Genomic DNA, 44,169 nt, shown 5'->3' on the forward strand with positions numbered 1-44,169 from the left:
GCTTGCCGGAGCGCCGCCGGTGACAGCGACCACGGTGAGGCAGGGGTGGCGGCTCGCCGCCCCACGGCCAGTGCCGCCGTCTTGTTCCGGGCGAACACGGCCGCTGTCTCATCGCGCCAGGCATAGGGAAAGACCTGGGTTCCCGCCTCGACGGCGACGGTCACCGATGTCGTGAACGACAGCACGTCGGCCACCACCAGGCAGGCGGCGTCCGACGCCAACTGCTGGGCACCGGTGGGACCCCATTCGAACCGGACGCCGTGCTCTTGCTGCAGGAACCAGTCGCTCATGGCGGTCGAGTCTGGCACCCCGGTACAGCTAGGACCTGTCCTAGTCGGGCAGCGCCCGCTTCAGCGCCGTGTCCAGCGCCTCCGCCAGTGCCGCGTCCCCCGGTGGGCGGTCGCTGAAGAGGGTGCCCAGCTGAGTGGTGAAGGTCTGGGTGAAGGCGCCGTACAGAGCGGTGCGCGGGCGGTGTACGGCGTCGCGCAGGGCCGGGAGGAGGATGCGGCGGGCGTAGGCGGGGCGGCCGGCGGTGTCGCGGGGCATGCGGTCGGTGCTCTCGCCGGACGGGGACGGTGCGGCGGCCGGGGCGGTGCAGCGGACGGCGTCGTCGGTGTACGCGGACGCGCGCGTCGCCGCGAACCCGGCGTCGAGCAGGCAGCGTTCGCTCTCCTTGCCGGTGAGGTATCTGATCAGCTCCAGGGCCTTCGCGGGGCGCGGCGAGGCCGCGGTCACCGCGAGGTTCTGCCCGCCGAGCACGGCCCGGCCGGGCAGCGGGGCGACGCCGAGCTGTTCCTCGGTGAGGCTCTGGTGCAGGGTGCGGTAGGCGTACGGCCAGTGCCGCAGGAATGCCGTGCGGCCGTCCGCGAAGTCGCCGAGGGTCGCGGCCTCGTCGGAGTGGACGGCGTCCTTCAGGAGGTACGGCGCCTGGGTGCGCCGGCGCAGCTCCGCTATGCCGTCGGTCAGCTCGTCGACGGTGGCGGCGTAGTGGCCGTCGGCGTCGGTGAGGGCGAGGTCGGGCACGGCCGACGCGAACGCCTCGACCGCGTTGACCGTACGGCCCTCGTAGGCGGCGAGCTGGGTGGTCCAGCCCTTCTCGTAGCCGTCGGGCGGGTTCTCGTCGAGGGAGTCGGCCATGGCTTCCAGCTCGCGCCAGTCCAGGCCGCCGCTGAGGTCGGTGCGCTGCACGCCGCCGTCGCGGAGGTGGTCGCGCCGGTAGTAGAGGAGCCCGACGTCGCTGTTGAACGGCACCGCGTACACCCGGTCGTCCCAGCGGGCGGTGTCGGCGACGGACTCGATGACATCGGCGTCGAGCACCTCGTCGGGCAGCGGGCGGACCAGAGAAGCGGCGGCGAACTCGGGCACCCACGTCACGTCCAGGATGACGACGTCGTAGGCGGCGCTGCCGGACTGGAGGGCGCCGAGCAGCTGGCTGCGCTGTTCGTCGGCGCTGCCGGGGAGTTCGACCAGGCGGGCCCGGTAGCCGGTGCCGTCCTGCTCCTGCTGCCGGTTCCAGGCGTCGATGAGCTGCTGCCGGATGCCGTTCTTGCCGGTGACGTCCCGCCCACCGGCGACCACGATGTCACCGGGCACGTCGGCGGTGGGCGCGGCCCGCGTTCCGTCCCCGCCACCGGTGCACCCGGCGAGCAGCAGCACAGCCAGCAGCACCGCGAGCCGTCGGATCATCACTGCTCCCCCGTTCCGGTCCGCGCGACCTCCGCGCTCAGCCCCGTGCCGAGTTCGTCGTCGGCATCCAGGCAGCGGCCGCCGCTCGCCACCGCGATCAGGGCGTCCGGCTTGCCCGCGGCGCAGCCGCCGTTCGCCAGGGACACCATGGTGATCGGCACGTTCGTCAGACGTGCCCGGCTCAGGAGGTCGTCGAGGCGGGCGCCGGTGAGGCGGCCGGTGTCCTCGTCGTCGGTGATGTGCACGATCAGCTGGGGCCGGTCGTCGTCGGCGCCGCGCTCCGCCATGTCGTCGAGCGCGGCCACCAGGGCGGCGTACGGATCGGCCTCGGCGTCCCGGACCCGGGCCCCGGCGTCGATCGCGGCCTCGGCGGACCGGCGGCTGTGCGGGCCGAAGGGCAGCAGGGTCTCGTACGAGCGGTCCTCGGTCTCCGCCACCGCCCACACGCCGTACTCGTCCCGCCCCCCGAGCCCGTCCAGCGACTGCTTCAGCAGGCCGGGGCCGCCGCTCGGCCCCTGCCACAGCCCGGCCATCGAACCGGAGCTGTCGAGCAGGAACAGCACCCGCCCGGGCCCGCGCGCGTCGCGGTACTTGCGCAGGGCCGTCTCCATCGCGTCCCGCCCGGCGGACTCGATGAGCAGGGACGGCGCGGGCAGTATCCCCTCGGCGGCCTCGTCCGGCTCCAGCAGGGCCCGGTCGCCGGTAGCGGCGCGGAACCCGGCCGCGCCGAACGCGGCCCGTCCGCCCTCCCCGGCGAGCCACGCCCGAAAGTCCTCGGCCGCCTCGTCGCGCGCGGCCCGGTCCCGGTCGGCGCCCTCCCAGCGGACCCGCACGAAGACGGGCTCCAGGCCCGGTACGTCGCCGGGGTACTGGGCGGTGCGCGGGCTGCGCGTCGTACGGTCGCAGCCGACGCCGCTCTTCATCAGGAACTCCGGTACGAGAGCGGCGGTGCGGTGGTCGACGGCGTCGTCGTCGGGCAGCGCGCACAGCAGGTCGGCGGCGGTGGGGGAGGGCGGTCCCGGCGGCGCGAGCTGCTGCTCCACCCGGCCCGGGTCGGCGCCCGTGCCGTACAGGCCGATCGTGGCGAGCAGCGCCGCGTCGGCGAACTCCGGGTCGGGACGGCGTACTTCGGCGTCCTCGTGCCGCTCGCGCAGGGCGTCGAGCATCCCGGTCAGCGGGCCGCCGACCCGCTCGTCCAGGGAGGTGGCGGCGAGCTTCGCGGGCACGGCCAGCACGATCGGGGAGTACGCCAGCGCCCGGTCGTCCGGCTCCAGGCGGGCCAGCGCGTCCGTGTCCTGGCCGGTGGTGACGCGGGCGACGTCCGCCCGCGAGGCGGGAATCCAGACGTCGGGCTGCGGGCCGATGTCGCGCTGCGGGTTGAGGTCCTCGTCGCGGGGCTCGTGCCAGGCGGCCGACTCGCGGCGCAGCGCGGTGACCGCGTCGGCGGAGCCCGCGCTGTAGACGGTGATGCCGCTGCGCCGGCAGCCGTCGCCGGTGGTGTTCGCCTCCGACGTCAGATACGCGTCGGCCGCCGCGCCGACCGTCGCCTCCAGGTCGGGGTCGGTCAGGACGCGCAGCTCCAGGGGCGGGGCGCAGTCGGCGGAGCCGCCGACGAGGCCGATGAGGCCGTACACACCGAGGCCGGTGGCCGTGAGGGAGAGCAGGACGGTGGTCCAGGCCAGGCGGCGGGCGGCCCGGAGCACGCCGGGTAAGCGGCGCAGGCGGGCGGTGAGCGGGCCGCCCGGGGGCACGTGCGGGGGCTGCTGGGGCGGCCGTACGACACCGGGGCCGGGACGCGTCAGCCGTACGCCCTCCCGCGCCGACAGCAGCACGTCCTCGTCGTGCTCCGCCCGGCTCTGCGGCGTCCACGGCTCCTTGCGCAGCGTCTCGTGCCGCCCCTCGGTCATCCGCTTGCGCAGCGCGTCCGAGACGTCCCGGAACCCCAGCTCACCAGGCGCGTCGAGCAGGTGCAGCAGCTCCCCGGTGAACGGCGTCGGTGTCCCGCCGTCCCCCGCGTCGGTGCGGTGGTTGGCCTGCACGCTCATCAGCAGCAGGACGCGCCGCTTGTCCCGGAAGTGCTCCCAGATCCACGCCGCGTTGCCCGCGAAACAGCAGTCCAGGATCACCACGATCCGCTCGGCCGGGCTGCTGGCCAGCCAGGTCAGCACGGTCGTGAACATCTCCGCGCCGGGGAACACGGCGTGCCCGCCCGCGATCACGCTCGCGTTGCGCATCTGCAGGAACAGCTCGTCGCCCGCGCTGGGAATGGCGCCGTGCCCGGCGAAGTACAGCAGGAGCAGCCCCTCGGCCTCCTCGGCGGCCGTGCGCAGCGCGCGGTCGAAGTCGTCCAGCGAGGGCGAGCGTTCGACGGTGATCTGGTCCGCGGCGAAGACCCCGCCGCGGGCGAGGGTGTCCCGGAGCCGGTCCAGGTTGTGCTTGACGGCCGGGAGGTCGCCCGGCACACCGTGCGGCGGCTCGGTGAAGTCGTACGTGGAGACACCCACCAGCAGTGCCCGGTTCACCCGCCCCCGCGGGTCGAAACGGGTCACCGGTCTACCCGTCGAGGTCCACTGGTTCCACGCGGCCCTCGGGCGGATCGCCGTCCTCCACCTCGCGCCGGTTGTCCCGCCAGGCCTCCACGGCCCGGCCGACCTGCACGATCAGCTGGTTGAAGCCCACGGTCGCGGCCGCGCTGACCAGCGCGACGACGATCTCCATGCCGACGCCCATGGGAGCGCCGGTCTCGTCGGTGCGGCGCCGCTCGTGGATGCGGAGCGTCCCCGCCCGCACCAGCTCGTCCAGGCCCTGTTCCCGCTCCAGCCACTTGCGCAGCGCGCCGATGTCGCTCTCGGTCGCGGTCTCGTCCAACCGGACGCGGATGACCCGGCCCGCCACTTGGTCCCCGTCAGCCATAACTCACCATCATGGCACCGGGGTTGCCGCCTGGGGAGGGTCCGGACGCGGGTCAGTGCTGGGTCTGGAGCTGCCGCAGCTGCCGGTGTACGTGGTCCAGGGCGCCGACCCGCCGCCCCGGCACCCGGCCGCGCACCTCGGCGAGCACCGCCCCGAGTTCACGGGCCCGCGCCGGGTCCCTGATCTCGCCCCACTGGTGGTGGGCGCGGTCGACGGCCGCCTCGACGGCGGGCGCGTCCGGCGCCTGCCCGGCGGCCAGCCGCGTCGACGCGACCGCGAGCCAGGTACGGCAGCTGCGGGCCGCGTCGCCCGCGAACATCGCCAGGTCCGCCCGGACCTCCGTCCAGTGCAGCGCCTCCTCGGAGGCGGCGCCGTGCGCCCGTGCCGCCGCCTGCTCCCACCGGGCGGCCAGCGCGTCGGCGTCGCCGTGCCGCCCGGCCTGTACGGCGACGGAGATGGCGGCGTGCGGATCGCTCACGCCGGGCGCCCGCGCGGCGAGCACGATCCCGGGGGCTTCGCCCGTGATCCGGTGCAGCGCCTGCTGGTGCAGCTGCTCCACGGGCGGCCGGTGCCCGCTGCGGAGTATGGTCGCGACGGCCTTCATGTACGACGGGTCGGCCACCGTACGCCGGTGGGGCGGCGGCGCGATCCGCCCGTACACGGCGCAGTTCCGCCCGGAGTCGAGCGGCGTGGTGCGCAGCTGTTCCCAGGTCTCCGCGTCCGCGTGCAGATCGAGGAAGACGGTGGTGGTGCCCGGCGCGCGCAGCCGCAGTTCCTCCCGGAACCAGTGCCAGGGGAAGCCCGTGTAGCGCACGGTGGCCGGGGTCGTGCGCGCCAGCGCCAGATGCGGCAGCCGCTGCCGCCGGTCCAGCAGGAGCTGCCCGGTGACGAAAACCGTCAGCGGGCCCACGGTCCCGGCGGCCGCCCTCAGCCGCGTCAGCACGGCCTGCGGCTCCACCGGGTCGGCCAGCTCGACGACGTTCGCGGTGTCCGTGCCCGCCAGCACCCCGGGCGCGACGGCCGCCAGCACGGGAAGCACCGTCGCCGCATCCACCAGCCGCCCCTTCCCCACGGGTGCGGCGGCCACCAGCAACACGGTCCCCGGCATGGTCCCTCCCTGTCGATCACGTACGTCAGCACCGTAACCGCTGTGCGCGCCGCCGGGCCCGGGACCGCTGACGCCCGCCTAAATCCTCCGCACCGCCAACACCGTCGTGTCGTCCTCCAGGTGCCCCCGGGAGTGCCGCAGCACCCCGTCCCGTACGAGGGCCGCCAGGCGCCGTGGCCTCGCGGTGCGCGGGTCCGCGGTGAGGGCGCGGGTCACCTCGACGGCCAGCGGGTAGAACGTGCCGTCCGGGGCGCGGGCCTCGGTCACTCCGTCCGTGGTGAGCAGGAGGGTCTCGTCGGCGGCGAAGGGGAAGCGGCGGACCGGAGGCAGGGTGGGCACGTCCGGGCGGACGAGGTCGCCGAGGCCGAGCGGGAGGCCGCCGGCCGTGGGAAGGGTGCGGACGCCGTGCGGGCCCGCGATGAGCGGGGGGTCGTGGCCGAAGTTGACGACGTCCACCGCGTCCTGCGCGTCCTGCGGGAAGTCGAGCAGCACGGCGGTGGCGAAACGGTCGAAGTCCGAACGGCCGAGGGCGGCGATGTGGTCCCGGTGGCTCCGGATGCGTACCTCCAGCCGCTCGGCGACCGTGGTGATGTCCGGCTCGTGGTAGGCGCACTCGCGGAACGTGCCCAGCACGGCCGCCATCATCTCGACCGCGCCGAGGCCCTTGCCCTGTACGTCGCCCACCAGCACCCGGGTACCGTGCGGGCCGGGCTGGATGTCGTAGAAGTCGCCGCCGACCCGGGCATAGGTGTCGGCGGGCAGGTACACCGCCGCGTGGTCGAGGCCGCCCCAGTGCATGGGCAGCGGGCGCAGGACGGTGCGGCGGATCGTCTCGGCGATGCCCCGGATGCGCAGCAGGTTCCGCTCGCCGCGGATACGGACCACGCAGGCCGCCGTGGCCAGCAGGCCACCCAGCGCGATCAGGATGAAGTCGGGCAGCCCGGCCTGGAACTCGTCGGGCCAGGCCCTGTCCAGGAGCGCGTACGCCAGCAGGGACAGCACCGCGAAGGCGGCCGTGCCCCACGCCCCGCAGAGGGCGGCGGCGATGCCGGGCACCAGCACGATCCAGGTGATGATCCGGAAGTTCTCGGCGGTGTAGCCGTCCACCACCGCGATCCCGAGCAGGAGCAGCAGCGGCGGCACCCAGGCGACGCTGCGGCCGCGCACGCGCAGCATCTGGTGCCGCAGCCCCTCCCGGCGCCCGGCGCGGGGATACCGGGCGAACAGGCTCTGCCCGCCTCCGCCCCCGGTCACGGGCCTGGTCATGCACCACAGCCAAACACGCTCCCGTGCCCTGCGCATCAGAACCCCGGCCACCCGACTTGCCGCCCGCCCTCCCGCGGTGTGCCCTGGAAGGCGGGGGCGAGGAGAGAGGAGTCCTCCCATGGCTCATGCGGCACCCGCACCAGGCGCGCGCCCGCCCGGCGCACCCGTGCCCGCCACCCGCCCGTCCACCGCACCCGCCACCCGCACGCCCGATCTCTTCAGCCCCCGCACGCACGCGATCGCGCGGTGGGCCGTGCCGGTCTCGGTCGGGCTGCTCTACGGCTACTGGGCGGCGGCCAACGACCGCGGCGGCGGCCCCATCACCGGCTGGAACGTCCTGTTCGGCTTCGTCACCGCGCTCGCGTTCGTCGTCCTGTACGCCGCCGTGCGCGAGGGCGCCAAGCGGCTGCGGCGCGGGGCACACGCCCTGGCCTGGGCGGCCTTCTGGGGCGTCGCGTTCGGCTTCCTCTACAACCAGACCGGCTACAGCGTGCTGCGCTCGGCGGCCATGTCGGTGGTGATCGCGGGCGTCGTCGCCGCGGTGCTGTTCTACCGCTACTACACCCACGAGGCCACGGAATCGGCTTGACCCTCACGTTGCGTGAGGCCGGAGGGTGGGGTGCATGAGCGACTACTTCAACGCGTTCGAGATGAGTCCCGTGCCCCCTCCCGGCCCGGATGCACTGCCGCCGGAGCCGTTCCGTGGCATCTACGGAATGCCCGCGTTCGTGACGATCCCCACGAACGATCTGGCGGCGTCGGTGGACTTCTGGACTCGTGGGCTCGGGTTCTTCGAGCTGTTCGGCATCCCCGGCACCCTGGTGCATCTGCGCCGATGGGCGTTCCAGGACGTACTCCTCGTCCAGGCGGCGAGCGTCCCTGAGCAGGCACCGGCGATGAGCTTCAGTTCGCGTGCGTGCTCAGCCAGGTCGATTCCCTGGTCGAGGCCTGTCGTGCGGTGCGCCCGGACTCGGTCGACGGTCCACGGGACACTCCCTGGAACACCCGCGACGTGGAGGTGATCACCCCCGAGAACGCCCGGATCGTGTTCACCGCGGCGAAGCCCTTCGATCCGGCCAGTCAGGAGGCGCGGAACCTTGCAGCCGTCGGGATCACCCCACCGGGCGTCGGTCGCGGCGACAATGTCGGTCGCGGCGACAATGAGGAGCATGCCTGATGCCACCGACGCCGACGGCCTGACCGTCGGTCAGGTCTCGACGCGTCTGGGCGTGACCGTCCGCGCGCTGCACCACTGGGACGAGATCGGTCTGGCGCGACCGTCGCTGCGCACGGCTGCCGGATACCGGCTCTACACCGCCGGTGATCTGGAACGCCTGCACCGCATCGTCGTCTACCGCGAGATCGGTCTCGGCCTGGACAGGATTCGGGCCGTCCTGGACGACTCGACCGCGGACGTGGCCGGCGCATTGCGCGCGCAGCGCACCCAGGTCGCGGAGCGGATCGACCGCCTCCAGCAGCTCAGCGCCGGACTGGACCGGATGATCGACGCCCACGAGCGCGGCCTGCTGCTGACCGCCGAGCAGCAGGCCGCGATCTTCGGCCCCCGGTGGAACCCGGACTGGCCCGCCCAAGCCCGTCAGCGCTACGGGGACACGACGCAATGGCGGCAGTACGCCGAACGATCGGCCTCTCGCGGTCCGGAGGAATGGCAGGCCGTCGCCGACGCCGCGGCCGACTTCGACCGTGCCCTCGGGGATGCGATGGACGCCGGTGTCACACCCGGTAGCCCGGAAGCGAATCAACTCGTCGAGCGGCACCGCGAGGTCTTTGCCGCGTACTTCCCCCTCACCAGGCAGATGCAGGTCTGTCTCGGCCGCATGTATGAGGCCGACCCGGGATTCGCCGCCCACTACGACGGCATCCGCGCCGGCCTTGCCACGTGGTTCCGTCGCATCGTCGACGCCAGTGCGCGGGCCCACGGCATCGACCCCGACATGGCGACCTGGCAGTAGAGCGCGGTTGTTCACTTGGGCGTTGGAGTGAGGCGCAGCTCCGCCCAGACGGTCTTGCGTGGGAAGCGGTCCTCGCTCACGCCCCAACGGTCGGCGAGCGCCTCGACCAGCAGCAGACCACGGCCCGTTTCGGCGTCCGGGGCGGCCTCCCCGGCCTTGGGCAGGCGGTCGCCGCAGGTGTCGGTCACCTCGATGCGCAGGGTGTCGCCGACGACGTAGAGCATGAGCCGGAAATCGCGGCCGGGGACGCGTCCGTGGGTCACCGCGTTGGCGGCCAGTTCGGCGACGATCTGCCGGGCCGGGTCCAACGGCACCTCCCAGGAACGGAGTTGCTCGGTCGCCAGCAGCCGGGCGAGGCGGGCTCCGCGGAGCGTGGGGGAGAGCTGCACGGCGAAGTTGCGGACGGGGGTGTGGAGTTCGGCGGATTTCTGGTTCACGTCACTCAGCGTGGTGGTGCGTGCGTACCGTGAGAAGTGACTCAGCGGATACGTACGGTGACTGTCCGGAAGTTGTCCGGTGCTGTCGAGGCTGTCGGGACGGTTCGTACGGGTAGGGCGCTGCTGCACGGCAGCGGGTACGACGGAGGGGGTACGGGATGACGACGGTCGAGCTCAAGACCGAGGCGGACGAGCCGGGTTGGGAGGTGGACCCGGACGACGAGTGGGGTGTTGCGGTCATCGAGACCGTCGGGCGGCAGTTGAAGCTGCGGCGGGAGGCGGTGGGGATGCGGGCTGCCGACTTCGCGAAGGCGATCGGGTATGGCGAGGACATGGTCTACAAGGTCGAGGGTGGGAAGCGGATTCCCAGGCAGGAGTACCTGGACAGGTCCGACGAGGTGTTGGGTGCGGATGGGCTCATCTCCGCGATGTGGGAGGACGTGAAGAAGGTCCGGTACCCGAAGAAGGTGCGGGAGCTGGGGAAGTTGGAAGCGAAGGCGGTCGAGATCGGCTTGTATGTCTGCAGCAGCATCCCCGGCCTGTTGCAGACACCTGAGCACGCCCGAGCCCTCTTGGAGTCGTGGCAGCCAACCTATTCACCGGAGGACCTGGAACGGCGGGTAGCAGCTCGCATGGCTCGGCAGTCCGTCTTCGAGCGGTCGCCCGCCCCTGCCCTGGGATTCGTCCTGGAAGAGGCGACGCTGCACCGCAAAGTTGGAGGCACAATGGTGCGGCGACAACAGTTCGAACGCCTGTTGGAGATGGGACGGTTGAGCAACGTCACACTTCAGGTAATGCCGTTGGGCAGCACGCCGCACCCCGGCATGAGCGGCCGGATCGAGCTGCTCAAGTTCGACGACGGCACGGCTGTCGGGCGTTCCGATGGCGCATTCAACGGCCGCCCGGTCTCGGACCCGAGGGACCTGCGGATTCTCGAGCTGCGGTATGGCACCATCCGGGCTCAGGCTCTTCCACCAGGGGAGTCGCTGGCCCTCATCGAGCACCTGCTGGGAGAAACATGATCCGCAAGTCCACTGCCGGTGACGCCCCCGACCTGGCATGGTTCAAGAGCAGCTACAGCGATGGCCCGGACGGCGACTCCTGCGTCGAGATCGCCACCACTCCTGGGACCATCCACGTCCGCGACTCCAAGCACACGCACACGGAGGGCCCTCGCCTCGCCCTCACGCCAAATGCCTGGTCCGCCTTCGTCTCGTACGCCTCGGAAGACTGACGCCGCTGGGAGGAATCATGATCCGCAAGGCCTCTGCCGGGGACGTCTCCGAACTGGCCTGGTTCAAGAGCAGCTACAGCGGCGGTACCGACGGCGAGTCCTGCGTCCAACTCGCCATCACGTGGTTCAAGAGCAGCTACAGCAGCGGCAACGACGGCGAGTCCTGCGTCGAGATCGCCACCACCCCCGGCACCATCCACGTCCGCGACTCCAAGCAGACCGAGGGTCCCCGCCTCGCCCTCACGCCGAAGGCCTGGGCCGCGTTCGTCACGTACGCCTCGGAAGACTGACGTCCCCTCACTCCGTCGTCGTGCACGATCTACAGCGACCTGGTCGTGGGTTCTCCCGGCGAGGAGGTCGGCGGAGACGTGGGCGGCGGCTCGGTCACCGTCATCTGGGGCGGCAGTTCCGGTCCCACGAGGGCGAAGACGGTCGCCGACCCCTGGCCGTCCTCCCACGACGCCTACGGCAGAACGCTGGCGGTGGGCACCTACAACTCCCTCAACCCCGTCAACGACGGCAAGCTGTCGATCGCCATCGGCGCGAACGACAGTGAGGTGACGTTCATACCGGCCAACCTGTCGGCGCAGTCCGGCACCTCCGGCACCGGTACCGACTTCAACCCGGGCCACGGCATCGTCGCCCTGACCGCGGTCGACCTGCCGAACACCGATGACGACCGGCTCATGATCCACGGCCGGGGCGTCTCGGACGGCGGATGGGGCTACGACGGCCATGGCGACGATCCCGGGACCCGGCTCGTCTCGCCCGGCGGCTTCGAGACGTACACCCTGCCTGGCGGCACCGTCTCCGCCGTGGGCAACCTGGACGGCAACGGCTCCCCGGACCTCGTCGTGGTCAACCCCGAGGACCCCGCCCAGAGCCCGGAGACCTCGCTCGGCGGCCGGGTGACCGTCTACTACGACGCCGCGTACGGCGGCTCCCCGCGCCGCGTCCAGACCATCGACCAGGACACCGCGGGCGTCCCCAGCTCCGGTGAGAAGGGCGACCGGTTCGGCGCCTCGGTCGCGATCGGCGACACCGACAAGGACGGGCGGGCCGACCTGGTGATCGGCGCCCCGGGCGAGGACAGCGCCATCGGGGCGGTCACGGTCGTACGGGGCACCACCGGCCTCCTCGACACCGCCCGCGCCCGCATCTGGACGCAGAACGTCGCCGGTGTTCCGGGCAGTTCGGAGAAGGGCGACGGGTTCGGCACGGCCGTACGGATCGTCGACACCAACAAGGACGGCTACGGCGACGTGCTGATCAGCGCAGCCGGTGAGGACGGCGGAGCGGGCTGCCTGTGGTACCTGCGCGGCTCGGCCACGTCCGTCACGGCGACCGGCGCGGTCAGCGTCGGCGCCGGTGGCGCGGGCCTCGGCTCGGCAGGCGCCTCCCGCTTCGGAGGGGCGGTGACCGGCCCGTGACCCGCGTCTGGCCCGTGAGCCAGCTCTTCTTCCGTTCCCTCCCGTCGCCGCGCCGATTCTTCGGTTCCCGCCCCTCGCCCGCTCGATTCTTCAGTTCCGACCCCTCGCCCGCCCGATCCCCGCGCTCCGACCCGTCACCCGCCCGCTACCTCCGTTCCGTCCCGTCGCCCGCCCGACCCCGCACCGGAGCCACCATGCCGTCCCGCCGCACCCCCCGGGCCCTCAGGCACCCCCACCACCTGGCCCTCGGCCACCCGAACCCCCACCACCCGCCTCCTGGCCACCGCGGCAGCGGTGAGCGCCGCCGCACTCATCGCCGTAGCCCTCCCCGCGCACCCCGCAGCCGCCGCCCCGTACCTCGGCGCCAACAACGCCACCGTCCAGAACGACTTCAACGGCGACGGCTACCGCGATCTGGCCGTCGGCGCGCCCGGTGCCGCCAACGGCTCGGTCGACGCGGCCGGTGCGGTCGTGGTGCTGTACGGCTCCGCGAGCGGGGTCACCGCCTCCCGGCGCACGATCATCACGCAGGCGACGGCGGGTATCCCGGACTCCCCGGAGGAGTGGGACCGCTTCGGCACCGCCGTCAGCTCCGCCGACCTGGACCGCGACGGCTACGCCGACCTGCTCGTCGGCACCCCCGGGGAGTCCGCGGGCACCATGTGGGGAGTCGGCTCGCTCACCGTGGTGTGGGGCGGCTCCGGCGGTCTGAAGGGCGGTGCCGCTATCCCGAGGCCGACCGGCCTGGACGAGGGCTGCAACTTCGCGGCCGCCGTCGCCGCGGGCGATGTCACCGGCGACGGAGCCCCCGACCTCGGCGTCACCGGCAACTGCGGCGCCACCACGTACACGGGCCCCTTCACCCGCACCGGCGCCCCGGCCCGCCGGGCCTTCGTGAACGACCTCGGCACCAACCGCGGGGTCGTCATGGGCGACGTCAACGGCGACGGCAGGGCGGAGCGGTTCTGGCTGCCCGGCCCCACCGGCGGAGACGTCAGCGGCCCCGTGTACCTGGAGAACGCGCCCGGCTCGTACACCGAGCTGCCCCTCGCCGACGGCCTGTCCGGGCAGATCGGCGACGTCAACGGCGACGGCTACGGCGACCTGGTCACCGGCAACCCGTACGACGCGTCACTGATGCCCGGGGACACTCCCGCGCACCGGGGCGGCGAGATCCAGGTCCTCTACGGCAGCGCGCAGGGCATCAGCACCGGCCAGCAGCCCCGGGTGTTCCACCAGGACAGCGCCGGAGTGCCGGGCGACGGCGAGAACGGCGACCTGTTCGGCTTCTCCCTCAGCGTCGGCGACACCAACGGCGACAAGTACGCGGACGTGCTCGCCGGCGCCCACGGGGAGATCCTCGGCTCCGCCAGCTACACGGGCACGGCGACCCTGCTGCGCGGATCGGCCGCCGGTCTGACCGGGAGCGGTGCCAGGACGTACTCGCAGAACACCGCCGGGCTGCCCGACACTTCCGAGGAGGGCGACATGTTCGGCGCGTCCACGCAGCTGATCGACCTGAACAAGGACGGCCGCGCCGAAGTCGTCACCGGCACGCCCGGCGAGAACGCCGACGGATTGGTGTGGATCGCCCGCGGCGCCACGACCGGCCCGGTCATCAGCGGTTCGAAGAACATCACCGGCCGCGCCGCCGGACTGACCCGCCGCCACGCCGACATCGACTTCGGCGAGGCACTGTCGGGCGCCCGCTCGACGATCTGACCGCCCGCGTGCGGATACGCGTGGACCCCGGCAGGGTACCGGGGTCCACGCCTTCCCTCATCCCTCCACTCACCGGACGACGGACAGCACGCCCCGGTCGTCCGACGAGGCCCGAGAAACGCTTCCCCTCCAGGAAACACCCGTTCGGCCCAGCGCTCCACCGGAGAGCGAAACCCCAGCTCGGCCACCACGACGCGACACATACACCCGATTGCAGGCGTACCGCTCGCATCGCGCGCCCCCAGGCCGTTGCCTGTAGGGGTGCCCCCCAGACCAGCACCCGCCCCCCGCCTGCGCGGCGCCCTGTCCGCCGCGCTGATCGCCCTGTGCTGCCTGCTGGTCCCGCTCGGCGCGCTGGCCGCCTGGGCGGCGTACGGACTCACCGACACCGGCCGTTACGTCCGCACGATGGCGCCGTTGGCCGGTGACCCGGCCGTGCGGGAGGCGGTCGCGGACACCGTCGGGGACGAGGTGCTGCACCGGATCGACGCCACGCAGGGCATGCTCGATCCGTTCGTGCGGGACGCGGTGCGCTCGTTCACCCGGACCGATGCCTTCCGGGCGGGCTGGGACACGGCGAACGGGGCCGTGCACGACGCCGTACTGCGCGCCCTGCGCGACGACGACCGGCCCCGCACCGCCCCCGTCACCGTCGATCTGGCCCCGGTCACCACCCGCATCAAGCGCGAACTCGCCAACGACAACGTGCCGTTGGCCCACCACATCCCGGTCCGCCACACCGAGGTCGCGGTCCTCGCGCCCGAAGAACTGGACCGGCTCCGAAAGGGATACGACGTGCTGGAAGTCGCCGCCCTGTGGCTGCCGGTCGCGGCCGTCACCTTCGCCGTCGCCGGCATCGCCGTCGCGACCTGCCGCCGCCGTGCGATCACCGCCACCGCCCTCGGCACGGCCCTCGGCGGCGCCCTACTCGGCACGGCCGTGGCCGCCGGCCGCGCGCTCACCCTGTCCGACCTGCCCGCCACGGTCTCCCGGCCCGCCGCCGGCGCGGTCTACGACGCCCTCACCGCGACCCTGCGCACCACGTCCTGGCTGCTCGTGGGCCTGGGCCTCACGGTGGCCCTGGCCACCTGGCTCACCGGCCGTCACGGCCCTCTCGTACGACGTCGGCCAGCACCCGCAACGCCCGCTCCAGTTCCGCCTCAGCAGCCGACGCGAGCCCAAGCCTGACCGCGTCCGGCGTGCGGTTCGCGCCCACGGCGAAGGCGGTCCCGGGCGTGACGGCGATGCCGTGCGCGGCGGCGGCCGCCGTGAAGGTGTCGGCGCGCCACGGCGGCGGCAGCTCCCACCAGGCGTAATAGGCCCCCGGGTCGCTCCGTACGGCGAAGTCGCCCAGCCACCGCCGCACCATCCGCTGCCGCCGCGCCGCGTCCGCCCGCTTGGCCGCCACCAGCCGCTCCACGGTCCCGTCCCCGAGCCACCCCACCGCCGCCTCAAGCGCGAACCGCCCCGCGCTCCACCCACCGGACCGGATCGCGCCCGCCACCGCGTCCACCCGCCCCGGCGGTACGACGAGAAACCCGACGGTGAGTCCGGGCGCGACGCGCTTGGACAGACCGTCGACGACGTGGATGAGGTGCGGCGCGTGGACGGCGAGGGGCGGCTCGGGCCGCAGGAAGGACCAGATGCGGTCCTCGACGACGGGCATCTCCAAGTCCTTTGCCACCTGGGCGACTTGGATCTTCCGCTCCTCGCTCATCGTCACCGACGTCGGGTTGTGCAGCGTCGGCTGCACGTAGAGGGCGGACAGGGGCGCGCTGCGGTGGGCGCCTCGCAGCGCCTCGGGGAGGAGACCGTCGCCGTCCGTGGCCAGCGGGACGAGCGTGATGCCGAGCCGGGCGGCGATCTCCTTCACCAGCGGATACGTCAGCTCCTCGACGCCGACCCGGCCGCCCGGCCGGACCAGGGAGGCCAGGGCGGCGGCGATCGCCTGCCGGGCGTTGCCCGTGAACAGCAGCCGCGCGGGGTCCGGGCAGCCGAGGAGCGCGGCGGCGGCCTCGCGGGCGGGGGCGGTGCCGGTGGCGGCGGCCGGGCGGAGGGCCTCGGTGAGGGCGTCGGGCTGGAGCAGAGGCGCGAGGGTGGGGGCGAGGAGAGCGGACTGGCCGAGGGCGGTGGGGTAGTTGAGTTCGAGGTTGACGGGAGCGGCGGCCGACGGCTCGGTGAGCGCCCGGCCCCCATGCGCGACCGGCGTGGCCCGGACGAACGTGCCGCGCCCGACCTCGCCCACCACCAGTCCCCGGCGCACCAGCTCGCCGTACACCCGCCCGGCGGTCGACGCGGCGATCCCGCGTCGCCGCGCGAACGCCCGCTGCGGGGGCAGCCGTTGACCGGGCCTGAGCCGCCCGGCGGCGATGTCGGCGGCGATGCGGTCGGCCAGCGCCAGATAGTCGTCCACGTCGCCCCCGCCCTCACCGGATCCGGATTGCACCGAGAGCAAAGATCCTATTGCACCGAGGAGTTGGGCCCACCTAGGGTCGACCACATGACCCCCTTCCTCGCATACGAGGACAAAGGCGCCGATACGTCGTCCCGACCGCCCCTCGTCCTCGTCCACGGCCACCCCTTCGACCACACCATGTGGGCGCCGCAGATCGAGGCGTTCGCCGCCGAGCGCCGCGTCATCGCCCCCGACCTGAGGGGCTACGGCGCGTCCCCGGTCACCCCCGGCATCACCCCGCTCTCCGTCTTCGCGCAGGACATCGGGGACCTGCTGGAGGAGCTGAAGGTGGAGTCGTACGTCCTGGCCGGGCTGTCGATGGGCGGCCAGATCGCGATGGAGTGCTACGCCCGCTTCGGCGACCGCGTCCGGGGCCTGGTCCTCGCCGACACCTTCCCGGCGGCCGAGACACCGGTGGGCAAACGCGTCCGCAACGCGATGGCGGACCGGCTGCTCCGGGAGGGCATGCGGGGGTACGCCGACGAGGTGCTGGAGAAGATGGTCGCCCCGTACGCGGCGCCCCAGGTCAAGGCCCACGTCCACCGCATGATGACCGGCACCCCGCCCGAGGGCGCCGCGGCGGCCCTGCGCGGCCGGGCCGAACGCCCCGACTACCGCGAACTGCTGACCCGCGTCACGGTCCCGTCCCTGGTGGTGGCCGGCGCGGACGACACGTACACGCCGGTGTCCGACGCTCGGGCCATGCACGCGGCCCTGCCCGACTCCACCCTCCAGGTGATCGAGTCCGCGGCCCACATGCCGAACCTGGAACGCCCGGAGGCATTCAACGCGGCACTGAGGGAGTTCCTGGCCCGAGTGGACCCCTAGGGGCCCTTCTAGTCCCGCTCAGTCCCGCTCAGTCCCGCTCAGTGCCGCTCAGGCGGAACCGGCCCCTCCTGACCGGACGTGATCAAACGGTCATAATGTCCCCATGGCCCGCGAGTTCCCCGTCAGTCTCACGCCGCCCGACTGGCTGGTCAGGAACCTCCGGTCGCACAAGGCGCCCGTCAACCGGCCCGCCGTCGCCCGGGCGGCCGTCTCGCTGGCGCTGCCGCTCGCGATCGGGCTCGCCGTCGGCCGGCCCGCCTACGGCGCCGTCGCCGCCATGGGCGCCCTGTCCGGCGTCATCAGCGACACGGCCGCCGCCTACCGGCTGCGGGTGCTGACCATCGCCGTGCCGCAGCTCTTCGGCGCCGCCGGCGTCACCCTCGGCACCCTCGTCAACGGGCACGGCTGGGTCGCCGTCGCCACCGTCACCGGCGTCGCCCTGGTCTCCGGGATGATCTCGACGATCGGCGCGATCGCCTCCGTCTCCGGGCTGCTCCTGCTGCTGAACGCCGTGATCGGGGCCGGGCTGCCGCTGCCGGGCGAGTGGTGGCTGGCGCCGCTGCTGCTGTCCGGCGGCGGGCTGCTCGTGCTGGTGCTCGCGCTGCTCGCCTGGCCGCTGCGCTCCGGCGTTCCCGAACGCGCCGCCGTCGCCGGCACCTACCGGGCCGTCGCCGACCTGCTCGCCGTCTGCGGCGCCGACTCCGCGGTGGCCTACGACGACGCCCGCCACTCCGCCACCCTCGCCCTCAACGAGGCCTACGACCTGGTCCTGTCCCACCGCGCCCGCCACCACGGCCGCAGCCCGGAACTGACTCGTCTGGTCGCCCAGTTGAACGCCGTCACCCCGCTCGTCGAGGCCGCCCCCGCCGCCCACCTCAGCGGACGGCCCCTGCACCCCGAGGTCGCGGCGGCCATCCGCGCCGTCGCCGACGCGGTCGAAACCGGCCGCACCGAGCCGCTGCGGCTCCGCCTGCCGACGCCCACCACCGAAACCGCCCGCGCGGTGAACCACGCCCTGCGGCACGCCGCCGACGTCGTCACCGCGCCGGACGTCGACCCGCGCGGCATCGACGACCGCCTCGGCGGCCCCGCCGGGCTGGGCGTCCGTACCGCACGGGCCGCCCGCAGCGCCGTCCTGTCGGCCGGCTCCTGGCGCTACGGCCTGCGCCTCGCCCTGTGCATCGGCATCGCCCAGGCCCTGGTCTCCCTCATCGCCGTACCGCGCTCCTACTGGGTCGCCCTGACCATCACCTTCGTCCTCAAGCCCGACTTCGGCTCGGTCTTCTCCCGCGCCCTGCTGCGCGCGCTCGGCACGGTCGCCGGGCTGGTCGTCGCGGCGGCGGTGCTCTCGGAGGTGCCGCGCGGCTGGTGGGACGTACCGGTCCTGCTGCTGCTCGCCCCGCTGATCCCGGCGCTCACCCCGCGCGGGTACGGCTACCAGACCGCCGCGATCACGCCGGTGATCCTCCTGCTGTCCGACGTCCTCAACCAGCAGGGCACCGACCTGCTGCTGCCCCGCCTGGTCGACTCCCTCATGGGCTGCGCGATCGCCCTGATCGCCGGGTATCTGCTGTGGCCGGAGAGCTGGCACACCCGGGTCGGCGACCGCCTCGCCGACGCGGTCGCGGACACGGCCCGCTACGTCGAGACGGCCTTCGCCGCCACGGCGGACCCCGCGGCCCGCGCCCGGATGCGCCGCCGCCTGTACCGCGACCTGTCCGGCATCCGTACGGAATTCCAGCGCGCCCTCACCGAACCCCCGCCCACCGGCCGCCGGGCCGCCGCGTGGTGGCCGCTGGTCGTCGCCGTGGAACGGATCGTGGACGCGACGACGGCGGCACGGGTCCGCGTCAAACACGGATCCGCACCGCCGTCGAAGGCGGAGATCGATCAGGTGGCCCTGCAACTGAGGGACCTGTCCCAGGGCCTGCGCGAAGTGGAGACCCTCACGCCCGTCCGCACCGACCTCACGGGCCCGGCGGGCAGCGTTCTGGAGCCCCTGCGCCAGGAGGTCGCGGCGGCGCGAGCGATCGCGTCACCGCAACCCTAGGGACCCCAGGGACTGCCTGTCGTGGCCGTCCCGGCTGGTCAGGCGCCGACGTCGCAGCCGTCCTTGCGCCACACGGCCACGACCGCGGGACGGTTGAGCTTGCCGGGTCCGTCGGGCCAGGCGCTCAGGGGCTTCTCGGCGGTCGCCCCGTCGACCTCGCCCGGGTGCTGCACAGCGACCAGGACACGGCGCTCCTGGATGATCGGCCCGCAGGTCTCGGCGCCGATCGGCACGCTCAGGAACTGCTTCAGCTCACCGCGCCGGTCACCGCGCGTAGCTACACCGAAGAGGCCGTCGTGGAAGCCGAGCGAGTTGCCGTCGGTGGAGATCCACAGGTTGCCGTACCGGTCGAAGGCGACGTTGTCCGGGCAGGAGATCGGGCTGACCTGGTCCTTCGGGAAGCCGGCGAAGTAGGTGGCCGGGTCCTCCGGGTCACCGGCGACCAGGAACAGGCTCCAGGCGAACTTGGTGCTGTCGGCGCGGTTCCAGCGCTCGGTGAGCTCCAGGACCTGCCCGTGCTTGTTGGCGTTGCGCGGGTTGGCCTCGTCCGGCTTGGCGTTCGAACCGACACCGCGGGCGCTGTTGTTGGTGAGGGCGAGGTACACCTTGCCGGTGTGCGGGTTGGGCTCGATGTCCTCGGGCCGGTCCATCTTCGTGGCGCCGACCTTGTCACCGGCGAGGCGGGTGAAGACGAACACCTCTTCGGCGGTCATGCCCTCGACGTGGGACACCGCACCGTCCGCCGTCGCCGTGGCCAGCGGAATCCACTCGCCGGAGCCGTCGAACTCGCCGTCCCGCGGAAGCTTGCCGGTGCCGTCTATCTCGATCGCGGGGGAGTCACCCGTGAGCTTGGCGACGTAGAGGGTGCCCTCGTCGAGCAGCGACAGGTTGTGCTCGCGGACGGCGCGGGAGTAGCCCTTCTTCATCCGCTTGCTGCCGACGAACTTGTAGAAGTAGTCGAAGCGCTCGTCGTCACCGGAGTACACGACCGGACGGCCGTCGTGCGTCAGACGCACGGTCGCGCCCTCGTGCTTGAAGCGGCCGAGCGCGGTGTGCTTGCGCGGCGTGGAGGTCGGGTCGTACGGGTCGAACTCGACGACGTAGCCGAAGCGGTGCGGCTCGTTGGGCTCCTGGGCGACGTCGAACCGCTTGTCGAACAGCTCCCACTTGCGGTCGCTGCCGCCGGTGGGCATGCCGTAGCGCTTGTCCGTCGTCCGGCTCGCGTTGGCGAAGTACTGGTTGAAGTTCTCCTCGCCGTGCAGCGTGGTGCCCCACGGGGTCACGCCGCCCGCGCAGTCGTTGAGGGTGCCGAGGACCTTGGTGCCGTTCGGGTCGGCGGAGGTCTTGACCAGGTCGGACCCGGCGACGGGCCCGGTGAGCCGGAACTCGGTCGTGGCGGTCACACGCCGGTTGAGGTGGTGCCGAGGCACGGGCGTCAGCTTCCCGGTCCTCCGATCCCCCTCGACGACGACGGCGGACAGCCCATGCGCGGCCCAGGCGATCTCGACCTGCTCGCGGGTGGGATTGTCCTCGTCGTAGTCGCGGAACATGAGCACCTCGTCGGTGTACTCGTGGTTCGCGACGAGGATCTGCCGGTTGCGCTCGCCGGGCAGCGGCAGCAGCGCCAGGAAGTCGCAGTTGTACCCGAACTGACCGGCCTGGGCCTTGGCGGTCTGGTTGTCCGGGTCGAAGGCGGGCGCGCCGCGCAGGATGGGCTCGCCCCAGCGGATCACGATGTTCTGGCCGTACCCCTCGGGGATGGTCACGGCGTCGTTGGTGTTCGGCGCGACGGGCGCGAAGCGCAGGCCGCGGGCACCCTTGTTGCCCGGCTTGCCCGGCTTGTGCCAGCGGTCGGCGGACGCGGCCTCGGCCTGCGGGGCGGCGGCGACGTTGGCAGCAGTGCCGGCAGCGGCGGCCGCGGTGACGACGGCGGCGGCACGCATCACGCTACGGCGGCTGAGGGCGCCGGCGATGACGTCGCCGACGTACGGGTTGGCGGTGGTGTTGGGCACCTCGTGGAAACAGGCGTCACCACAACGGAAACGGCAGGTCAGAGCGGACCGTCCACCCGCATGCGAGTCATTGGTTCTTACGATAGGCAGCAGATTGCGCACTATTACTCCCCTTGCTTCCCCTTTGAATCCGGCGTGACGGACGGTAGGAGCACGTTTGTGCGGGAGCGGAGCGATGGGGTGAACGGAGCGTGAACCGGAGGTATCTGTCAGGGAGTTGAGGTTTACGCACATCACGGCTTGGTCCGGCCCTTGACGCGGACGCCGTCACCCCTCCCCGGACCGCTAACCTTACGTGTCCGTCCTGGCCAGGGATTGACGGGCATCACCTCACGCGAAGGGTTGCGCACATGGGCATTCTCACTCTCCTGCGGAACGCATTCGGCCGCTCCCGCAAGGGCCGCAAGCCCGAGGCAGAGGGTGTCCCCACGCAGCCACAACCAACTCCCACCACGACCTCGCCGGTCCCCGAGCCCCGCGAGGAGCACGACCTTGTGGCGGCGGCGTTCGACAGGGTGACGACCCCCCACCCAACCCCATCCCACCCACTTTCGGCCGCGTCGGGAGACCGGGAGGAACGGGGCGTCCCCTCCCAACTAGCCACTGCTGAGGAGCCGCCGCACTCGGAGCAGCGGACGGCGGAGGAGGAACTGAGGGTCACGGGGGAGCCGACGGTCGCCGGGGAGCCGACGGTCGCGGACGAACTGACGATCGCGGAAGAACTGACGGTCAGGGAGAAGACGGTCAGGGAGAAGCTGACGGTCGCAGGGGAGTCGACGGTCGCGGACGAACTGACGGTCGCGGAGAAGCTGACGGCCACTGGCGAGCCGGCGGCCACGGAGAAGCTGACGGCCACGGAAGAGCCCGCGTCGGCTGCAGAGCCCGAGGTGGCGACCGAGACGCCGGTGGCCGGGGCAGGGGCGTCGACCGAGATGCCGGAGGCCGAGGCGGCGACCGAGACGCCGGAGGCCGAGGGAGAGGCGAAGCCGGAGGCAGAGGCGAAGCCGGAGACGGACGCCGCGCCGGAGGCAGAGGCGACGACCGAGCCGGAGGCGACCACGCCGACCGCACCGGAAGCGAACGCGACGACCGAGACGGACACGGAGCCGGAAGCCGCGACCGACACCGCGCCGGAGACCAAGGCCGACGCCGAGGTCGAGGCGCAGCCGGAGACCAAGCCCGAAGCCGAGGCGGCGGCCGAGCCCACCCCGCGGCCCGAGCCGGAGGCCAAGACCGACGCTGAGGTCGAGGCGGCGGCCGAGCCCACCCCGCAGCACGAGCGGGAGGCCGAGGCGCAGCCGCAGACCGAGCCCGAGGCCGAAGTCACGCCCGAAGCCGAGCCGGCCCCGGAGGTCGCGGCGAAGCCGCAGACCGCCACTGAGGCCGAGGCCCGCCCTGAGGCCACCACGCCGATCACCCCGGAAGCCGACCCGACGACCGAGGCGAACGCGGAACCGACCCCGCAGGCCGACGCTGAGGTCGAGGCGGAGCCGGAGACCAAGCCCGAGCCCACCCCGGCCCCTGAAGCCCAAGCCACCCCCGAACCGGAGGCCGACGCTGAGGTCCCGGCGAAGCCAGAGACCGAGCCGGTAGCCGAGGTCGCGGCGGAAGCTGTGGCGGCCGAGAGCCCCGCCCCGGTCGACTCAACCCAGCCGGAACCCGAGCCCGCGGCCGAGGCCGAGGCCGAGGCCGTAATCGAACCGGAACCCACCCCTGCCGCCGCACCCGCCAACGGCGAGGACACCCCACAGGGGCCACCCGCACCCGACAACGAAAGCCGCACGGGTGGTGCGGGTGGGCACAACCTTCCAGTACCCCCCACCCTCCGCACGGCCTACACCGCAGCCGCCACCACCCTCAAGGCCCACAACACCCCCACCGCCACCAAGGTCTACCTCGTCCTCGACCGCTCCGCCTCCATGCGCCCGTACTACAAGGACGGCTCCGCCCAGGCCCTCGGCGAACAGACCCTCGCCCTCGCCGCCCACCTCGACCCCGAGGCAACGGTCCACGTCACCTTCTTCTCCACAGAACTCGACGGCACCGGCGAGCTCACCCTCCCCGACCACGAGAACAAGATCGACACCCTCCACGCCTCCCTCGGCCGCATGGGCCGTACCAGCTACCACGTCGCCGTCGAGGACGTCCTCACCCACCACGACAAGACCACCACCCCCACCACCCCCGCCCTCGTGATCTTCCAGACCGACGGCGCCCCCGACGCCAAAACCCCCGCCACCCAGGCCCTCACCAACGCCGCGAAATCCCACCCCCACATCCACTTCGCCTTCGTCGCCTTCGGTGAACACGACAACAAGGCCTTCGATTACCTCCGCAAACTGAAGACCGACAACACGTCCTTCTTCCACGCGGGCCCCACCCCGAAGGAACTCACCGACACCGAGTTCTACGAAGGCGTCCTCGCAAACTGGCGCCCATAGCGCCCGCAGAATCCCCCACCCCCGGCCGCCCGCTTCTCACCCCGTAAAACGGGAAGCGGGCGGCCCACCCATGTCGGCTACGATTTCAAGGTTCGTAAACAAACGCAGCGACCTGGGAGCAGCCCCCGATGGCTCGACACCTCATCACCAGCGCCCTTCCGTACATCAACGGGATCAAGCACCTGGGCAACATGGTGGGGTCCATGCTCCCGGCAGACGTCTACTCCCGCTACCTCCGCCAGCGCGGCCACGACGTCCTCTACATCTGCGCCACCGACGAACACGGCACCCCCGCCGAACTCGCCGCCAAGGAGCAGGGCCTCCCGGTCGACGAGTTCTGCGCCCAGGCGCACGACGCCCAGAAGGCGGTCTACGACGGCTTCGCCCTCGCCTTCGACTACTTCGGCCGCAGCTCCAGCCCGCAGAACGTCGAGATCACCCAGCACTTCGCCCGCAAGCTCAACGAGAACGGTTTCGTCGAGGAGCGCGCGATCCGCCAGGTGTACAGCCCCACCGACGGCCGCTTCCTCCCGGACCGCTACGTCGAGGGCACCTGCCCCCACTGCGGCTACGACAAGGCCCGCGGCGACCAGTGCGAGAACTGCACCCGCGTCCTCGACCCCACCGACCTGATCAACCCCCGCTCGGCGATCTCCGGCTCCACCGACCTGGAGGTCCGCGAGACCAAGCACCTCTTCCTCCTCCAGTCCAAGCTCCAGCACGAGGTCGAGGAGTGGGTCGCCCGCCACGAGGCCGACTGGCCCCAGCTGGCCTCCTCCATCGCCCGCAAGTGGCTGAACGAGGGCCTGCACGACCGCGCCATCACCCGCGACCTGGACTGGGGCGTCCCGGTCCCCGCCGACACCTGGCCGGACCTCGCGGCCGAGGGCAAGGTCTTCTACGTCTGGTTCGACGCGCCGATCGAGTACATCGGCGCGACGAAGGAGTGGTCGGACCTGGACCCGGAGAACCGGGACTGGAAGTCCTGGTGGTACGACGTGGACGACACCGTCCGCTACACCGAGTTCATGGCCAAGGACAACGTCCCCTTCCACACCGTGATGTTCCCAGCCACCGAGCTGGGCGTGCGCGAGCCGTGGAAGAAGGTCGACTACGTCAAGGCCTTCAACTGGCTCACGTACTACGGCGGAAAGTTCTCCACCTCCCAAAAGCGCGGCGTCTTCACCGACCAGGCGCTCGAAATCCTCCCCGCCGACTACTGGCGCTACTTCCTGATCGCCAACGCCCCTGAGTCGGACGACGCGTCCTTCACCTGGGAGCACTTCACGGCGACGGTGAACAAGGACCTCGCCGACACCCTCGGCAACTTCGTCAACCGCGTCCTGTCCTTCTCCAAGAAGCGCTTCGGCGAGGAGGTCCCGGCCGGCGGCGAGCCCGGCCCGGCGGAGGTGGCGCTGGGCGAGGAGATCGCCCGCCTGCTCGCGGAGTACGAGGAGCAGATGGAGGCCCTCCAGTTCCGCAAGGCCGCGGCCGCGCTGCGCGCGCTGTGGTCCGCGGGCAACTCCTACCTGGAGGAGAAGGCCCCCTGGCTGGAGATCAAGACCAACAAGGACGGCGCCGCCCTCACGCTCCGCACGGCGATGAACCTCATCCACCTCTACGCGGTCGTCTCCGAGCCCTTCATCCCGGCCACGGCCGCCACCATGCGCTCGGTCTTCACCCTCCCCGACGACACGGCCCCCTGGGTCACCGAGCCCGAGGCGAAGTCCCTCACCTCGGTCCCGCCGGGCACCCCCTTCACCGTCCCCCCGGTCCTGTTCGCCAAGCTGACGGACGAGGACCTGGAGACGTACAAGGAGCGCTTCGGCGGCGAAACAACCGCGTAACAGCCCTTCTCGGACCCCTCACTCACCGGGTATACCTGGCCAAGATCACGTGACTTGCCAAGATCACGGACACTGAGTGGGGGGGTCCATCCATGGCACTGTTCGGAAACGCGCACAGCATCGATCCGGCGGCGGCGCAGCAGGACTACGCGCGTCTGCTGGGTCAGGGGGAGCAGGTGCACGCCGCGTACCTGCTGATCCGCGACACCATCCTGTTCACTGACCGCCGTCTGATCCTGGTCGACAAGCAGGGCATCACCGGCAAGAAGGTGGAGTACCACTCCATCCCGTACCGCAGCATCACGCACTTCGCCGTCGAGACCGCCGGCACCTTCGACCTCGACGCCGAACTGAAGATCTGGCTCTCCGGCTCCCAGACCCCGATCCAGAAGACCTTCACCAAGGGCGTCGACATCTACGAGGTACAGGCCATCCTGACGCAGTTCGTGGCGAGGTGAGCCGAGTGCGCCCGGGGTGCGGACCACCCCGGGCGCCCTCTGCCCTGCTCAGGGGCTAGGTGCCCGTGTTCGTCGCCTCCGGGTCCACGCCGACCGTGATGGTGGCGAGGACGCCCTTGGCGATGTCGTTCTTCTTGTACTTCAGCTTCAGCAGACCACCGGTCGTGCCGGACTGGTCGTAGATGGTGTCCTCGGTGAGCGTCGTGCGCTCGGTTGTCGAGGTCGAGTACGGCTCCACCTCCGCCGACGCCAGGACCGCCTCCTCGTCGAAGAAGAACTGACCCGTGTGGCAGGTGTTGCCGCCCTCGTAACCGGCGTCCGTCCAGGTGCCGCTCACATGCACCTTGGTGTGGATGTGCACGCAGCGGCCGCGGTACCAGCCCGGGAAGATGGTCCTGAAGGTGACGAAGCCCTGCTTGTCCGTGCGCCAGGTGCCGCGCAGGTAGCGCTCGTCGTCCGTCGGCTCCTCGTGCACGCCGCCGCCCGTACCGCCGCTCGGCGCGCCGGACGGGGGCTCGCCGGTCGGGGTGCCGGTGGGGGTGCCCGAGGGGGCGTCCGTGGGCGGGGTGCCACCGCCGCCGGTCGACAGGCTCTCGTAGCCCGAGTAGATGCCCAGCGCGTCGCAGTGCCAGATGTCCACGGCCGCGTTGCGCAGCGGCTTGCAAGTCTCGGAGTCGATCACCTTGATGCGGAGGGTGAGCGGGATGCCCTCCTTGTCCTCGGTGATGTCCTGGCGGATCTTGTCCGCGTCGATGTAGTAGGGGCCCTCGGTGGTCTCCGAGGTGAGCTGGTAGCAGGCCTCACCCGTGGCCGCCGTGCCCTGCTTCTTCTCACCCGCGAAGGCGCCCGCCGCGAGCGTGCCGCCGACGCCCACCGCCACGACCGCTCCACCCCCGGCGATCACGACCTTACGGCGGGTCAAGTCCCGTTTGTGTCGCGGGGAATGGCTCTTGGATTCCGTGTTCTCCGTCATGGGCGGGACGCTAGGGAGCGCACCTGTCAGCACCATGAGTAAGAGCTGGGTGAGAGCCCTGCATACGAAAGCGGCCCGGAACCAACCCCGGTTCCGGGCCGCCCGCGCTCGGCAGGGCTACTTCGGCTGCGGCTTGCGCACCGACAGGTGCAGCTCCTTCAGCCGGGCCTCCTCCAGCTCCGTCGGAGCGCCCATCATCAGGTCCTGCGCGTTGCCGTTGAGCGGGAACGCGATGGTCTCGCGGATGTTGGGCTCGTCGGCCAGCAGCATCACGATGCGGTCGACGCCGGGCGCGATGCCGCCGTGCGGCGGGGCGCCGAAGCGGAACGCGCGCAGCATGCCGGCGAACTTCTCCTCGACGGTCTCCCGGTCGTACCCGGCGATCTCGAAGGCCTTGAGCATGATGTCCGGCTCGTGGTTCCGGATCGCGCCGGAGGACAGCTCGACGCCGTTGCAGACGATGTCGTACTGCCAGCCCAGGATGTCCAGCGGGTCCTGGGTCTGAAGCGCCTCCAGGCCGCCCTGCGGCATGGAGAACGGGTTGTGCGAGAAGTCGATCGCGCCGGTCTCCTCGTCCTTCTCGTACATCGGGAAGTCGACGATCCAGCAGAAGCGGAAGACGCCCTCCTCGAAGTGCCCGGCCCGCTTCGCGGCCTCGACGCGCACCGCGCCCATGATCTTCGAGACCTCGTCGAACTCGCCCGCGCCGAAGAACACGGCGTGCCCGGCGGCCAGCGAGAGGCGCTTGGTCAGCTCGGCGACGTTGTCCTCGGTCAGGAACTTCGCGATCGGGCCGGACAGCGTGCCATCCTCGCCGACCCGCACCCACGCAAGGCCCTTGGCGCCCAGCGTGATGGCGTACTCGCCGAGCTGGTCGAAGAACTTCCGGGGCTGCGAGGCGACGTCCGGCACCGGCAGCGCCCGCACGTGCTTGCCCGCGAACGCCTTGAACTCGGAGCCCTCGAAGATGTCGGTGATGTCCACCAGCTCCAGCTGGGCGCGCAGGTCCGGCTTGTCGGAGCCGTACTTCAGCATCGCCTCGCGGAACGGGATCCGCGGGAACGGGGACGTGACATGGTGGCCGTTACCGAACTCCTCGAACAGCTCGGTCATCAGCTTCTCGACCGGCTGGAAGACGTCCTCCTGCTCGACGAAGGACATCTCGATGTCGAGCTGGTAGAACTCGCCCGGCGAACGGTCGGCCCGCGCGTCCTCGTCGCGGAAGCAGGGCGCGATCTGGAAGTAGCGGTCGAAGCCGGAGATCATCAGCAGCTGCTTGAACTGCTGCGGGGCCTGGGGCAGGGCGTAGAACTTGCCCGGGTGCAGGCGGGACGGTACGACGAAGTCGCGGGCGCCCTCGGGGGAGGTGGCGCTCAGGATCGGGGTCGCCATCTCGTTGAAGCCCAGCGCCGTCATCTTGTGCCGGATCGCCGAGATGACCGCCGTACGCAGCATGATGTTGCGGTGCATGCGCTCGCGGCGCAGGTCCAGGAAGCGGTACTCCAGGCGCCGTTCCTCGTTGACCCCGTCCTCGGTGTTGATCGTGAAGGGTAGCGGCGCGGCCGCGCCCAGCACTTCGACCTCGCCGACCTCGATCTCGATCTCGCCGGTGGGCAGGTCGGGGTTGATGTTCTCGGTGCCACGGGAGACGACCTGGCCGTCGACCCGGACGACGGTCTCCTTGGAGAGCTTGTCCAGCGCCTCGTAGGCGGCCGTGTTCGGCCGGGCGACCAGCTGCGTGATGCCGTAGTGGTCGCGCAGATCGATGAAGAGGATGCCGCCCAGGTCGCGCCGATTGTGCAGCCAGCCACTCAGCCGGACGTCGGTGCCGACGTCAGAGGCGCGGAGCTCGCCGCAGGTGTGGGACCTGTACCGATGCATCGTCGTTCATCCAGCCTTCGCAGATCGGGGGTGTTTCACGTGAAACACCCCCAGAGTACCGGCCGCCCGCGAGGGCCTCTCCACGATTACCGGCGATGACGGGCGATGACCGGCGTGCGGCATCGGTGGCATCCTTCGATCAGCTCTTCTTAGAGTGGGGCAATGCGCACTGGTGAGCCCCTGCCCGCCGTGGGGCAGGTCCTCGCCGCCCTCGCGACCGGCCTGTGGCATTGGAACACGGCCACGAAGCTGGTCACGGTGGACGCCGAGGCCGCTCGGCTGCTCGGGCTGCCCGCCGAGCAGGCGACCATCACCGAGGCCCAGGCCAGGGCCCGGCTCCACCCCGTGGACTGGAACGAGATCGTCAGCGTCGTCGGCCTCGCCGCCGCCGAGGACACGGTCGCCGAGGTACGGGTCCGGATCATGGACGAGCGGGGCCGGGTGATCCGTACCGTCCGGAGCCGCTCCAAGCCGAGCTACGACCACGAACGCCGGGCCTTCGAGCTGATCGGCACCCTCCAGGAGGTCACCGACCCCCCGCCGGGCACCCCGGCGAGCCGCCGTGCGGTCACCGGCGACTGGCGGCGCTCCCGGGAGGCGTTCCTGCTGGACGCGGGCCGGGCGCTGGCCGAGGCGCGCTCCACGGCGGAGGTGCTGCGGGTCGCGGCCGGACTGTCGATGCCGGGCTTCTCCCCGGACGGGCTCGCCGTCTTCGGTGTGGAGGGCGACCGGCTGACGATCATCGGCCACCACGGCCACCGGCCCGGCGACGAGGGTCCCTTCACGCACATGGCCCTGGCGACGGACTATCCGGCTGCGGAAGTCGTACGCACCGGCCGCGCCGTCTATCTCCCCTCGCCCGACCACTACAAGTCCCGCTACCCGCTCACCTGGCCGCTCGCCGAGCGGTTCGGCCGCCAGTCGTGGGCCTTTCTGCCGCTGACCGTCGCCGGGCGCACCATGGGCGCCTGGATGGCGGCCTTCGCCCATCCCGTCGGGTTCACACCGGATGAGCGCTCCGTGCTGACGACGGTCGCCCGGATGCTCGCGCAGGCCCTCACCCGGGCCGGCACCGCCGAGTCCGAGCGGGAGCTGACCGACGGCCTGCAACGGTCCATGCTGCCCACGCTGGGCCCCGAGATCCCCGGCATGAGCGTCGCCGCCCGGTACATCCCCACCGGCGGCGGGCTCCAGGTCGGCGGCGACTGGTACGACATGATCCCGCTGCCCAGCGGGCGGATCGCCCTCGTCATCGGGGACGTCCAGGGGCATGACGTGCGGGCGGCGGGCCTGATGGGCCAGCTGCGGATAGCCCTGCGCGCGTACGCGTCCGAGGGCCACCGCCCCGACGCCGTACTGTCCCGCGCCTCCCGGTTCCTGCACGGCATCAGCACCACCGACGAGGACCCGGCCGACCTGCGCTTCGCGACCTGCCTGTACGTCGAGGCCGACCCGGAGACCGGCGTGCTGGACATCGCCCGCGCCGGGCACCCGGACCCGGCGATCCGGATGGCCGACGGCACGGTCCTGAAGCAACCGACGGCCGGCGGGCTGCCCCTCGGCATCGACCCGGACGCCGACTACCCCACCACGCAGCTGGTGCTCGAACCCGGCGAGACCATGCTGATCTGCACCGACGGCCTGATCGAGACCGGCGGACACGACCTGGAGACCGGCTGGGTGCGCATCCGCACCATCCTGGAGGAGCACAAGGGCGACCTGGAGGAACTCGCCGACTCCCTGGTCCAGGCCGTGCACGGGCCGTCCTCCCACCACACCACCGGCCCCCTCGCCGACCGGCGCGAGGACGACATCGCCGTACTGCTGCTGTGCCGGGAGCCCGAGGGCTGCGGCTGCGGCGACACCGTGACCGTATGGCCGAGAGTGCGGCGCACGATGCTGACGGTGGCCCAGGCCGAGCCCGAGCGGGTCGCCGTGGCCCGGCAGCAACTGCGCGAACTACTGCACGACTGGAGCTCCGCCGACCAGGTCGACTCGGCGGTGCTGCTGCTGTCCGAGACGCTCACCAACGTCCTCGTGCACACCGACACCGACGCGCTGCTGGTCGCCGAAGTCGCGGGGGAGCCGGGCGCGCGGCGGATGCGGGTGGAGGTCACCGACGCCAGCGACGACCTGCCGCACAAGCGCCGGCCCGGGGAACTGGCGTCCTCCGGGCGCGGCCTGATGCTGATCGAACTGCTGGCGCACGCGTGGGGGGTGGATCCGCGGGGCGAGGGCAAGAGCATCTGGTTCGAGCTGCACGAGCCGGACGGGCAGCCGTCGGCATAGCGGGGCCTGGCTACGGCTCGGCCGGTGTCCCGTACCGCGCCCGCATTTCGTGTACGACCCCGAAGGCGGCGGCGGTGAGCGGCACCGCCAGCAGCAGGCCCAGGATCCCGGCGACCGACGCCCCCGCGGTGATCGTGACCATCACCACCGCCGGATGCATCTGCACGGTCCGGCTCTGGACCATCGGCTGCAGCACATGCCCCTCCAGCACCTGCACGGCGAGCACCACCCCGAGCGCCCACAGCGCGATGACGAACCCCCGGTCGGCGAGTGCGACCAGCACAGCCACGGCACCGGAGAGGACCGCGCCGAGATAGGGGATGTACGCGCCGACGAACACCAGCGCCCCCAGCCCGACCGCGCCCGGCACGCCCAGGATCAGCAGCCCGACCGTGATGCACACCGCGTCGATGAAGGCGATGAAGGTGGTCCCGCGCATGAACCCCTCGACGGCCTGGAAGGCCCGCCGCGCCATGGCCTCGACGGTGTCGGCGGTCCCGCGCGGGGCGAGCGCGCGCAGACCACCGGAGGCCCGGTGGGAGTCCCGTAGGAAGAAGAAGACGAGCAGCAGCGCCAGTACGGCCATGGCGATGGTCTCGCCGACCACGCTGACCCCGCTGATCACACCGGAGGCGGCCGTCCCGCCGAACCTGCTCAGCAGCTCACGGGCGTTGGCGGCGATGTCGTCCAGCGAGGTGCCGGCCGCCCCGAAGTGCTCGGCGATGCCCTGCGCCGCCCGCCGCAACGAGGCGATGATCTGGTCGCCGGAGTCGACGAGCGCGGCGACGACGATGTACACGGCGCCGCCGACCACCGCCACCACGGCGACGCAGGTGAGCGCGGCGGCCACCGACCGGTTGACGCCGACCTTGACCAGCCGCCGGTACAGCGGCCCCAGCAGCGCGGTCCCGAGCAGCGCGAGCAGCACCGGTACGACGGCCGTGCGCAGTCGCCCGCAGAGCAGGACCACGACCCAGCCGACGGCGGCGGCCAGCACCACGACCACACACCAGGCTGCGAACCGCCGCACGGGAACGGGAAGCAGGTGCACGCCTCCACCCGACCACGCAACGGCCGGGCTGTCCTGCGCGAACAGCCCGGCCGAGTGACGGATCGTCAGAACCTCAGCCCCGCGGACCACTCTCCGTCATCCCGTGCACCGCCGGTATCGTCCCCAGCCGTCCCTTCTGGAAGTCCTCGAAGGCCTGCATCAGTTCGTCCTTGGTGTTCATGACGAACGGGCCGTAGTGGGCCATCGGCTCGCGGATCGGCTGCCCACCCAGCAGCACGACCTCCAGGTCCGGGGTGTGCGAGTCCTGCTTCTCGTCCGCGCGGACGGTCAGTGAACCGCCGTTGCCGAAGACGGCCGTCTGGCCCAGGTGGATCGGGCGGCGCTCCGCGCCCACCGCGCCCCGCCCCGCCAGCACGTACGCGAGCCCGTTGAAGTCCTCCCGCCACGGCAGGGTGATCTCCGCGCCCGGCGCCAGCGTCGCGTGGATCATGGTGATCGGCGTGTGCGTGATACCGGGACCGGCGTGACCGTCCAGCTCACCGGCGATGACACGGAGCAGCGCGCCGCCGTCGGGGGTGGTGAGCAGCTGGACGTTGCCGCCGCGGATGTCCTGGTAGCGCGGGGCCATCATCTTGTCCTTGGCCGGGAGGTTCACCCACAGCTGCAGGCCGTGGAAGAGGCCGCCGGACATGACGAGGGACTCCGGCGGGGCCTCGATGTGGAGGAGGCCCGAGCCCGCGGTCATCCACTGGGTGTCGCCGTTGGTGATGGTGCCGCCACCGCCGTTGGAGTCCTGGTGGTCGAAGATCCCGTCGATGATGTACGTGACGGTCTCGAAGCCGCGGTGCGGGTGCCAGGGCGTGCCCTTCGGCTCTCCGGGCGCGTACTCCACCTCGCCCATCTGGTCCATCATGATGAACGGGTCGAGGTGGCGGTAGTTGATCCCCGCGAACGCCCGGCGCACCGGGAAGCCCTCACCCTCGAATCCGCTCGGCGCGGTGGTGACGGCGAGCACGGGACGTGCCACGGCGTCGGCCGGTGCGGTCACACGGGGCAGCGTCAGCGGGTTCTCGACGGTCACTGCGGGCATGGTCGGTACCTCCTTGGGCGACGTGCGTCCCACTTTAGTTGAGCATTGAACTTTCTGCTAGCCCACAACGCCGACGGCCCGGAGGACATTCCCTCCGGGCCGTCGTCGTCGCAAAGATGCGCCGGTCCTGAATACCTGCGCCGACCTGCTAGCCGTACATCCGGCGCATCGCGAAGTCGACCATCTCCTCCACGGCCTTCGCGTCGAACACCATGCGGTGCTCGCCCTCCATGTCGAGGACGAAGCCGTACCCGGTCGGCAGCAGGTCGATCACCTCCGCGCCGGTGATCACGAAGTACTTGGACTCCTTGCCCGCGTACCGCCGCAGCTCCTTCAGCGAGGTGAACATCGGGATCACCGGCTGCTGAGTGTTGTGCAGGGCGAGGAAACCGGGGTTGTCACCGCGCGGGCAGTACACCTTCGACGTCGCGAAGACCTGCTGGAAGTCCTCCGCGGACATCTGGCCGGTGGTGAAGGCACGCACCGCGTCCGCGAGCGAGGGCGGGGACGGCTCGGGGTACAGCGGCGGCTGCTGCTGTCCGTACCCGCCGGGCATCTGCTGCGGGGGGACGTAGCCCTGCTGGGCACCGACGTTCTGGTCGTAGCCGTACATGGGCGCAAGCGTACCGAGAGCGGCCGGGCGGGCGGGCCGGTACGGGGACCCTGGCAAACCGACAGCGACTCGACAGCCACCAGACTGGTTCCCCACAGCTGGCACTCCTAGCGTCTGCCGTACCGGAGGCGAGTGCCGGACACGGCACCACACCAGCGAGGGGACGGCAATGCACCGACACCACGACGACGAGGTCCACGAGCACGACAGAGGGCTCTCCTACGACCTTCCCGTCCTCGCCCGCCGCCGCATGATCCGGCTGATGGCGGGGGCGAGCCTGGTCCCGCTGGTGGGCTGCAGCACGAACGAGGACACCTCGGCGTCCGCCACGTCCTCCTCCACGTCCTCCTCCTCGGCGGCCTCCTCCGGCAGTTCCTCCTCGTCCGCGGAGTGCGCGGAGATCCCGGAGGAGACCGCCGGCCCCTACCCCGGCGACGGCTCGAACGGCGTGAACGTACTGAAGGAGAGCGGCGTCGTCCGCAGCGACATCACGACGAGCTTCGGCGACTCCGCGGGCGGCACCGCCGAGGGCGTGCCCATGACCATCACGCTCACGGTCGTGGACGCGGCCTCGGGCTGCGGCACCCCGAAGGAGGGCGCCGCCGTGTACCTGTGGCACTGCGACCGGGAGGGCAGGTACTCCCTGTACTCCGAGGGCGTGACGGAGGAGAACTACCTGCGGGGCGTCCAGGAGACGGACGACAAGGGCCAGGTGACCTTCACCAGCATCTTTCCCGCCTGCTACCAGGGCCGCTGGCCGCACATCCACTTCGAGGTCTACGGCAGCCTGGCGGACGCCACCGCCGCCACCTCGATCACGAACACCTCCCAGCTCGCGCTGCCGAAGGACGTCTGCGACACGGTGTACGCCACGGACGGCTACGACCAGAGCGTGCAGAACCTCGGCCAGTTGTCCCTGGAGACGGACAACATCTTCAGCGACGGCTACGACCAGCAGCTGGCCACGGTGACGGGCAGCGTCGAGCAGGGCTACACGGCGACGCTCACGGTGCCGGTGTGACCCGTCACAGATGACCGGATCGGGGTTGCGTCTTATTACTGGCGGGTAGCATCATCCTAGCTACTAGTTGGTACGTGAACTTGGGCGCGAGGAGTCAGTGCCTCGCCGATCTCTCTCAACGGAGCCAGTCGCCATGGGGCACTACAAGTCGAATCTCCGCGACATCGAGTTCAACCTCTTCGAAGTACTCGGGCGCGACAAGCTGTACGGCACCGGCCCGTTCGAGGAGATGGACGTCGACACCGCCAAGAGCATCCTGGACGAACTGACCCGGCTCGCGGAGAACGAGCTGGCGGAGTCCTTCACGGACGCCGACCGCAACCCGCCGGTCTTCGACCCGGAGACCAACACCGCGCCGGTCCCGGCGTCCTTCAAGAACAGCTACCAGGCCTTCATGGACTCCGAGTACTGGCGGCTCGGCCTGCCCGAGGCCATCGGCGGTACGACGGCTCCCCCGTCGCTGATCTGGTCGTACGCGGAGCTGATCCTCGGCGCGAACCCGGCCGTGTGGATGTACTCCTCCGGCCCGGCCTTCGCCGGGATCCTCTACGACGAGGGCAACGACGTACAGAAGAAGATCGCGCAGATCGCCGTCGACAAGCAGTGGGGCTCGACGATGGTCCTCACCGAGCCGGACGCCGGTTCGGACGTGGGCGCGGGCCGCACCAAGGCGGTGCAGCAGGAGGACGGCTCCTGGCACATCGAGGGCGTGAAGCGCTTCATCACGTCCGGTGAGCACGACATGTCGGAGAACATCCTCCACTACGTGCTGGCGCGTCCGGAGGGTGCCGGTCCGGGCACCAAGGGGCTCTCCCTCTTCCTCGTGCCCAAGTACCTGTTCGACTTCGAGACCGGCGAGCTGGGCGAGCGCAACGGCGTGTACGCCACGAACGTCGAGCACAAGATGGGCCTGAAGGCCTCCAACACCTGCGAGATGACCTTCGGCGACCAGCACCCCGCCAAGGGCTGGCTGATCGGCGACAAGCACGACGGCATCCGCCAGATGTTCCGGATCATCGAGTTCGCCCGGATGATGGTCGGCACGAAGGCGATCTCCACGCTGTCCACGGGCTACCTCAACGCGCTGGAGTACGCCAAGGAGCGCGTCCAGGGCCCGGACCTGGCGAACTTCATGGACAAGTCCGCCCCCAAGGTCACCATCACCCACCACCCCGACGTACGCCGCTCGCTGATGACGCAGAAGGCGTACGCGGAGGGCATGCGCGCGCTGGTGCTCTACACGGCGTCGGTGCAGGACGCGATCGCGGTGAAGGAGGCGGCCGGCGAGGACGCGAAGACCGAGCACGCGCTCAACGACCTCCTGCTGCCCATCGTCAAGGGCTACGGCTCCGAGAAGGGCTACGAGCAGCTCGCCCAGTCGCTGCAGACCTTCGGCGGCTCCGGCTTCCTGCAGGAGTACCCGATCGAGCAGTACATCCGCGACTCCAAGATCGACACCTTGTACGAGGGCACCACCGCGATCCAGGGCCAGGACTTCTTCTTCCGGAAGATCGTCCGCAACCAGGGCGCCGCGCTGAACTCCCTCGCCGAGGACATCAAGAAGTTCCTGGCCGTCGGCACGGGTGGCGTTGTGCTGGCCGACGCCCGCGAGCACCTCGCGAAGGCCGCCGTCGAGCTGGAGGCGATCGTCGGTCTGATGCTGACCGACCTCGCGGCCACCGAGCAGGACGTCAAGAACATCTACAAGGTGGGCCTGAACACCACCCGCCTGCTGATGGCCTCCGGTGACGTGATCGTCGGCTACCTGCTGCTCAAGGGCGCCGCGGTCGCCGCCGAGAAGATCGAGTCGGCCTCCGCCAAGGACAAGGCGTTCTACGCCGGCAAGATCGCGGCGGCGAAGTTCTTCGCGGCCACCGTGCTGCCGGGCGTGACGCTGGCCCGCAAGGTCGCGCAGGGCGTGGACCTGGACCTGATGGAGCTGGACGAGGCGGCGTTCTAGCCTCGATTGAGGCGGCGGCCGGCCGGATTTCCCCATCGCCCTTACGAGGGCCCGCTCCCCCTTTCCGGGAGCGGGCCCTCGTACGTCGTTAAGGTGAACCCCATGAGCGAACCCTCCCGCTTCGACCGCGGCCACACCGACGACCTCATGTCCTTCCTGGCGGCGAGCCCCTCGCCGTACCACGCCGTGGCGAACGCCGCCGAGCGGCTGGAGAAGGCGGGCTTCCGGCAGGTCGCGGAGACGGACGCCTGGGACGGGACGAGCGGCGGCAGGTTCGTGCTGCGCGGTGGCGCGATCGTGGCGTGGTATGTCCCGGAGGGTGCCGCGCCGCACACCCCGTTCCGGATCATCGGCGCGCACACCGACTCCCCCAACCTGCGCGTCAAGCCGCTGCCCGACACCGGGGCGCACGGCTGGCGCCAGGTGGCGGTGGAGATCTACGGCGGGCCGCTGCTGAACTCCTGGCTGGACCGCGACCTCGGCCTCGCCGGCCGGCTGACGCTGCGCGACGGTACGACGCACCTGGTGAACGTGGACCGGCCGCTGCTGCGCGTCCCCCAACTGGCGATCCACCTGGACCGCTCGGTGTCCTCGGAGGGCCTCAAGCTCGACAAGCAGCGGCACCTCCAGCCCATCTGGGGCCTCGGCAACGACGTGCGCGACGGCGACCTGATCTCCTTCCTTGAGGCGGAGTCGGGGATCGGGGCGGGCGAGGTGACCGGCTGGGACCTGATGGTGCACTCCGTCGAGCCGCCCGCGTATCTCGGCCGCGACCAGGAGCTGATGGCCGGGCCGCGGCTGGACAACCTCCTCTCCGTGCACGCGGGCGTGGCCGCGCTGACCGCCGCCGCGACCGGCGGTGAGGAACTGTCCTGCATCCCGGTGCTGGCCGCCTTCGACCACGAGGAGAACGGCTCCCAGTCGGACACGGGCGCGGACGGGCCGCTGCTCGGTGGCGTCCTGGAGCGCTCCGTCTTCGCCCGCGGCGGCTCCTACGAGGACCGGGCGCGCGCCTTCGCGGCCACGGTCTGCCTCTCCTCCGACACCGGCCACGCGGTGCACCCCAACTACGCCGAACGCCACGACCCGACGCACCACCCGCGCGTCAACGGCGGCCCCATCCTCAAGGTCAACGTCAACAACCGCTACGCGACGGACGGTTCGGGGCGCGCGGTCTGGGCGGCGGCCTGCGAGAAGGCCGACGTCCCGTTCCAGTCGTTCGTCTCCAACAACTCCATGCCCTGCGGCACGACCATCGGCCCGATCACCGCGGCCCGCCACGGCATCCGCACGGTCGACATCGGCGTGGCGATCCTGTCGATGCACAGCGCCCGCGAACTGTGCGGCGCGGAGGACCCCTACCTGCTGACGCGGGCGCTGGTTGCGTTCCTGGAGAACTGAGTACCGCGTGCCCGCATTCAGCATGGCTCTCACGCACCGGGGTACCCGCCTCGGACCGGAAGCTCCGGAAAGCACCGGACCGGAACAGGGAGGCAACGCTCATGGGCCTCGGCGGGTGCATCATTCTCATCGCCGTGGGAGCCATCCTCACGTTCGCTACCGACTGGAACATGGAGGGGGTCAACCTCGATCTCGTCGGCGTCATCCTGATGATCGTCGGACTGATCGGGGTCACGACGTTCAGCAGCATCGCGCGGCGGCGCCGTGTGGTGATGCCGCCCTCGACGCCGGTCGTGGAGGAGGAACGGCACCACCGCCGGCGCGACGGCTACAGCGACGGATACGGGGTTTGACGCCCCGCCAGGTCAGGCGTCCAGGCCGGCCAGGACGAGCGGCAGGCGGTCCGCACCGCTGTCGGTGAGGCGGACCGGGACGCCCCAGTCCTGCTGGTGGACATGGCAGGCGGGGTATTCGTTGGCAGCATCGTCGTCGCAGGACGCGGCCATCGCGGAGACGTGCAGGACGCCCTCCGGCACGGCGGGGTTGAGTTCCAGGGCGCGGGACAGGTCTGTTCCCGCGCCCTCGCCGTGTATCAGGAGCTCCGGCGGCGTCGACGAGACCAGCAGGCGGGTCGAGGGGCCGTACCGGGTGTCGAGCTTCTGACCTGCGGGCGCCTGGAAGATCACGTCCAACTGAAGCCGCCCGGGGGCGACTTCCGTCGCCGCACGCTGCGTGCGGTGCGCGACCGCCTCGACGCGGACCGCCTCCTCCGGCAGCCGCAGCCGGGTCAGGCGGTGCCGGGCCGACTCCACGACCACGATGTCGTCGCCGACCAGCACCGCGTCGCTCGGCTCGCGCACGTCCGTGGCCAGGGTGGTGACTTCGCCGGTCGCGGGGTCGTAGCGGCGCAGGGCGTGGTTGTAGGTGTCGCTGACGGCCACCGAGCCGTCGGGCAGGGCCGTGACGCCCAACGGGTGCTGGAACAGGGCCTGGTCGGCCGGTCCGTCGCGATGGCCGAAGTCGAACAGGCCCGTGCCGACGGCGGTGTGGACGGTGCCGTCGAGGTCGACCCAGCGCAGCGCCGACGTCTCCGAGTCCGCCAGCCACAGCCGGTCGGGCGTGGCCGCGAGTCCGGACGGCTGGGCGAACCAGGCCTCGGGGGCGGGGCCGTCGACCAGGCCCTCGTTGGTGGTCCCGGCCGCGACGGAGACCGTGCCGTCGGCGGGGTCGTAGGCCCAGAGCTGGTGCACTCCCGCCATCGCGATCCACACCCGGTCGGCGAAGAGCGCCACGTCCCACGGCGAGGAGAGGTTGACCTCGCGGCCGGGGCCGGACGTCGGGTCGCCCTGCATCCACTGCCTGCCGGTCCCGGCGAGCGTGGTGACCTCACCGGAGGTGAGGTCCAGGCGGCGCAGGGCGTGGTTGACGGTATCGGCGACCACGACCGAGCCGTCGTCGAGGAGCGCGAGCCCCTGCGGCTCGTTGAAGGACGCCGCCTCGGCCGACCCGTCGGCGAACCCGCGCGCCCCGGACCCGATCCGCCGTACGACGCTCTCCCCGTCCTCCGCCAGCTCCACCAGCTGATGCCGGGTCGTGTCACTGACCAGGAACGTCCCGCCGGGCAGCAGCAGCGCCTTGCCCGGGAACCGCAGCACCGTCGGCTCGGGCTCCGGCGCCACATACGGCCCGTCCCCCCGCCGCAGCGTGCCCTTCGCCGCGTGCTCCGCCTCCAGCTCCGTCACCAGCCGCTCGATGGCGTGCACATGCCCCTCACCGGCGTGCTGGGCGACGACGTACCCCTCGGGGTCGATCACCACGAGCGTCGGCCAAGCGCGCACGGCGTACTGCTTCCAGGTGCCGAGCTCGGGGTCGTCGAGCACCGGGTGTTCCACCCCGTACCGCTCCACGGCGTCCACCACCGCCGCGTGGTCGGCCTCGTGCACGAACTTCGGCGAGTGCACCCCGATGACCACGACCGTGTCCCGGTGCTTCTCCTCCAGCTCCCGCAGCTCGTCCAGGACGTGCAGGCAGTTGATGCAGCAGAACGTCCAGAAGTCCAGGACGACGATGCGTCCGCGCAGGTCGGCGAGGCTGTACTGCTTCCCGCCCGTGTTCAGCCAGCCGCCCTTGCCGATCAGCTCGGGGGCGCGGACACGGGCACGGCGAGGGCGCGGGGCCGGGGCGGGATCGGTCATGGCTCAAGAGTGCCACCCACCACTGACAGTCACCGCAGCGCATGCCCTGTCGTCGCGTCCACATGGTCAGGTACGTCGTCGTGGCGGTCGCCGACCGTGAGGGTGCCGGTGGGTTCGAACAGGAGGATCGCGGTGGGGACCGGGGCGTACGGCTTGTGCTCGGTCCCGCGCGGGACCGTGAAGACCGACCCCTGCGGGAGGACGACCGTGCGCTCGCCGTCCGCCTCCCGCAGGGCGATGTGCAGCTCGCCCTCGATGACCAGGAAGAACTCGTCGGTGTGGTCGTGCACATGCCAGACGTGCTCGCCCTCGACCTTCGCGACGCGTACGTCGTAGTCGTTGACGGCGGTGACGATGCGGGGGCTCCACTGGTCGGTGAAGGATGCCAGGGCCTTGGTCAGCGAGATCGGTTCCATGGGGTCATCGTGCGGGGTGGTGCCGTACGCGCACGAGTGCTAGGAATCGCATATGCCGCAAGGATCCTCTCAGCAGGCGGGACCGCATCGGGTCACGGTGATCGTCGACGAGGGCACCAATCCGTTCGAGGTGGGTGTCGCGACCGAGCTGTTCGGGCTGCCACGTCCCGAACTCGGCCTCCCGGCGCCCCTCTACGAGGTGACCCTGTGCACACCCGCGCCCGAGGTCCGGATGAACCACGGCTTCTTCGCCCTGACCGGCGTGCCCGGTCTGGAGGCCGTGGACGAGGCCGACACCCTCGTCGTACCCGGCCGCCCCGACAATGTGGTGCCGCGCGCCCCCGCCGTCCTGGACGCCATCCGGCGTACCCACGCGCGCGGGGCACGTGTCGTGAGTTTCTGCACCGGCAGCTTCGCGCTCGCCGAGGCCGGGCTGCTCGACGGTCGCCGGGCCACCACGCACTGGCGCTGGGCCGAGGCGTTCCGGGAGCTGCACCCGAAGGTGCGGCTGGAGCCGGACGTGCTGTTCGTGGACGAGGGCGACCTCCTGACCGCGGCCGGCAGTGCGGCGGCCCTCGACCTCGGGCTGTACATCTGGCGCCAGGACCACGGCGCCGAGATCGCGAACGCCGTCTCGCGGCGTCTGGTGTTCGCCGCGCACCGGGACGGCGGTCAGAAGCAGTTCGTGGAGCGGCCGCTGCCGGAGATTCCGGACGAGTCCCTGGGGCCGCTGCTGGCGTGGGCGCAGGAGCGGCTGGGCGAGCCGCTGACCGTGGCGGACCTGGCGGCGCGGGCCACGGTGTCCCCGGCCACCCTGCACCGGCGCTTTCGCGCGCAGCTCGGTACGACGCCGCTGGCGTGGCTGACGGGGGAGCGGGTGGCGCTGGCCTGCCGGCTGATCGAACGCGGCGAGGAACGGCTGGATGTGGTGGCCGCGCGCTGCGGGCTGGGCACGGCGGCGAACCTGCGGGCGCGGCTGCGGCGCGAGACCGGCCTCAGCCCGTCGGCCTACCGGCGGCGTTTCGGACCGGCCGCCGGGGAACCGGTCATGGCATGAGATTCCTCGTACGCGAACGGCTCCTCGGCCTCGGTGACGACTACTGGATCGAGGACGACAAGGGCAACAAGGCCTTCCTCGTCGACGGCAAGGCGATGCGGCTGCGGGACACCTTCGAACTGAAGGACACCCAAGGGCGGGTGCTGGTCGACATCCGGCAGAAGATGTTCGCCCTGCGGGACACCATGCTGATCGAGCGGGACGGCGAGCCGCTGGCCCGCATCCGGCGCAAGCGGCTGTCGCTGCTGCGCAACCACTACAAGGTGAGCCTGGTCGACGGCACCGAGCTCGACGTCAGCGGCAAGATCCTCGACCGCGAGTTCGCCATCGAGTACGACGGTGAGCTCCTCGCCGTGATCTCCCGCCGCTTCCTGCACGTGCGGGAGACGTACGGCGTGGACGTCGTCCGCGACGACGCGGACCCGGCACTGCTGATCGCCGTGACGGTGTGCGTGATCCACCTGGCGGACAAGGAGCGGGGGGACGACTGAGGCCTTCCGGCGGATCAGCCCCGTTTCAACTTCAACGCCGAGGCCGTTCCACCCCCAGCACCCGGTCCTTCAGCGCCGGGAACTGTTCCCGGGTCGCCGCCACCTTCCCGGGGTCGAACTCCACCGTGAGGACCTCCTCGTCCGCGCCGGCCTCCGCCAGCACCTCACCCCACGGATCGACCACGATCGAGTGACCGGCCTGCGGAACTCCCGCATGCGTCCCGGCCGTTGCACACGCGAGGACGAACGCCTGGTTCTCCACCGCCCGCGCCTGAGCCAGCAGCGTCCAGTGGGAGCGCCGCCGTTCCGGCCACCCCGCCGGGATCACAAAGGTCTCGGCACCCACGTCGACAAGCCCGCGGAACAACTCGGGGAAACGGAGGTCATAGCAGGTAGCCAGCCCCAGCGTCGTCGTACTAGGCATCCGGACGGTCACCAGGTCGTCGCCCGCGCCCATCAGCACGGCCTCGCCCTTGTCGAAGCCGAAGCGATGGATCTTGCGGTACGCGGCGACCAGATCACCGGCGGGAGAGAAGACGAGCGAGGTGTTGTACAGCGGCCCCTCAGGGTCACGCTCCGGAATCGAACCCGCGTGCAGCCACACGCCGGTATCGCTCGCGGCCTTGGCCATGGCCTCGTACGTCGCCCCCTCGATCGGCTCGGCCTCCCGGCCGAACTGCTCGTAGGCGAACGCCCCCGTCGTCCACAGTTCCGGCAGCACCACGAGGTCGGCGCCGGCCTGCGCCAGTACCAGAGAAACCGCCCGCTGTCGACGTTCCTCGACCGATTCGCCCTCGTCTACGGCGATCTGGATCAGAGAGGCGCGCACACTACCACCGTCCTGGCATTCGAGCCGTCCACACAGGCCTACGATCGTCACACGAAAGCACTGCCGGGGTGCCTCACAGCAGCGTAACTTAGCGTTTCGAGACACCCGCCGAGTGCAGCCACCTCCCACTGGCACCGCCGCCACAACCCGCCCGTGTACCGACCGCCGAGGGGTCCCGTTCCGTGAGTCTGCATCCCACCCTCCAGCCCTACGCCGACGCCTGGACCCACTCCATCGAAGCGATATCCGAGCTGGTGCAGCCCCTTGTGGAGGGCGAGTGGAACCGGCGGACCCCGTGCCCCGGCTGGTCCGTGCGGGACGTCGTCTCTCACGTGATCGGCCTGGACTGCGAGATGCTCGGCGACCCGCGCCCGATCCACACCCTCCCGCGCGACCTGTTCCACGTCACCAATGAGCACCAGCGCTACATGGAGATGCAGGTCGACGTGCGCCGTCACCACACGGCGCCGGAGATGACCTCCGAGCTGGAGTACACGATCATCCGGCGCAACCGTCAGCTGCGCAACGAGTCCCGCGACCCCGGCACCAAGGTGCGCGGCCCGCTCGGCACGGAGCTGACGCTGGAGGAGTCCATGCGGGCCCACGCCTTCGACGTGTGGGTACACGAGCAGGACCTGCGCGCCGCCCTCGGCCGCCCCGGCAACCTCGACTCCCCCGGCGCCCAGGTCGCCCGGGACGTCCTGCTGGCCGAACTCCCGAACATCGTCGCCGCCAAGGCGAACGCGCCGCGCAGCTCGGCGGTCGTCTTCGACGTGCACGGCCCCGTCGAGTTCCTGCGCACCATCCGCGTCGACATCCAGGGCCGCGGCACCCTGGAGACGGCCCCCGCCCTCGGCCCCGCCGCCACTCTCACCCTCGACTGGGAGACGTACGTCCGCCTGGCCTGCGGCCGCTTCACGCCCGAGGCGGTCGCGGACCGCGTCAAGACGGAGGGCGACCCGGGCCTGACGTCGGCGATCCTGCGCAACTTCACGGTGACGCCGTAACGCCGGTCGGCAGACTCAGCCCGTCCGGCGTTTGAGGACGAGGCCCGTTCAGGGCCGAAGCGGGGGTCCGGGGG

The 44,169-nt window shown here is 71.5% G+C and carries 38 protein-coding genes and 1 pseudogene (1 of these 39 cut by a window edge); 22 read left to right on the top strand and 17 right to left on the bottom strand.

The window, feature by feature from the left end:
• The 6 genes from SSP24_RS26365 to SSP24_RS26390 all read right to left on the bottom strand — a co-directional run.
• Nucleotides 1-290, bottom strand: partial view of a 2-phosphosulfolactate phosphatase gene (locus tag SSP24_RS26365; RefSeq protein WP_141312183.1) — the 5' end (the start) only. It extends 472 nt beyond the left edge of the window; the window shows 290 of its 762 coding nt (coding positions 1-290); its start codon is at nt 288-290; the stop codon falls past the left edge of the window.
• Between the two features lie 40 nt (nt 291-330).
• Entirely contained in the window at nt 331-1,686 is a 1,356-nt protein-coding gene (locus SSP24_RS26370) for an extracellular solute-binding protein (RefSeq protein ID WP_141312184.1), read from the bottom strand.
• Nucleotides 1,686-4,235, bottom strand: a complete 2,550-nt coding sequence (locus SSP24_RS26375) for a caspase family protein (protein ID WP_141312185.1) — start codon at nt 4,233-4,235, stop codon at nt 1,686-1,688. The genes SSP24_RS26370 and SSP24_RS26375 overlap by 1 nt, the downstream gene beginning before the upstream one ends.
• Before the next feature lie 4 nt (nt 4,236-4,239).
• Complete coding sequence (locus SSP24_RS26380) at nt 4,240-4,599, bottom strand: hypothetical protein (RefSeq protein ID WP_141312186.1); 360 nt, start codon at nt 4,597-4,599, stop codon at nt 4,240-4,242.
• A gap of 52 nt (nt 4,600-4,651) precedes the next feature.
• Complete coding sequence (locus SSP24_RS26385; protein WP_141312187.1) at nt 4,652-5,707, bottom strand: hypothetical protein; 1,056 nt, start codon at nt 5,705-5,707, stop codon at nt 4,652-4,654.
• 78 nt (nt 5,708-5,785) lie between these two features.
• Complete coding sequence (locus SSP24_RS26390) at nt 5,786-6,973, bottom strand: PP2C family protein-serine/threonine phosphatase (RefSeq protein WP_141312188.1); 1,188 nt, start codon at nt 6,971-6,973, stop codon at nt 5,786-5,788.
• Nucleotides 6,974-7,091: 118 nt separating this feature from the next.
• Here SSP24_RS26390 and SSP24_RS26395 point away from each other — a divergent pair, with 118 nt between their 5' ends.
• The 3 genes and pseudogenes from SSP24_RS26395 to SSP24_RS26405 all read left to right on the top strand — a co-directional run bounded on the left by SSP24_RS26395 (nt 7,092) and on the right by SSP24_RS26405 (nt 8,946).
• The gene (locus SSP24_RS26395; protein WP_174864715.1) at nt 7,092-7,562 is read left to right on the top strand and encodes a hypothetical protein; all 471 of its coding nucleotides are present in this window, start codon (nt 7,092-7,094) and stop codon (nt 7,560-7,562) included.
• Between the two features lie 34 nt (nt 7,563-7,596).
• Nucleotides 7,597-8,150: pseudogene (locus SSP24_RS26400) on the top strand (VOC family protein).
• Complete coding sequence (locus SSP24_RS26405; protein WP_141312189.1) at nt 8,143-8,946, top strand: MerR family transcriptional regulator; 804 nt, start codon at nt 8,143-8,145, stop codon at nt 8,944-8,946. Before SSP24_RS26400 ends, SSP24_RS26405 begins: the two are co-directional and overlap by 8 nt.
• An 11-nt stretch (nt 8,947-8,957) precedes the next feature.
• Here the strand turns inward: SSP24_RS26405 and SSP24_RS26410 are convergent, their stop codons facing one another.
• The gene (locus SSP24_RS26410; RefSeq protein ID WP_141312190.1) at nt 8,958-9,383 is read right to left on the bottom strand and encodes an ATP-binding protein; all 426 of its coding nucleotides are present in this window, start codon (nt 9,381-9,383) and stop codon (nt 8,958-8,960) included.
• Between the two features lie 158 nt (nt 9,384-9,541).
• Between SSP24_RS26410 and SSP24_RS26415 the strand changes: the two genes are divergently transcribed.
• The 6 genes from SSP24_RS26415 to SSP24_RS26440 all read left to right on the top strand — a co-directional run bounded on the left by SSP24_RS26415 (nt 9,542) and on the right by SSP24_RS26440 (nt 14,957).
• Nucleotides 9,542-10,405 (top strand): helix-turn-helix domain-containing protein, encoded by an 864-nt coding sequence (locus tag SSP24_RS26415; protein WP_141312191.1) that lies wholly within the window; start codon nt 9,542-9,544, stop codon nt 10,403-10,405.
• Nucleotides 10,402-10,617, top strand: a complete 216-nt coding sequence (locus SSP24_RS26420) for a DUF397 domain-containing protein (RefSeq protein ID WP_141312192.1) — start codon at nt 10,402-10,404, stop codon at nt 10,615-10,617. Before SSP24_RS26415 ends, SSP24_RS26420 begins: the two co-directional genes overlap by 4 nt.
• 17 nt (nt 10,618-10,634) lie before the next feature.
• Nucleotides 10,635-10,907: a DUF397 domain-containing protein gene (locus SSP24_RS26425; protein ID WP_141312193.1), complete on the top strand. Its 273-nt coding sequence runs from the start codon at nt 10,635-10,637 to the stop codon at nt 10,905-10,907.
• A 45-nt stretch (nt 10,908-10,952) separates the two neighbouring features.
• Complete coding sequence (locus SSP24_RS26430) at nt 10,953-12,047, top strand: integrin alpha (protein ID WP_141312194.1); 1,095 nt, start codon at nt 10,953-10,955, stop codon at nt 12,045-12,047.
• A 294-nt stretch (nt 12,048-12,341) separates the two neighbouring features.
• Complete coding sequence (locus SSP24_RS26435; RefSeq protein ID WP_268255081.1) at nt 12,342-13,769, top strand: FG-GAP-like repeat-containing protein; 1,428 nt, start codon at nt 12,342-12,344, stop codon at nt 13,767-13,769.
• A 261-nt stretch (nt 13,770-14,030) separates the two neighbouring features.
• Nucleotides 14,031-14,957, top strand: a complete 927-nt coding sequence (locus SSP24_RS26440) for a hypothetical protein (protein WP_141312196.1) — start codon at nt 14,031-14,033, stop codon at nt 14,955-14,957.
• Here SSP24_RS26440 and SSP24_RS26445 read toward each other — a convergent pair.
• Complete coding sequence (locus SSP24_RS26445; protein WP_141312228.1) at nt 14,863-16,182, bottom strand: aminotransferase-like domain-containing protein; 1,320 nt, start codon at nt 16,180-16,182, stop codon at nt 14,863-14,865. The genes SSP24_RS26440 and SSP24_RS26445 overlap by 95 nt on opposite strands.
• An 87-nt stretch (nt 16,183-16,269) precedes the next feature.
• Between SSP24_RS26445 and SSP24_RS26450 the strand changes: the two genes are divergently transcribed.
• Nucleotides 16,270-17,052 (top strand): alpha/beta fold hydrolase, encoded by a 783-nt coding sequence (locus SSP24_RS26450; protein WP_141312197.1) that lies wholly within the window; start codon nt 16,270-16,272, stop codon nt 17,050-17,052.
• A gap of 103 nt (nt 17,053-17,155) precedes the next feature.
• Complete coding sequence (locus SSP24_RS26455) at nt 17,156-19,102, top strand: FUSC family protein (RefSeq protein ID WP_141312198.1); 1,947 nt, start codon at nt 17,156-17,158, stop codon at nt 19,100-19,102.
• Nucleotides 19,103-19,140: 38 nt separating this feature from the next.
• Here SSP24_RS26455 and SSP24_RS26460 read toward each other — a convergent pair whose 3' ends face one another.
• The gene (locus SSP24_RS26460; RefSeq protein WP_141312199.1) at nt 19,141-21,216 is read right to left on the bottom strand and encodes a PhoX family protein; all 2,076 of its coding nucleotides are present in this window, start codon (nt 21,214-21,216) and stop codon (nt 19,141-19,143) included.
• Between the two features lie 248 nt (nt 21,217-21,464).
• Between SSP24_RS26460 and SSP24_RS26465 the strand changes: the two genes are divergently transcribed.
• The 3 genes from SSP24_RS26465 (at nt 21,465) to SSP24_RS26475 (ending at nt 25,860) form a co-directional block, all read left to right on the top strand.
• Nucleotides 21,465-23,555, top strand: coding sequence for a VWA domain-containing protein (locus SSP24_RS26465; protein ID WP_141312200.1), 2,091 nt, complete (start codon nt 21,465-21,467; stop codon nt 23,553-23,555).
• 128 nt (nt 23,556-23,683) lie between these two features.
• Nucleotides 23,684-25,402 carry a methionine--tRNA ligase gene (metG, locus tag SSP24_RS26470; protein ID WP_141312201.1) on the top strand — a complete coding sequence of 573 codons (1,719 nt, stop codon included), beginning with the start codon at nt 23,684-23,686 and terminating at the stop codon, nt 25,400-25,402.
• A gap of 92 nt (nt 25,403-25,494) precedes the next feature.
• Nucleotides 25,495-25,860 carry a PH domain-containing protein gene (locus tag SSP24_RS26475; protein ID WP_141312202.1) on the top strand — a complete coding sequence of 122 codons (366 nt, stop codon included), beginning with the start codon at nt 25,495-25,497 and terminating at the stop codon, nt 25,858-25,860.
• Between the two features lie 55 nt (nt 25,861-25,915).
• Here the strand turns inward: SSP24_RS26475 and SSP24_RS26480 are convergent, their stop codons facing one another.
• Both SSP24_RS26480 and aspS read right to left on the bottom strand, forming a co-directional pair.
• Entirely contained in the window at nt 25,916-26,833 is a 918-nt protein-coding gene (locus SSP24_RS26480) for an intradiol ring-cleavage dioxygenase (RefSeq protein ID WP_141312203.1), read from the bottom strand.
• 117 nt (nt 26,834-26,950) lie between these two features.
• Nucleotides 26,951-28,714: an aspartate--tRNA ligase gene (gene aspS, locus SSP24_RS26485; protein ID WP_141312204.1), complete on the bottom strand. Its 1,764-nt coding sequence runs from the start codon at nt 28,712-28,714 to the stop codon at nt 26,951-26,953.
• A gap of 162 nt (nt 28,715-28,876) precedes the next feature.
• Here aspS and SSP24_RS26490 point away from each other — a divergent pair, with 162 nt between their 5' ends.
• Nucleotides 28,877-31,003 carry a SpoIIE family protein phosphatase gene (locus SSP24_RS26490; RefSeq protein ID WP_141312205.1) on the top strand — a complete coding sequence of 709 codons (2,127 nt, stop codon included), beginning with the start codon at nt 28,877-28,879 and terminating at the stop codon, nt 31,001-31,003.
• A gap of 10 nt (nt 31,004-31,013) precedes the next feature.
• Here SSP24_RS26490 and SSP24_RS26495 read toward each other — a convergent pair whose 3' ends face one another.
• The 3 genes from SSP24_RS26495 to SSP24_RS26505 all read right to left on the bottom strand — a co-directional run bounded on the left by SSP24_RS26495 (nt 31,014) and on the right by SSP24_RS26505 (nt 33,718).
• Nucleotides 31,014-32,054, bottom strand: coding sequence for an AI-2E family transporter (locus tag SSP24_RS26495; RefSeq protein ID WP_141312206.1), 1,041 nt, complete (start codon nt 32,052-32,054; stop codon nt 31,014-31,016).
• 73 nt (nt 32,055-32,127) lie between these two features.
• Entirely contained in the window at nt 32,128-33,105 is a 978-nt protein-coding gene (locus SSP24_RS26500; RefSeq protein ID WP_141312207.1) for a pirin family protein, read from the bottom strand.
• A gap of 148 nt (nt 33,106-33,253) precedes the next feature.
• A complete protein-coding gene (locus SSP24_RS26505; RefSeq protein WP_141312208.1) occupies nt 33,254-33,718 on the bottom strand; it encodes an SseB family protein in 465 nt (154 codons plus the stop codon).
• A 169-nt stretch (nt 33,719-33,887) separates the two neighbouring features.
• Between SSP24_RS26505 and SSP24_RS26510 the strand changes: the two genes are divergently transcribed.
• The 4 genes from SSP24_RS26510 (at nt 33,888) to SSP24_RS26525 (ending at nt 38,453) form a co-directional block, all read left to right on the top strand.
• Nucleotides 33,888-34,739 carry an intradiol ring-cleavage dioxygenase gene (locus SSP24_RS26510; protein ID WP_141312209.1) on the top strand — a complete coding sequence of 284 codons (852 nt, stop codon included), beginning with the start codon at nt 33,888-33,890 and terminating at the stop codon, nt 34,737-34,739.
• Nucleotides 34,740-34,872: 133 nt separating this feature from the next.
• On the top strand, nt 34,873-36,699 hold the full coding sequence (locus tag SSP24_RS26515) for an acyl-CoA dehydrogenase (protein WP_141312210.1): 1,827 nt from the start codon (nt 34,873-34,875) through the stop codon (nt 36,697-36,699).
• Nucleotides 36,700-36,801: 102 nt separating this feature from the next.
• Complete coding sequence (locus SSP24_RS26520; protein WP_141312211.1) at nt 36,802-38,100, top strand: M18 family aminopeptidase; 1,299 nt, start codon at nt 36,802-36,804, stop codon at nt 38,098-38,100.
• Nucleotides 38,101-38,201: 101 nt separating this feature from the next.
• Complete coding sequence (locus SSP24_RS26525) at nt 38,202-38,453, top strand: DUF6458 family protein (protein WP_141312212.1); 252 nt, start codon at nt 38,202-38,204, stop codon at nt 38,451-38,453.
• Nucleotides 38,454-38,465: 12 nt separating this feature from the next.
• Here SSP24_RS26525 and SSP24_RS26530 read toward each other — a convergent pair whose 3' ends face one another.
• On the bottom strand, nt 38,466-40,295 hold the full coding sequence (locus SSP24_RS26530; protein ID WP_141312213.1) for an NHL domain-containing thioredoxin family protein: 1,830 nt from the start codon (nt 40,293-40,295) through the stop codon (nt 38,466-38,468).
• A 29-nt stretch (nt 40,296-40,324) separates the two neighbouring features.
• On the bottom strand, nt 40,325-40,711 hold the full coding sequence (locus SSP24_RS26535) for a cupin domain-containing protein (RefSeq protein ID WP_141312214.1): 387 nt from the start codon (nt 40,709-40,711) through the stop codon (nt 40,325-40,327).
• 52 nt (nt 40,712-40,763) lie between these two features.
• On the opposite strand from SSP24_RS26535, the gene SSP24_RS26540 reads away from it, so the two are divergent.
• Together SSP24_RS26540 and SSP24_RS26545 are read left to right on the top strand one after the other, a co-directional pair.
• Complete coding sequence (locus SSP24_RS26540; RefSeq protein WP_141312215.1) at nt 40,764-41,768, top strand: GlxA family transcriptional regulator; 1,005 nt, start codon at nt 40,764-40,766, stop codon at nt 41,766-41,768.
• On the top strand, nt 41,765-42,259 hold the full coding sequence (locus SSP24_RS26545) for an LURP-one-related/scramblase family protein (protein ID WP_141312216.1): 495 nt from the start codon (nt 41,765-41,767) through the stop codon (nt 42,257-42,259). Before SSP24_RS26540 ends, SSP24_RS26545 begins: the two co-directional genes overlap by 4 nt.
• Before the next feature lie 31 nt (nt 42,260-42,290).
• Here the strand turns inward: SSP24_RS26545 and SSP24_RS26550 are convergent, their stop codons facing one another.
• Entirely contained in the window at nt 42,291-43,088 is a 798-nt protein-coding gene (locus tag SSP24_RS26550; protein WP_141312217.1) for a carbon-nitrogen family hydrolase, read from the bottom strand.
• 182 nt (nt 43,089-43,270) lie between these two features.
• Here SSP24_RS26550 and SSP24_RS26555 point away from each other — a divergent pair, with 182 nt between their 5' ends.
• Complete coding sequence (locus tag SSP24_RS26555; RefSeq protein WP_141312218.1) at nt 43,271-44,095, top strand: maleylpyruvate isomerase family mycothiol-dependent enzyme; 825 nt, start codon at nt 43,271-43,273, stop codon at nt 44,093-44,095.
• The last annotated feature ends 74 nt before the right edge of the window (nt 44,096-44,169 follow it).

The organism is Streptomyces spinoverrucosus (assembly GCF_006539505.1).
In the GTDB taxonomy this organism is placed as follows: Bacteria; Actinomycetota; Actinomycetes; order Streptomycetales; family Streptomycetaceae; genus Streptomyces; species Streptomyces spinoverrucosus.

What these genes read in the sequence shown, in the direction of transcription:
- SSP24_RS26370 (WP_141312184.1), bottom strand. Translation starts at nt 1,686, where the DNA reads ATGATCCGACGGCTCGCGGTGCTGCTGGCTGTGCTGCTGCTCGCCGGG.
- SSP24_RS26380 (WP_141312186.1), bottom strand. Translation starts at nt 4,599, where the DNA reads ATGGCTGACGGGGACCAAGTGGCGGGCCGGGTCATCCGCGTCCGGTTG.
- SSP24_RS26385 (WP_141312187.1), bottom strand. Translation starts at nt 5,707, where the DNA reads ATGCCGGGGACCGTGTTGCTGGTGGCCGCCGCACCCGTGGGGAAGGGG.
- SSP24_RS26390 (WP_141312188.1), bottom strand. Translation starts at nt 6,973, where the DNA reads ATGACCAGGCCCGTGACCGGGGGCGGAGGCGGGCAGAGCCTGTTCGCC.
- SSP24_RS26395 (WP_174864715.1), top strand. Translation starts at nt 7,092, where the DNA reads ATGGCTCATGCGGCACCCGCACCAGGCGCGCGCCCGCCCGGCGCACCC.
- SSP24_RS26405 (WP_141312189.1), top strand. Translation starts at nt 8,143, where the DNA reads ATGCCTGATGCCACCGACGCCGACGGCCTGACCGTCGGTCAGGTCTCG.
- SSP24_RS26415 (WP_141312191.1), top strand. Translation starts at nt 9,542, where the DNA reads ATGACGACGGTCGAGCTCAAGACCGAGGCGGACGAGCCGGGTTGGGAG.
- SSP24_RS26420 (WP_141312192.1), top strand. Translation starts at nt 10,402, where the DNA reads ATGATCCGCAAGTCCACTGCCGGTGACGCCCCCGACCTGGCATGGTTC.
- SSP24_RS26425 (WP_141312193.1), top strand. Translation starts at nt 10,635, where the DNA reads ATGATCCGCAAGGCCTCTGCCGGGGACGTCTCCGAACTGGCCTGGTTC.
- SSP24_RS26450 (WP_141312197.1), top strand. Translation starts at nt 16,270, where the DNA reads ATGACCCCCTTCCTCGCATACGAGGACAAAGGCGCCGATACGTCGTCC.
- SSP24_RS26455 (WP_141312198.1), top strand. Translation starts at nt 17,156, where the DNA reads ATGGCCCGCGAGTTCCCCGTCAGTCTCACGCCGCCCGACTGGCTGGTC.
- SSP24_RS26465 (WP_141312200.1), top strand. Translation starts at nt 21,465, where the DNA reads ATGGGCATTCTCACTCTCCTGCGGAACGCATTCGGCCGCTCCCGCAAG.
- metG (WP_141312201.1), top strand. Translation starts at nt 23,684, where the DNA reads ATGGCTCGACACCTCATCACCAGCGCCCTTCCGTACATCAACGGGATC.
- SSP24_RS26475 (WP_141312202.1), top strand. Translation starts at nt 25,495, where the DNA reads ATGGCACTGTTCGGAAACGCGCACAGCATCGATCCGGCGGCGGCGCAG.
- SSP24_RS26480 (WP_141312203.1), bottom strand. Translation starts at nt 26,833, where the DNA reads ATGACGGAGAACACGGAATCCAAGAGCCATTCCCCGCGACACAAACGG.
- aspS (WP_141312204.1), bottom strand. Translation starts at nt 28,714, where the DNA reads ATGCATCGGTACAGGTCCCACACCTGCGGCGAGCTCCGCGCCTCTGAC.
- SSP24_RS26490 (WP_141312205.1), top strand. Translation starts at nt 28,877, where the DNA reads ATGCGCACTGGTGAGCCCCTGCCCGCCGTGGGGCAGGTCCTCGCCGCC.
- SSP24_RS26500 (WP_141312207.1), bottom strand. Translation starts at nt 33,105, where the DNA reads ATGCCCGCAGTGACCGTCGAGAACCCGCTGACGCTGCCCCGTGTGACC.
- SSP24_RS26505 (WP_141312208.1), bottom strand. Translation starts at nt 33,718, where the DNA reads ATGTACGGCTACGACCAGAACGTCGGTGCCCAGCAGGGCTACGTCCCC.
- SSP24_RS26510 (WP_141312209.1), top strand. Translation starts at nt 33,888, where the DNA reads ATGCACCGACACCACGACGACGAGGTCCACGAGCACGACAGAGGGCTC.
- SSP24_RS26515 (WP_141312210.1), top strand. Translation starts at nt 34,873, where the DNA reads ATGGGGCACTACAAGTCGAATCTCCGCGACATCGAGTTCAACCTCTTC.
- SSP24_RS26520 (WP_141312211.1), top strand. Translation starts at nt 36,802, where the DNA reads ATGAGCGAACCCTCCCGCTTCGACCGCGGCCACACCGACGACCTCATG.
- SSP24_RS26525 (WP_141312212.1), top strand. Translation starts at nt 38,202, where the DNA reads ATGGGCCTCGGCGGGTGCATCATTCTCATCGCCGTGGGAGCCATCCTC.
- SSP24_RS26530 (WP_141312213.1), bottom strand. Translation starts at nt 40,295, where the DNA reads ATGACCGATCCCGCCCCGGCCCCGCGCCCTCGCCGTGCCCGTGTCCGC.
- SSP24_RS26535 (WP_141312214.1), bottom strand. Translation starts at nt 40,711, where the DNA reads ATGGAACCGATCTCGCTGACCAAGGCCCTGGCATCCTTCACCGACCAG.
- SSP24_RS26540 (WP_141312215.1), top strand. Translation starts at nt 40,764, where the DNA reads ATGCCGCAAGGATCCTCTCAGCAGGCGGGACCGCATCGGGTCACGGTG.
- SSP24_RS26545 (WP_141312216.1), top strand. Translation starts at nt 41,765, where the DNA reads ATGAGATTCCTCGTACGCGAACGGCTCCTCGGCCTCGGTGACGACTAC.